Origin of the sequence: Streptomyces sp. AHA2 (genome assembly GCF_036857595.1) — a bacterium.
Lineage (GTDB): Bacteria > Actinomycetota > Actinomycetes > Streptomycetales > Streptomycetaceae > Streptomyces.
The window spans coordinates 1-43,851 of sequence record NZ_JAUQWJ010000032.1; the positions used below are offsets into that span (position 1 = coordinate 1).

At 70.1% G+C, this 43,851-nt stretch carries 46 protein-coding genes, 1 tRNA gene and 2 pseudogenes; 26 read left to right on the forward strand and 23 right to left on the reverse strand.

Features of this window, described 5'->3' with window-relative positions; translation table 11 throughout:
* Positions 1–1,203 (reverse strand): annotated as a pseudogene (locus tag Q5694_RS33335) (hypothetical protein); the annotation flags it as partial.
* A 235-nt stretch (positions 1,204–1,438) separates the two neighbouring features.
* Between Q5694_RS33335 and Q5694_RS33340 the strand changes: the two are divergent.
* From Q5694_RS33340 to Q5694_RS33350, 3 genes are all read left to right on the forward strand, one after another.
* Positions 1,439–2,194, forward strand: a complete 756-nt coding sequence (locus Q5694_RS33340) for a GOLPH3/VPS74 family protein (RefSeq protein WP_333937262.1) — start codon at positions 1,439–1,441, stop codon at positions 2,192–2,194.
* A gap of 261 nt (positions 2,195–2,455) precedes the next feature.
* The gene (locus Q5694_RS33345) at positions 2,456–3,313 is read left to right on the forward strand and encodes a helix-turn-helix domain-containing protein (RefSeq protein WP_333937263.1); all 858 of its coding nucleotides are present in this window, start codon (positions 2,456–2,458) and stop codon (positions 3,311–3,313) included.
* A 197-nt stretch (positions 3,314–3,510) separates the two neighbouring features.
* Positions 3,511–3,702, forward strand: a complete 192-nt coding sequence (locus Q5694_RS33350) for a DUF397 domain-containing protein (RefSeq protein WP_102912542.1) — start codon at positions 3,511–3,513, stop codon at positions 3,700–3,702.
* Between the two features lie 138 nt (positions 3,703–3,840).
* Here the strand turns inward: Q5694_RS33350 and Q5694_RS33355 are convergent.
* The 3 genes and pseudogenes from Q5694_RS33355 to Q5694_RS33365 all read right to left on the reverse strand — a co-directional run bounded on the left by Q5694_RS33355 (position 3,841) and on the right by Q5694_RS33365 (position 6,329).
* Positions 3,841–4,700 (reverse strand): annotated as a pseudogene (locus Q5694_RS33355) (MerR family transcriptional regulator).
* A 132-nt stretch (positions 4,701–4,832) separates the two neighbouring features.
* Complete coding sequence (locus Q5694_RS33360; protein ID WP_333937264.1) at positions 4,833–5,336, reverse strand: glutathione peroxidase; 504 nt, start codon at positions 5,334–5,336, stop codon at positions 4,833–4,835.
* 9 nt (positions 5,337–5,345) lie between these two features.
* A complete protein-coding gene (locus tag Q5694_RS33365) occupies positions 5,346–6,329 on the reverse strand; it encodes an ArsR/SmtB family transcription factor (protein ID WP_333937265.1) in 984 nt (327 codons plus the stop codon).
* An 85-nt stretch (positions 6,330–6,414) separates the two neighbouring features.
* On the opposite strand from Q5694_RS33365, the gene Q5694_RS33370 reads away from it, so the two are divergent.
* The gene (locus Q5694_RS33370; RefSeq protein ID WP_333937266.1) at positions 6,415–7,599 is read left to right on the forward strand and encodes an MFS transporter; all 1,185 of its coding nucleotides are present in this window, start codon (positions 6,415–6,417) and stop codon (positions 7,597–7,599) included.
* Positions 7,600–7,613: 14 nt separating this feature from the next.
* Here Q5694_RS33370 and Q5694_RS33375 read toward each other — a convergent pair whose 3' ends face one another.
* The 7 genes from Q5694_RS33375 to Q5694_RS33405 form a co-directional block, all read right to left on the reverse strand.
* Positions 7,614–8,402: a hypothetical protein gene (locus Q5694_RS33375; protein ID WP_333937267.1), complete on the reverse strand. Its 789-nt coding sequence runs from the start codon at positions 8,400–8,402 to the stop codon at positions 7,614–7,616.
* A gap of 232 nt (positions 8,403–8,634) precedes the next feature.
* The gene (locus Q5694_RS33380; protein ID WP_333937268.1) at positions 8,635–9,108 is read right to left on the reverse strand and encodes a hypothetical protein; all 474 of its coding nucleotides are present in this window, start codon (positions 9,106–9,108) and stop codon (positions 8,635–8,637) included.
* A gap of 151 nt (positions 9,109–9,259) precedes the next feature.
* Complete coding sequence (locus Q5694_RS33385) at positions 9,260–10,621, reverse strand: PQQ-binding-like beta-propeller repeat protein (protein WP_333937269.1); 1,362 nt, start codon at positions 10,619–10,621, stop codon at positions 9,260–9,262.
* The gene (locus tag Q5694_RS33390) at positions 10,618–11,169 is read right to left on the reverse strand and encodes a SigE family RNA polymerase sigma factor (RefSeq protein WP_333937270.1); all 552 of its coding nucleotides are present in this window, start codon (positions 11,167–11,169) and stop codon (positions 10,618–10,620) included. Before Q5694_RS33390 ends, Q5694_RS33385 begins: the two co-directional genes overlap by 4 nt.
* Positions 11,170–11,216: 47 nt before the next feature.
* Positions 11,217–11,801: a DUF5959 family protein gene (locus Q5694_RS33395; RefSeq protein WP_333937271.1), complete on the reverse strand. Its 585-nt coding sequence runs from the start codon at positions 11,799–11,801 to the stop codon at positions 11,217–11,219.
* 582 nt (positions 11,802–12,383) lie between these two features.
* On the reverse strand, positions 12,384–12,941 hold the full coding sequence (locus tag Q5694_RS33400) for a hypothetical protein (protein ID WP_333937272.1): 558 nt from the start codon (positions 12,939–12,941) through the stop codon (positions 12,384–12,386).
* Between the two features lie 1,073 nt (positions 12,942–14,014).
* A complete protein-coding gene (locus Q5694_RS33405) occupies positions 14,015–14,140 on the reverse strand; it encodes a hypothetical protein (RefSeq protein WP_333937273.1) in 126 nt (41 codons plus the stop codon).
* A 137-nt stretch (positions 14,141–14,277) separates the two neighbouring features.
* On the opposite strand from Q5694_RS33405, the gene Q5694_RS33410 reads away from it, so the two are divergent.
* Complete coding sequence (locus Q5694_RS33410; RefSeq protein WP_333937274.1) at positions 14,278–14,850, forward strand: hypothetical protein; 573 nt, start codon at positions 14,278–14,280, stop codon at positions 14,848–14,850.
* Between the two features lie 330 nt (positions 14,851–15,180).
* Here the strand turns inward: Q5694_RS33410 and Q5694_RS33415 are convergent, their stop codons facing one another.
* From Q5694_RS33415 to Q5694_RS33445, 7 genes are all read right to left on the reverse strand, one after another.
* A complete protein-coding gene (locus Q5694_RS33415; RefSeq protein ID WP_333937275.1) occupies positions 15,181–15,381 on the reverse strand; it encodes a dehydrogenase in 201 nt (66 codons plus the stop codon).
* Positions 15,382–15,582: 201 nt separating this feature from the next.
* The gene (locus tag Q5694_RS33420; protein WP_333937276.1) at positions 15,583–16,197 is read right to left on the reverse strand and encodes a hypothetical protein; all 615 of its coding nucleotides are present in this window, start codon (positions 16,195–16,197) and stop codon (positions 15,583–15,585) included.
* Between the two features lie 321 nt (positions 16,198–16,518).
* Positions 16,519–17,226, reverse strand: a complete 708-nt coding sequence (locus tag Q5694_RS33425; RefSeq protein ID WP_333937277.1) for an MAE_28990/MAE_18760 family HEPN-like nuclease — start codon at positions 17,224–17,226, stop codon at positions 16,519–16,521.
* The gene (locus tag Q5694_RS33430) at positions 17,227–18,351 is read right to left on the reverse strand and encodes a DUF262 domain-containing protein (protein ID WP_333937278.1); all 1,125 of its coding nucleotides are present in this window, start codon (positions 18,349–18,351) and stop codon (positions 17,227–17,229) included. It abuts the gene before it with no gap.
* Between the two features lie 514 nt (positions 18,352–18,865).
* Complete coding sequence (locus Q5694_RS33435; RefSeq protein ID WP_443040988.1) at positions 18,866–19,249, reverse strand: hypothetical protein; 384 nt, start codon at positions 19,247–19,249, stop codon at positions 18,866–18,868.
* Positions 19,243–19,668: an ATP-binding protein gene (locus tag Q5694_RS33440; protein WP_333937299.1), complete on the reverse strand. Its 426-nt coding sequence runs from the start codon at positions 19,666–19,668 to the stop codon at positions 19,243–19,245. Before Q5694_RS33440 ends, Q5694_RS33435 begins: the two co-directional genes overlap by 7 nt.
* 46 nt (positions 19,669–19,714) lie before the next feature.
* On the reverse strand, positions 19,715–20,077 hold the full coding sequence (locus Q5694_RS33445) for an NUDIX hydrolase (RefSeq protein WP_333937300.1): 363 nt from the start codon (positions 20,075–20,077) through the stop codon (positions 19,715–19,717).
* A gap of 107 nt (positions 20,078–20,184) precedes the next feature.
* On the opposite strand from Q5694_RS33445, the gene Q5694_RS33450 reads away from it, so the two are divergent.
* The 11 genes from Q5694_RS33450 (at position 20,185) to Q5694_RS33500 (ending at position 27,278) form a co-directional block, all read left to right on the forward strand.
* The gene (locus Q5694_RS33450) at positions 20,185–20,973 is read left to right on the forward strand and encodes a GntR family transcriptional regulator (RefSeq protein WP_020274970.1); all 789 of its coding nucleotides are present in this window, start codon (positions 20,185–20,187) and stop codon (positions 20,971–20,973) included.
* A 165-nt stretch (positions 20,974–21,138) separates the two neighbouring features.
* Positions 21,139–21,495 carry an SCO3933 family regulatory protein gene (locus Q5694_RS33455; protein ID WP_053670612.1) on the forward strand — a complete coding sequence of 119 codons (357 nt, stop codon included), beginning with the start codon at positions 21,139–21,141 and terminating at the stop codon, positions 21,493–21,495.
* Positions 21,495–22,871 carry an FtsK/SpoIIIE domain-containing protein gene (locus Q5694_RS33460; protein ID WP_333937279.1) on the forward strand — a complete coding sequence of 459 codons (1,377 nt, stop codon included), beginning with the start codon at positions 21,495–21,497 and terminating at the stop codon, positions 22,869–22,871. The genes Q5694_RS33455 and Q5694_RS33460 overlap by 1 nt, the downstream gene beginning before the upstream one ends.
* Before the next feature lie 88 nt (positions 22,872–22,959).
* The gene (locus Q5694_RS33465) at positions 22,960–23,622 is read left to right on the forward strand and encodes a DUF2637 domain-containing protein (RefSeq protein ID WP_333937280.1); all 663 of its coding nucleotides are present in this window, start codon (positions 22,960–22,962) and stop codon (positions 23,620–23,622) included.
* A 16-nt stretch (positions 23,623–23,638) separates the two neighbouring features.
* Positions 23,639–23,824: a hypothetical protein gene (locus tag Q5694_RS33470; RefSeq protein ID WP_333937281.1), complete on the forward strand. Its 186-nt coding sequence runs from the start codon at positions 23,639–23,641 to the stop codon at positions 23,822–23,824.
* Between the two features lie 2 nt (positions 23,825–23,826).
* Positions 23,827–24,018, forward strand: coding sequence for a mobile element transfer protein (locus Q5694_RS33475; protein ID WP_333937282.1), 192 nt, complete (start codon positions 23,827–23,829; stop codon positions 24,016–24,018).
* A 16-nt stretch (positions 24,019–24,034) separates the two neighbouring features.
* On the forward strand, positions 24,035–24,229 hold the full coding sequence (locus Q5694_RS33480) for a hypothetical protein (protein WP_102910781.1): 195 nt from the start codon (positions 24,035–24,037) through the stop codon (positions 24,227–24,229).
* 23 nt (positions 24,230–24,252) lie between these two features.
* Positions 24,253–24,498: a SpdD protein gene (locus tag Q5694_RS33485; protein WP_333937283.1), complete on the forward strand. Its 246-nt coding sequence runs from the start codon at positions 24,253–24,255 to the stop codon at positions 24,496–24,498.
* A 158-nt stretch (positions 24,499–24,656) separates the two neighbouring features.
* Positions 24,657–25,952 carry a replication initiator gene (locus Q5694_RS33490; protein WP_333937301.1) on the forward strand — a complete coding sequence of 432 codons (1,296 nt, stop codon included), beginning with the start codon at positions 24,657–24,659 and terminating at the stop codon, positions 25,950–25,952.
* A complete protein-coding gene (locus Q5694_RS33495) occupies positions 25,945–26,127 on the forward strand; it encodes a helix-turn-helix domain-containing protein (RefSeq protein ID WP_062927388.1) in 183 nt (60 codons plus the stop codon). The genes Q5694_RS33490 and Q5694_RS33495 overlap by 8 nt, the downstream gene beginning before the upstream one ends.
* Positions 26,127–27,278: a tyrosine-type recombinase/integrase gene (locus Q5694_RS33500; protein ID WP_333937284.1), complete on the forward strand. Its 1,152-nt coding sequence runs from the start codon at positions 26,127–26,129 to the stop codon at positions 27,276–27,278. Before Q5694_RS33495 ends, Q5694_RS33500 begins: the two co-directional genes overlap by 1 nt.
* Before the next feature lie 68 nt (positions 27,279–27,346).
* On the opposite strand, the gene Q5694_RS33505 is transcribed toward Q5694_RS33500, so the two are convergent.
* Positions 27,347–27,422: transfer RNA gene (locus Q5694_RS33505), tRNA-Arg, on the reverse strand.
* Between the two features lie 28 nt (positions 27,423–27,450).
* Entirely contained in the window at positions 27,451–28,812 is a 1,362-nt protein-coding gene (locus tag Q5694_RS33510; protein WP_333937302.1) for a M6 family metalloprotease domain-containing protein, read from the reverse strand.
* Between the two features lie 695 nt (positions 28,813–29,507).
* On the opposite strand from Q5694_RS33510, the gene Q5694_RS33515 reads away from it, so the two are divergent.
* Together Q5694_RS33515 and Q5694_RS33520 are read left to right on the forward strand one after the other, a co-directional pair.
* Entirely contained in the window at positions 29,508–30,152 is a 645-nt protein-coding gene (locus Q5694_RS33515) for a TetR/AcrR family transcriptional regulator (RefSeq protein WP_333937285.1), read from the forward strand.
* A gap of 125 nt (positions 30,153–30,277) precedes the next feature.
* Positions 30,278–31,825, forward strand: a complete 1,548-nt coding sequence (locus Q5694_RS33520) for an MFS transporter (RefSeq protein ID WP_333937286.1) — start codon at positions 30,278–30,280, stop codon at positions 31,823–31,825.
* Between the two features lie 82 nt (positions 31,826–31,907).
* Here Q5694_RS33520 and Q5694_RS33525 read toward each other — a convergent pair whose 3' ends face one another.
* On the reverse strand, positions 31,908–32,441 hold the full coding sequence (locus Q5694_RS33525) for a MarR family winged helix-turn-helix transcriptional regulator (protein WP_333937287.1): 534 nt from the start codon (positions 32,439–32,441) through the stop codon (positions 31,908–31,910).
* A gap of 88 nt (positions 32,442–32,529) precedes the next feature.
* Here Q5694_RS33525 and Q5694_RS33530 point away from each other — a divergent pair, with 88 nt between their 5' ends.
* A complete protein-coding gene (locus tag Q5694_RS33530) occupies positions 32,530–33,315 on the forward strand; it encodes a dioxygenase family protein (RefSeq protein ID WP_333937288.1) in 786 nt (261 codons plus the stop codon).
* A 69-nt stretch (positions 33,316–33,384) separates the two neighbouring features.
* On the opposite strand, the gene Q5694_RS33535 is transcribed toward Q5694_RS33530, so the two are convergent.
* A complete protein-coding gene (locus tag Q5694_RS33535) occupies positions 33,385–33,903 on the reverse strand; it encodes a GNAT family N-acetyltransferase (protein WP_333937289.1) in 519 nt (172 codons plus the stop codon).
* 192 nt (positions 33,904–34,095) lie between these two features.
* Here Q5694_RS33535 and Q5694_RS33540 point away from each other — a divergent pair, with 192 nt between their 5' ends.
* A complete protein-coding gene (locus tag Q5694_RS33540; protein WP_333937290.1) occupies positions 34,096–35,094 on the forward strand; it encodes a sigma-70 family RNA polymerase sigma factor in 999 nt (332 codons plus the stop codon).
* Between the two features lie 433 nt (positions 35,095–35,527).
* Positions 35,528–36,247 carry a TetR/AcrR family transcriptional regulator gene (locus Q5694_RS33545; protein WP_333937291.1) on the forward strand — a complete coding sequence of 240 codons (720 nt, stop codon included), beginning with the start codon at positions 35,528–35,530 and terminating at the stop codon, positions 36,245–36,247.
* Between the two features lie 87 nt (positions 36,248–36,334).
* Here the strand turns inward: Q5694_RS33545 and Q5694_RS33550 are convergent, their stop codons facing one another.
* Positions 36,335–37,321, reverse strand: coding sequence for a helix-turn-helix transcriptional regulator (locus tag Q5694_RS33550; protein ID WP_333937292.1), 987 nt, complete (start codon positions 37,319–37,321; stop codon positions 36,335–36,337).
* A 63-nt stretch (positions 37,322–37,384) separates the two neighbouring features.
* On the opposite strand from Q5694_RS33550, the gene Q5694_RS33555 reads away from it, so the two are divergent.
* From Q5694_RS33555 to Q5694_RS33575, 5 genes are all read left to right on the forward strand, one after another.
* Positions 37,385–38,971 (forward strand): MFS transporter, encoded by a 1,587-nt coding sequence (locus tag Q5694_RS33555; protein WP_333937293.1) that lies wholly within the window; start codon positions 37,385–37,387, stop codon positions 38,969–38,971.
* A 336-nt stretch (positions 38,972–39,307) separates the two neighbouring features.
* Positions 39,308–40,069, forward strand: a complete 762-nt coding sequence (locus Q5694_RS33560; RefSeq protein ID WP_333937294.1) for a DeoR/GlpR family DNA-binding transcription regulator — start codon at positions 39,308–39,310, stop codon at positions 40,067–40,069.
* Positions 40,066–41,013: a 1-phosphofructokinase gene (gene pfkB / locus Q5694_RS33565; RefSeq protein WP_333937295.1), complete on the forward strand. Its 948-nt coding sequence runs from the start codon at positions 40,066–40,068 to the stop codon at positions 41,011–41,013. The genes Q5694_RS33560 and pfkB overlap by 4 nt, the downstream gene beginning before the upstream one ends.
* 151 nt (positions 41,014–41,164) lie before the next feature.
* Positions 41,165–43,414 (forward strand): PTS fructose transporter subunit IIABC, encoded by a 2,250-nt coding sequence (locus tag Q5694_RS33570; protein WP_333937296.1) that lies wholly within the window; start codon positions 41,165–41,167, stop codon positions 43,412–43,414.
* Between the two features lie 131 nt (positions 43,415–43,545).
* On the forward strand, positions 43,546–43,704 hold the full coding sequence (locus Q5694_RS33575) for a hypothetical protein (RefSeq protein ID WP_333937297.1): 159 nt from the start codon (positions 43,546–43,548) through the stop codon (positions 43,702–43,704).
* The last annotated feature ends 147 nt before the right edge of the window (positions 43,705–43,851 follow it).

Here is a 43,851-nt window from a genome sequence, read left to right on the forward strand (position 1 = left end):
CTCGGCCGAGGTCGCGGCGGGCCGGGCGGGCCTGTCGCCGGTGTCCGTGGCGTCCGTGCCCGGGACGGCGTCCGTCCTGGCACCGGGCTTGGCGGGCTTGGCGGAGGCGTCGCCGGCGGTGGCTCCCTCGGCCGGGTCGGTGGCGTCGGCGGCCGGGGCCGCGTCCGCCTTGGCGGCGGGCCGCTCGGACGCGTCGCCGGTGTCGTTGCCGGTGGTGCCGTCGGCGTCCTCGGCCGAGGTCGCGGCGGGCCGGGCGGGCCTGTCGCCGGTGTCCGTGGCGTCCGTGCCCGGGACGGCGTCCGTCCCGGCACCGGGCTTGGCGGGCTCGTCGGGGGCGTTGCCCTCGACGGTGCCCTCGGCGTCGGTGGCGCGGTCCGTGCCCGCGGCGGTCGCGCGGGCGGTACCGCCGGAACGGTCCGCCTCGGGCTTCCCGTCCCCGGCCTCGGCCGACTCGCCCGCGCCCTCGTCGCCCCGGGAACGCCCGGAGCGCCTGCCGCCGGCCGCGCTTACCTCCGGGTCCCCGTCCTCGGCGGGCTTCTTGTCCGGGTCGGCCGTGGCGACCCGCGCGGCGACGGAGTCCCGCACCCGCCCGTCTCCGGGAGAGGCGGCCCCGCCCTGCTCGCCGGAGCCCTGAGCCGACGCCCGGGCCTCGTCACCGGCCGCACCGCCGTCGGCGTCACCCGGCTCGGCGTCCTCCGCGCCCGAGTCGCCTTCGGCCCGCTCGGCGTCGACCGCCGTGTCCTCGTCGTCGCTCACGGCCTCGGTCCGCGTACCCGAGCCACCCCGCGTACCCGAGTCACCCACTGCGTCCCGCGCGCCGCCCGAGTCGCCCTCGGCCCGCTCGGCATCCCCAGCCGCGTCGGGCGCCTCGGTCTCGTCGGCCGTGACGGCCGCCTCGGCCGTGGCGCTGGCGTCAGTCGTGTCGGTCCTGTCCGGCGCGTCCGCGTCGGCCTCCGCGCGCTCCGCACCGGCGGGTGCGGCCTTCGCGTCCTGTCCGTCCGCGCGGACGGACAGGACGCGCGTCGCCGTGTCGACGCCGCCCCGGGCCGCAGCGGACGTCTTCGGACTCTTCGCGTCCCGCGCCACCGCGAGCCGCGGATCGGCGGACTCGCTCCTGGCCGCGGGAACCGGACCCGCGCTCCCCGACGTCGGTTCTGCCGACGACTCGCGCTGCTTCGACCTGTCGGGGGACTCGCCCGCCACCGATGCCTCCTCCTCGCGCCGCACCACCCGCGTACGCGTACCGAACCGTCTACCGCCGCCTGACACCGCACACCGGCGCTGTCCGAACCATGTACCAGTGTCCTGTGCGCGGACCAGATCCATCCGGTAGACGAGAACGACATACCTACTGGTTCCACTACGAAGCGGTCACGCACTCTCGACAGACCAATGTGAGAGGGGTCACCCTGTCATTCATCCACGCGGGGAGGCATGGATGGGCAGGAGCCGCAGAACACTTCCGGAGGAGCTTCTGCTGCTGGCGTTGGACCCGGCCACGGGTACCACTGCACAGCCGCAGTCGCTCGACCTGGGTCTGGCCGGAGCGCAGCTAGTGGAGCTGGCGCTGGCCGGACGGATAGCCCCGGACGGGGATCGTATCGCCGTGGTGGTACCACGGCCGACCGGAGATCCGACATTGGACTGCGCGTTGGAGTTGCTGCGAAGGCGCGGCGCTCCCGTACGGGCCGTCCACTGGATCGGCGGACCCCGACTGGGGCTCCGTCAGACCTACCTCTCGCACCTGGAGCGGTGCGGCATGGTGCATGCCGTGGCGGGCCAGATGTGCGGAGTGCTGCCGACGACGCGCTACCAGGCGACGGACACCGAGATCAGCCGGGAGATCAGGGCCCGGCTGGACTCCGCGATCCGCACCGGCGTACCGCCGGACCCGCGGACCGCGGCGCTCGCCGCCCTGGCCCACGCGGTCGGTCTCGGCAAGCACCTGTACCCGGGCAACGAGGGACGTTCCTCTCGCTCCCGGCTCAGGGACCTGATCAGACACGACCCCATGGGCGGCCTCGTCGCGCACGCCGTGATGGACGTCCAGAACGGCGTCGGGGCACAGCCGCGCCGCAACCCTGCCCCGCCGGGCCGCCAGGCCGCGGGCGGATCCAGGCCCGTGCCGGAACCGGCCAGGGGCGTTCCGATGCAGCCGCGCCACGGAAGCATGGCGCGCGCAGCCGTCCACTGACGGACCGCACCGAAGCGCACCGAACCGCATCACCCACGACCGGTACACCTCACGGGACCCCACGAGCCCGGTCACGGGAGCCGCTGTCCGAGCGGGGCGGCGAGAGCCGGTGCTCTCGCCGCCCCGCTCGGGCGTGCCGTGCCGAACTGGCGTGTACCCGTCGCATATCCACCGTTTCCCAGCGGTAGGAAGCACCTTGGTGGCAGTCTGCTCAGCAGCAGATACGCAAAGTAGAGGCACGCAGCCGGAGGTGCACGTCCCGTGGCGTCCAATGTCAATCCCACCGTCAGGAGGCGCCGGCTCGGCCAGGAGCTCCGCAGGCTCCGGGAGCTCAAGGGCATGACGGCCGAAGAGGTCGCCGAGCGGCTGCTGGTGTCGCAGTCGAAGATCAGCCGGCTGGAGAACGGGCGGCGCAGCATCAGCCAGCGCGACGTGCGCGACCTGTGCGGGGTCTACGAGGTCGAGGACCAGCGGATCGTCGAGTCGCTGATGCAGATGGCCAAGGACTCGCGCCAGCAGGGCTGGTGGCACGCGTTCGGCGACATCCCGTACAGCGTCTACATCGGCCTGGAGACGGACGCCGAGTCGCTGCGCGTCTACGAACCCCAGATCATCACGGGCCTGTTGCAGACCCGCGCCTACGCCGAGGCCATCATCAGGGGCGGTTCGCCCGAGGCGTCGGAGGCGGACAACGACAAGCGCGTCGAGGTCCGGCTGCGCCGGCAGGGACGTATCACCGCGGAGACGGAGCCGCTGCGGCTGTGGGTGGTGCTGGACGAGGCGTCCCTGCACCGGGTCGTCGGCAGCCGCCAGGTGATGCGTGAACAGCTGGAGCACCTCATCGAGATGTCGCAGCTGCCCCACATCACCGTGCAGGTCCTGCCGTTCGAGGTCGGCGCGCACGCGGGCATCAACGGCCAGTACTCCATCCTGGAGTTCGCGGACGCGGCCGACTCCAGCGTCGTGTACATCGAGGGCGTCACCAGCGACCTGTACCTGGAGAAGCCGCTCGACGTGCAGAAGTACACCGTGATGTACGAGCACCTGCGCGCCCAGGCGCTGAACGTGGACCAGTCCCGGCAGCTCATCGAGCGTCTGGCCAAGGACTACGCCCGCTGAGCAGCACCGGATGACGACCTTCCGGCGCGCGGGCCGCGGGATGCTACACCTCTGACACGGCTGACTGGAAGACTCCTCTGGAATATGCCATCCGGTCGAGTGAATGGCTGCTCCGAACGATGAGGCGGGCGAGTAGCGTCGATCACGCCAACCACCAGCACGGGTTGGCGTTAAACGCAACTGGCTACGGAGCGATCATGGCTATTCGTCTGGGCGCCACGGAAACGTGGACGACGTCCTCCTACACCAACAACAACGGCGCCTGCGTGATGGTCAGGTCGACCGTCGACGAGGCCCTGGAGCTCGGGGACACCAAGATCCCCGAGGGCCCCAAGCTGGCGTTCCCCGCCGACGCGTGGAGCGCTTTCGTGGCCTCGGTCAAGGCCTGAGCCTCGGCACCACAACAGCACAAGCACCACCGACCGGGCCCTCTCGACCAGCATCGCCGTCCTAGCCGAGGGGGCTCCGCTCGTGCACGCGGACGGTTGAGGAAGCTCAGTGCACGGAACGCTCAGTGCACGGAACGCTCAGCGCACCGGGAACGCCACATCGCACACCGGGTCCTCCGGCCGCGCCGAGCCCAGTCCGCGAAGTACAGCTCCCGGCAGGGACCGGCCGGGGTGAGTCCCCGTGCGGCGATCCACTCCTCGACCGCCTCGAACGCGGCCAGGATCCGCGGGTGCGCCACCTGCGCCTTGGTGATCCTGGTGTACGCCAGCCGCCCGGCCGGCTCCACCCGCACCGCCGTCTCCCGCATCCGCCCGTGCCGCTCCGCCCACCGGCGGGCGGCCGACTCGTCGGCGACCGGCACGCACGCCTCGGCCGGGCCGTCGCTCTCCATGGACACCTCGGCGTGGTAGGCGACGTAGGGCACACCGGCCACGCCCCCGCACTCCCCGGCCGCCTCCGCCAGGCGGTCCAGCGCCGCACCGATCCACGCCGGCAGTTCGTCCGCCGAAGTGTGCCGCTTCTCGGTGATCACCACCTGTGCCGGCACGTCCACCGTCTCCACCGCGAACTTCCCGTACACCCCGGAGTTCCTCCCCGGCAGCCGTCCACGGAGGTACGCGGCGAGTGTCCGCTGACCGGCCGGCCGTGCCTCGACGTCCGCCCAGGACGCGCCGAGCAAGTCCGCCGCCGCGGGGCCGTCGTCCGCCGCGAGCACCTCGGCGATCCGGGCGAGCGGCATGTCAAGCTGCCGCAGCACCGCCACGAGCCGGGCCCGTTCGGCCTGCCCGGCCCGGTAGGAGCGGTAACCGGTGACCTCGTCCACGTGCGCCGGGGCCAGCAGGCCCAGCCGGTCGTACAGCCGCAGGGCCCTGGGCGACAGCCGGGCCCGCACGGCGAACGCGCCGATGGTCAGCAGGTCCCCGTCCGGTACGTCCACGACCGCATCCTCCGTCGTCGGGCGGCCGTTCCGCCCGACGAGGAGGACGCTGCGGCCTGACCCAGGGGCAGGGTCAAGCGACAGGGCGAGGCGAAGGCCCGGGGAGGGCGGGGTCCCCGGGGGACGCGGGCGTCAGGCCAGCTGGGCCTCGACGGCCGCGACGACCTCCGGCGACTCCGGCTCGGTCTGCGGGGAGAAGCGGGCCACGACCTGCCCGTCCCGGCCGATGAGGAACTTCTCGAAGTTCCAGCGGACGTCCCCGCTGTGCCCCTCGGCGTCGGCGAAGCCGGTCAGGCGCTCGTACAGCGGGTGCCGGCCGTCGCCGTTCACCTCGACCTTCTCGGTCATCGGGAAGGTCACGCCGTACGTGGCCGAGCAGAACTCGGCGATCTCCTCGGAGCTGCCGGGCTCCTGCCCGAGGAACTGGTTGCAGGGCACGCCCAGGACCGTGAAGCCGCGCCCGGCGTACCGCTCCTGCAGCCGCTCCAGCCCGGCGTACTGCGGGGTCAGGCCGCACTTGGAGGCCACGTTCACCACGAGCACCGCCCGGCCCGCGTACTGGGACAGGTCGGCCGAGCCGCCCTGGAGGGCGCCGATCTCGACGTCGAGGGGAGAGGAAACGTTGGAAGTCGTCATGGGCAGACCCTAGCTGCGGCCGGTGCCGTGCCGGTTCTGGGCCTCCACCAGGGTCTGCCCGGCCGCCGTCCGCGCGTACAGCACCGACCGGCCCGCCCGCGTCTTCTCCACCAGCCCCGCGTCCAGCAGCACCCGCAGGTGCCGGCCCACCGAGCCGAGGCCCTGCCCGGTCACCGCCACCAGCTGGCTGGTGCTCAGGGGCGAGGCGAGCCGGATCAGCACACCGGCACGGGCGGCGCCGAGCAGTGCGCCGAGACTCGCGGGCACGGGTCTGCCGCCGGGATCGGCGAGCGCCCCGGCGCACGGGTAGACCAGGGCGTAGCGGTCCGTGCCCTCCCACGACACCCAGCCGATGCGCTGGGTGGTGATCGGCACGAACACCAGCTCCGCGCCCGAGATCTCGCGCGGCGGGTACTCGTGCGCGTTGACCTGGAGCCGGTTCTCGCCGAGCCAGCGCGTCCCCGGCCGCAGGGTGTCCAGCGCGGACGCCCATCCGCCCCTGCTCACCTGGGCGGTCCGGGCGATCACGTCGGCCTGGAGGATCCGCCGGCGGTGCGTCCAGTACGGACGCACGGCCGTCTCCCAGACGTACGTCAGCAGATCGGCGGCCCGCTCCGGCAGGTCGTCCCGCTGCAGGATCGAGGGGACCGGACCGCGCAGGGAGACGGTCAGATCGGCCCGGGCCTGCCGCGGGCACGCCGCCCGCACCCGCGCGACCGTCTGCTCGCAGGTCTCGCCGTCCCAGGGCGTCGGGGCGAGGAAGTCGGCCGTCCACTCCGTCCCGATGCCGGCGTCCACGAGCCGTGCGGTCACCGGATCCCGGGCCAGGCGCGCACGGTAGGCCGGCAGATGGGCGTCGAGCCAGCCTCGCTCGCCGGGGTGCGCGGCCCGTGCCCCCTGCAGCAGGCGCAGGCTCCCGAAGACCTCGGCGAACGGCGAGATCACGAACCGGCTCCCGGCCAGCGTGTCGGCGTTGATCTGCCACCAGCCCACGGGCGCCCTCCCGGCTGCGTCCTCGTCGTTTCGCGTGTGCGCGAAACATTAACCCCGCCCCGCGGGCCGCCCGGAGACTCCGGGCATGCGCAGTTACCGCGAACTGTTCCGCACGCCCGAGTTCACCCCCTTCTTCGTCGCCGCGTCGGCGCAGACCGTCGCCCAGACCATGGGCGGGCTCGCCCTGGGCACCCTGGTGTACCGGGCGACCGGCTCCCCGCTGCTGTCCGCGGTGAGCATGTTCGGCTCGTCGCTGGTACAGGTGGTGGGCGCCACGTTCCTGCTGTCCGCCGCCGACCGACTGCCCCCGCGCGCCGCCCTGACCGCCCTGGCCCTGTTGTTCGCCCTGGCCACCGCCGCCCTTGCCCTGCCGGGACTGTCCGTCGGGGCGCTGTTCGCGATCGTCCTGGCCAAAGGGCTGGCGGAGTCCGTCGGCGGGGGAGTGCGCTGGGGCCTGCTGAACGAGATCCTCACCAAGGAGGGCTACCTGCTCGGCCGGTCGGTGTTCAACATGATGAGCGGCCTCATGCAGATCGCCGGATACGCCACCGGCGGCACCCTCGTGGCTCTGCTCTCCCCGCGGGCGTCCCTGCTGGTGGCCGCCGCCCTGTACCTCTCGGCGGCCGCGACCCTGCGCCTCGGACTGACCGTCCGGCCGCCCCGGACGTCGGGCCGCCCCTCGGTGCGGGCGACCTGGCACGCCAACGCCCTGCTGTGGTCCTCACCGCCCCGCCGCCAGGTCTACCTGGCCGTGTGGATCCCCAACGGCCTGGTCGTCGGCTGCGAATCCCTCTACGTCTCCTACGCCCCCGAGTCCGCCGGCACCCTGTTCGCCTGCGCCGCGCTGGGCATGCTGGCCGGGGACGTCCTGGTGGGCCGCCTGCTGCCCCCGGCCCTGCGCCGGCGCCTCGGCTTCCCCCTCCTGCTGCTCCTGGCCCTCCCGTACGTGCCGTTCCTGCTGCTGCCGCCCCTGCCGCTGGCGGCCGCCGCCGTGACGCTGGCCTCGGTCGGCTTCGGCGCCAGCCTGGTCCAGCAGGAACGCCTGGTGGAGCTGACCCCCGACGGCATGACGGGTCACGCGCTCGGGCTGCACTCGGCCGGCATGCTCACGATGCAGGGCGTGGCGGCGGCCCTGGCCGGCTCGGTCGCCCAACTGACCTCCCCGGCAGCGGGGATGACGGCGATGGCCGCGGCCTCGGCGGTCGTGACGCTGCTGCTGATGGCGGCGGACGGACGGACACGGCGGCGGACGGTACCGGTGCCGGGCTGACGGGAGGCGGTGCCCTAACTCCGGTCGGCGGAACCGCCGTCGGGAAGACGGTCCTCTGCGACGCCGTCTCGGACGGAGCCGTCTCCCACGGCACTGTCCGCCAGGGAGCCGTCCTGCTCGGCGCTGTCCTCGGGGACCTGGCCCTCGATGAGGCGCTCGGCGATGTCGTCGGCCCACTCCTGGGCCCAGCGGCGCAGCCCGGCGACGTCCTCCGGCTCGACGCCCTCCGCGACGAACGCCCGGTCGTCGAGCCAGTCCGTGCCGGTGAGCCGGGCCTGCAGGTCGGTCGGATCGAAGGTGTCCGGGGCGTGGCGGCGGGCGAGTTCCTCCAGCTCCGGGTGGCTCCAGCGGGAGGAGACGGCGTGGACGTGCACGAGGTCGCGGGCGAGGCCGTGATCGGCGAGATCACGCACCCGGATGCCGGCGAGGTCCTCCAGCGACAGAGCCGGCCCGAGCCCGGTCGGCACGGGGGGGCGCCAGAGCACCTCCTTGCGCAGGGAGACCCCGCACTCCTGCCCGGTCACCGCGTCCGTCACGAGGAAACTCGCGGACAGCGGATCGCTCTCCAGCGTCCGCACGAGCCAGCCACGCGCCACGAGCCCCGTCCGTACGGCACCGGCGATGTCGTCCATTCCGGCGGGATGCTCGGTGGCGACGTCCACCTCGACCCCACCGCGCCCGGCGAGCCCATGAGCCACCATCCCGTACCCCCCGGCCAGGACGAGCCCGTACGCCTCCCCGACCGCCAGCACATCACCGACGAGCCGAAGACAGGGCTCGGGGGCGTCGGCGGGGAGGGACATGCCCCGATTATCCAACGGGGCGGCAGCCGGCTTCCCCCGGACCAACCCGGACGGGTGACACACCCGGCTGCCGACCGGGGGCGGGGAACTGCGCACGGGCAGGGGGCCGGGACGGTGGAACGCCGCGAACGACGCCCACTCAGGGGCGCGGGGAACTGCGCGACCAGCCCCCACCCCGCCGCACAGCCGCACGAGCCCGAGCCACCCCCCGGGCCCTCACCCACAGGCCGCGCTACACCCCATGGGAGGCGACGCCGCCCCTCCCACCCCCGCGCCGCCCGGCGATCAGCCACACACTCCGCGCCACGGCCCACACCACCAACCCGGCGGCGACCGGCGTACCGAAGACGACGAGGAGCCCGGCCCCGATGTTCGCCCCGACGACCCCCGCCGTCAGGATCCGCCACCCCACCCCGGCCATGAGCCCGACGACCACGAGGGGCCCGACGACACTCCACCAGCGCGGATCCAGCACACCCCGCCGCACACCCCGCACCAGCACCACCGCACCGACCGCCACGCCCACCAGGGCGATCCCCCCGACGACCGCGGCCACCCCGTCCCCCACACCCCAGGGCTGAAACGCGTAGTCGAGCTCACTGGCAGGCAGCCCCTCGTGGTCCTGCCGCCCCGTCAGCCCCCAAGCGGCGACAGGCACTCCACCCACGACCGCAGCCCCGGCAGCAACCATTCCCCGTGTCTTCATGCACCCAGCATCACCGCCCCACCGCCCCCGGTCATGAGCACGCGTACTCAGGTGCCACGTCGAGACGGTGCAACCGATGTCCAGCCGGCACCTCTCCACCCCGTCCGGCAGGCACGGCGGCGCACGAGGCCGCCATGCGCCGCCCTTCCCTTCAGCCCCCGGTCCGCGGCAGCAGCGATACGATCCTCTGACCGTTGCGAGCGATCAGCACGTCCTCGTAGAGGAGCAGTTGGGGCGAGTCGGCCGACCCCGGACTTGCCTTGCCGATGTCGGCGTGGCCGCTCCACACCTGCTCACCCGTCAGCAGATCCAGCGCCGAGAGGTCCCCGGTGTCGTCGGCGAAGTACACGACACCCTGCCGCTCCGACACCACGGGGGACACGGCCCGCACGAACTCCTCCCGTCCTGGCACCTCCACGCCCGCGGGGCGCGTCCACAGACTCCTGCCCTCCGACAGGGAGAAGACCGAGGCTTCGCCCTGCCGCGACAACGAGATCACGCGGTCACCGGCGACCTCCAGCGCGGCCAGCGGCCCCACCCGGTAGGGCCACGAGGTCTGCTTCCCGGACCCGCTGACGGTGATCAGCCGCAGGTTCTTCCCGGCCCCGCCCTTCGACGCGACCAGCACCAGGCGGCCCCCCGAGGTACCGACCAGCTCCGGCCTGCCGTCCAGGGTCGTCACCTTCGTGGCGCGTCCCGTCGCCGGATCGAGCCGGAGGACGTCCGTGTCGTGAGGCTCCTCGGTGTCCCGCGTGCACAGCAAGTGGGGCACACCGCTCACCACGGCCCGCTGGCACGCTGTCCCCTTGGCCCAGGTGTGGCGCCACTTCTGCACGCCGGTGTGCGGGTCGAGGGCCGACATGGTTCGGGTGCCCGGCGTGTTGGCCAGTACCGCGCCGTCCATGAGCATGGCGGCCTGTTCGGTCCGGTCGTCCTGGGGCATCTCGGTCTTCCACAGCACCTCACCACTCGCGGCGTCCACGGCGATGAGATCCGTGCCGCCCGCGTAGTCGCCGTCCGGAAGGTTCTGCGCGGTGTGATTCCGGTAGGCGTAGACGACCCCGTCGCGCGCAGCGAAGGGGTGATCGAACCCGTCGCCGTCGCGGTTGACCGCGACGGTCCACTGCCGCTTGCCGGTGCCGGCGTCGAACTTCGCCACGTCGTACCGCGACCCGGCGCAGTACAGCGCGGCGCCGTCGACGAGGCAGCCCCGTTCACCCGCTCCCCGGATCTCCCCCTGCCAGGGCTTCCAGCCGTCGGGGGGAGTCGCCGGCTGCGTGGCCGCCGGGTGCGCGGGCCGTTCACGCTCACCCGCGCCACCGTCCCCCAGCCCGAACACCGCCCCGGCCGTGATCGCGGCGACGGCGACCGTCGCTCCCGCGGCCTGCGAGAAACGCCGCCGGCCGCGCCGCCGCACCACCCGCTCGACCAGATCGCCGGGCGCCCGCACCCCGTCCAGGTCGACCGCGTGCAGCGCCTCCCGGACCTTCGCCTCCACCTGCTCCGTGGTCATCCCCGGACCTCCTTCGGCGTGTAGCTGAGCGACTGGACCTGCTGCCCGGGCCCCTCCGGACCGAGTTCCGGCACGAGGGCGCGGAGTTTGGCGAGCGACCGGTGCGCCGTACTGCGCACCGTCCCGACCGGACACCCCAGCAGCGCCGCGACCTCGCCCTCCGGGAGGTCCTCGAAGTACCGCAGCACGACCACGGCCCGCTGCCGCTTGGTCAGCCGCCCGAGCGCCGCCCACAGGGCGATCCGCACCTCGGAACCCGACCCGGCGTCGGTGTCCGTGGCGGTGTCGGGCAGCACGGGCACCGTCGTCTCCGCGCGATGCCTGCGCAGCCGCCAGCGGTTGACCTGCTGGCGGTACATGACCTGCCGGACGTACGCCTCGTGCTGCTCGATGCGCGCCCACCGCCCGTACACCTTCATCAACGCGATCTGCAGCAGATCCTCGGCGGCATGCCGGTCCCCTCCGGTCAGCAGCACCGCGAGCCGCAGCAGCGCGGTGGACCGCATCGCCACGAACTCCCGGAACTCCTCAAGCTCAGAGCCCTTCATCGACCCTCCCCTTCTCGAACGATCACGACGGGGTGAGGGGGGTGTGGCTATCCCTGGGAGGCGAAGGTTGTGCACCGCATCGGATGGTCATGGCTGCTTTCGGTGTCTCGATGGGTGTGGAGCGTGCCTTCGCCCACCTGCAGCGGTTCCGTCGCTGCGGATCCGCCGACCGGTCGCCGTTCAGCGCCGCCACTCGTAGGCGCCCGGCGACGTTCGGAGGACCTCACTCGGCCACTCCCGCCGCACCAACCGAGCAGCTTCCGCTGGCCGTCGATCCATCCGTCCTCAAGGGACAGGGGAAGGAACACAGAGATGCTGGAGCGAGCCACGTCCTCAACGTGCACGGCGGGGGTTCCGTGTTCTTCGTCGAGCGCCTGGAGCCGGATCTCAGGGCTACGGTCGCCGTCCATCCAGCAGACATCGCGGCCCGTGGCAAGCACATCCAAGGCGCGCGACCAGCCGTCCAGGTCGTTGGGAAACAGGGACAGGCCCAGTCGTCCGGTCACGAAGCTGCTCTCGACGAGTACCTCGGCGTCAAGCGGGTCGTGCAGCGGCAGCACTCCCGGCATACGGCGACCCAGCACACGCACCCGGAAGCTGTTGTCGCCATCCGAGAGATGGATCAGATCCACCGCGCACCCCCTACTCCTCACCCTTCGACGGTCACGGCCCATCCTGTCGGTCGAGCTCTTCCACCACCATCGAGTGGTCGGCCGGCGTTCTGTCAGGAGTTTCCAGGAGGCAGCCTGCAAGGACATCCTCCTGGGCTCTTCCACGACCTGCTGCACAAGGGCGACACATGGCCCTGACGGCAGGGCCGGCACGCGGGAGCTGATGACGCGGATGGGATACGGCAACCCCTGGGACGTGTCATGACTCCGAACACGACGAAAGGCCAGCCTGGGAGGAGAATCCTCCTGAGCTGGCCCTTCCTGCTGTGCCCCCGGCAGGATTCGAACCTGCGACCCCGCTTTAGGAGTTCGATCCGGGTCCGCTCCGGCTGCGGCTGTCGACTGGTGCGACGGCCGGGCGGAGGTGCTGCTGTACGTCCCCGTCCGGAGTCGTTGATGTCAGCCGTAGATGTCAGGAGCCGTCTGACCATAGCTGCACAGAGATCGGCCAATAATGGTCATACCGGCCGCCGGGAAGGTCGTGAGGGCCCGTGTCGAACGCTGCGGGTTGTTGAGGTTGCCGTACTTCACTGCTGTACGCCCCTACTCGAGTTGACTGACAAGCACCCTCCGGGCACCCTCCTGGAACAAGTGGCCAGTTTCGACGAATTCATCCCAAGATTCATCGATTCGGTCTTGGTGGTCCTGAGTGAAGTCGACAGCATCGCCCCCCTCACCAAGCGTTGCGCGAAGACGCAACAGTTTGTGGAAAACCCGCCCTGACAGCTCGATCATGTTCGTTGGCCCAAGTACGGCAACCTGGCTGGACACGTTGTTCAGTTCGTCGATTGCTTGACCAAGAGATTCCAGTTCGCTTCTCCAATGCGGGCCAGGTGTGTTCCGTATCGCTGTGTCAGCGGCTCGCTCAACAGCTTGATTGGCAGCGATGAACGCGCTGTACGCTGCTTGGCGCTGCTCCCTGAGCCAATGGCCATGCTCTGCCAACGCCTGATCTTTGACTTGTTGACGTGTGGCCTCAGCTGTCTTCTCCGCTCCCACCTTGGCACCGCGAACAGCACCGATTGCCCCTGCCACTGCTCCGCCAAGCGCGCCGGCCATGCCCGCAAGACCGGCGATCAGAGCTGCTACCCCTTGGTCCATGCGGTAAAGGATCTACCACCTGACACGTACCGTGTGCACCGAAGTCGGCTACCTCGCATCAGGTGAGCAAGGAACGTCTTCTAGCCCTGGGTGTTGTCGGGGATCTTGGCGACCCTGCGTTTTTGCTGGTGAGGGGCGATGGGATCGACCGCCTGGTGGGTTGTGTCCCGCGTCGTGGTGTAGGCGATCAAGCTTTGCACGTTCCGGTACGAGACCGCCGGCGATCTCCGCAGAGGTGGCAGTCCACAAGGCGCCCTGCTGAGGCGAGTTGAGCGCCCGGTCCGGTGGAGCCACCTTCCCCGACCTGCGGATTCCGGCGCCTTGATCGGCTACACCACTCGGCAGGACACCATCGCCTGGTGGTCGTCGTTGGTCGTCATTGGCCACTGTCGACCGGCCGCGGACGGCCCAGGGACGGCCCAGCCAACACCGTCATGAGCGTCGGCCTATCGCATTGCGTAGTGCCTCGAACCAACCCATGACGAGCCACCTCAACCGCCAGAACCAGCCTCTCCGCCTGCCCTGTTGCTGCGGTTCTGGAGGCGCCGGCATGCGCGGAAGTCGGGGAGGAGTAGAGACACGTGGGCTTCGGCTTCGTCGACCTCCACCACCGTGCAGATGGCAGTAGCCGTTCCATCCGGCCGTGTTTCCGCACGCTCGCCCCTGCCGTGTCACCCCAGCGCAACGCCCCATGAAGCGAGTCTGGCAGAGCATGTGCAGGGAGGGTGCGGCTGTGGGGCAACTGCTCCAAGAGCTGCTGCGTTTCGCCCAGGAGCCATCAGCTTGGGGAAGCTGCGGGCATTTGGGGCGGATAGGGCTGCTGAACTGGGCGTCCGCCCGACACTAGGTCTCATCGTCCCTGGTCGCTCCCCCGTGGTTGCCCGCTGTTCCCCGCTCCATCTGGTGCGCTTGTGGTGCGTCGGCTGTGTCCTGACCTGGTGCCGTCGGCTCGTCGGCTCCCCATACAGATCGGCGCGGAGACGCTCCTTGGCCGCTTCATGGCGTGGGCCGTAGTCCACGAAGATCTCGCTCAGCGTCTTGTCGAGCGTTCTGGAGATCGCGTAGATCGGCGATCAGATGGCGCGGTCATGCACGATCCCCTGAAGGTCGTCGGACTGGAACATGACCTGGTGAAGCCAGTCCGACAGCACGAACGCTTGATCGCGCGTGAGCCTGATGGTGATCGCTTCCTCGTCCACACTCTCAACCTGGCTGCCTCGACTGGCGGTGTCGTGAGCCGGCGCTGCCGTGAAGACGTGACGACCCGTCACCGCTTCAATTGCGTCATGATCGGCTAGGTCCGGTAAATGCGTCGCGCTCCTGCCAAACTCTGTCCATGGACGCAGGGTTGGCAGCAGTACTGGGCGCTCTCGCAGGGGCCGTTGCAACGACGGCGGCGGCACTCGCTACGGGATGGTCCGCGCGGGAACAAGCGAAGATCACAGCGCGCGGTGAGCACCGGCGACAACGGCGCGACGCCCGGCAGGCGGTCTACGAAGAGTTCATAGCCACGGTCAGGGAACAGATGGCTCACGCCAGTCCCTTGTTTGAAGAATCCCCGCCAGAAGACCAGGAAGAGTTGGATCGACACCTCCAATCATCGGGAGTTAGGGATTCTGCTTCACTGCTGACCGATGCCTACAGACTTCATACTGACGCCTTGAAGGTTCTTACCCGCGTCCAATTAGCTGGCCCTAAAGACGTGACGACAACTGCCAAGTCTGTCTGTAACCGTTCTTTCGCTCTGACTTCCTCGTTGGTGTCACTTATCAGTACGCCTCGCGAAGGAGATGCACTCCGGAGATCTTTCCGTCAGGCCGAGGAACGCTTACTGAAACTAGATATGGGGCTGGATGCATTCATCGATGCCGCACAGGCTGCCTTGGATGACGACGGCACGACAGTGTGATCACCATTCCCGCGAGTCACCGCAGCCGGGGACCCACTTGCCGCTGGCGCTCGCCCGCCAGTGGCCATGGCAATACGGCGGTGGCGTTGCCAGACACTGCGGGTACTCGCAGTAGAGGGCCCAGGCGGCGTTTGGAAGCCGTCCGGGACATTGTCGGGGGCGACAAGTCAGGGTCAGTACCTCTGGACGCCTAGGTACCGCCCTACGGGCTGCGTTGCCTTTAAGAGTTCGATCTACCCTCGTCTTGGTCCCGAACTCGCCTCGGGCACAGTGCCGGACGCGGTTGCCGCGTGTCGCTGCCGTCCACGCTCGTTGACGCAGCGTTGGATATCAGCGGAACAGCTTGGGCACCGGGCAGGCTTCCAAAGACCCGTCCAGCCGGTCGGCCCAGCGCCACCAGATATGCCGACCGGCACACCCCCAGAGCAACCGGCAGGCGCGCCGGCCATCGTCCTCCCGCGCGGAGAGGGCAAAGCCGCCCGCCTTCATGGGCTGGCTGCACTCAGGACAGTCCGGAGCGAAGTCGGTCATGCGACGCACCCTAACCGAGCGACCTCTTCGTCCCGAAGCAACTTGGGTGGGGGTGCTGCCTTGGGCTGGCGCGCTTCTCACCTGCATTGATGGTCCGCAGACGTCCGCGCTCGTCCGCCGGTGTTCGTCGGCGTTGTCACCCAATTCGACACTCACCGGGCACAGGTTCGTGTTCGCCCAAGCCTGGCTCTCGGTACGCCGCTAGGCGGGTCTTCCATTCCAGTCGTCCAGGTGGTCGCGCGCTACGTCAAGGAACTTCGCGATCGCATTCGAAGCAGCTCCGACGGAGGCTGCTACCTCGCGGTACCGGATCAGGGGGCCTTCCGTCATGATCACGAGATCGTCGCTGTCTACTGACATGAAGGGGCTGCTTTGGACCAGTCCGACGTAGCTCTCCAGGTCACCCAGCGCGTTCCCGCACTTCTCAAGCACTGCATACGCCTCTTCGGCGACGACCTGTGGGCCGGCGAGTCGTACGCGGATCGCGGCATCGCCCATCGGATCGAGTTGAGCCAAAAGGTCCTGTAGGGAGGGGATGGCGCCGCGACGCTCGTCTTCCCCGATGCTTTGGCTGTACGCCCCGACTGAGTTGGCGGCGTCTTGTATCTGACTTACCGACAGACGAGCAGCCTTGGCGAACTCCTGATACGAGTCCATCCGGGTCTGCCGAACGGACATGCCGTAGGCATCGGCTCCTGATTTCGCGGCAGCACCCACGGATCCTCGGCTGGCGGAACGGGCGGCGGCAACGGTGGCCACCCCTCCCACCAGGGCACCAGCCACGCCAGCAATGGCGGCGATGAAGGCTGTGTTCATGGCCTCAGAGGCAAGTTGCATAGCTATCACAGGTCTGGCTCCAGTGCCCTGAGGTGCTCTATGTGTGCGAAGCGCACGCTACAGCCGCACTCCGTCCCCTGTAGAGGGCGTGATCTCGCCACTCAGGCGCAGTGGGCGGCACGTTCTGATCCGTAGCTCTATTTGGATCGGTCGACAGCGGTCATCACGGTCATCCGGGAGTCCCCAAAGTGGGGTGCATGACGTAGTCGTTGGTGAGGTTGCGGTACTCCGCTGCTGTACGTCCGGCAGGTTTCGCATCGAATTTTTCACGCTCAACGCGTGACAGTGGGATCGCTTGCGTCATCTAAGTGTGCACGCTTCTTCAATCGCTTTTGCCACACAAGTAGAGAACGCATCACCAACGGCCATAAAGAACTGAATGTAATCTTCCAGGTCTGTCGAAGTCGGCTTGACCGAATAGTCGCCGTGCGCAATCAGGTTTCTCTTGTTTACGATCTCGGCCAGCTTTATATCAACCCGCACACTGAGCCCTGCACCCTGAAGGTGCGATGTTGCATCGTCGACAATATCGTCAATGCCAATCAACGCAAATGATTCGCGCAAAACATCCGGCTTCAAGCTTGTCATCTGACGCGCCAAGATTTTCGACGAAATCACTTGCGGATCAATGGATCGCTCTTGATCCCACAGGGCTGAGAATGCCGTAAACAACTTCCGTGTCCTATTAACACGGTCAGCCCCTGGCGGCAACGAGGAAATCTCTTGAATTCTATCCCGAGTGAATAGCTCGAGAAATGCAGGAGGTACTTTACGGGCAGGAGGGCGTACGGCACAGACCTCGTCGACGTACTCGCTTAGTGCACCCTTTGCGAAACCCTCGAAGTGGGCCACCAAGAGGACGAGACAAGCACGGTGCACTGCATTTTCCAGCTGAATCGCCTCATCGGTCCTCCGAATGAGGGGAGAATGCGGGCGGACCGCCAATAGGTGATTAAGTTCGGCGGTACTGTTGATGAAATCATCGTACGCGGCGAGCTTGGTTGGCATTTATCGCGCACTCTCAAGCTCTTCGTGCAGGGAACAAGAAATTCCCCGCTCGGCCAAACCGATCGAGAATCTGGAAACTCGATAGTGCATGCGGGATCGGTCGGCGGTCGCACGACCGATTGAGAAGAGAAATTCCTCGTCCTTCAGCAGCTCTTCCCGCAGCTCCCGGACACGCTGCGGCGCTGCACGAATGGCTGCACGGTCCGCGTGAGCGAAGGAGATCATAACCGCATCAAAGAGTGCCTTATTCATTCCAGGAGCAGGCCTTCCATTGGGCGCCGGAAGCCTAAAGGCTGAGTCTCCGAAAACTTCGGCCACTGTACGACAGACGTCCGCAAAAAGATCCATTTCTCCTTGCTCGGGGACGCGTGCGCGATTTTCTCGCATGTAGCCATTGAGCAGTTGGCGGAGAGGAGGGCGATATTCCACAACGGTGCTATGGAGGGAGAAGAAGCGCAGGACGAGCTCTTCAAACTCCATTCGCCTATTTCGGATACCGCTGAGAATTCCTGTAAAGTAAGGAAGGTCGGCCGTGCGCCTCAGGAAGTCATTCAGGTCCCCTCTATAGATACAGTTCCTGAGTTCTTGTGAGCCGAGGCGTGCAGAGCCAGTGTTCAGACGCTCAAATACATCGAATTTGATGTCAGGGTCAGAGTCCTCAGTGATCACGATGCAGCGAATTGTTCTACCGCTGAGACGTCGCTGATCGCGCACCGTTAGGTCCGAGAAGAACTTTCCCTCTAGCTCGGACAGGACCGGAATTCCCTTGAGCTCGAATTTACCCTCAAGGTAATTGCTGATCGTCGTGATCCGCTGCAATCCATCAATTACTTCGTATGCCCCATCTTCATTCTCGGCGAAGTAACATACGGGCACCGGGATATTGAGGAGTAGGCTTTCGATCAGCCTGCTTGCCTTGGCCCTGTCCCACACATATTGGCGCTGGTATTCGATATTGAGAAGCAGACGGTCTTTCTTGATGTCATCGACCAGGGTCCCGACGGAGAGATCGTATGGTTGCGTGACGAGGCGACGTTCTCGGTTACCGAGATTCAGTGGTTCTCGTTGATCTACCGTGACGTCCTCTTCGACGTCATCGTCAAACAAGGTCTGATCCTCGGTCATATCGCTCCTCGTTCTTGATCCGATACTTAGCGTAGCGTGACCTACGTGTCGTATCCATACGTTTGAGTGGGACAGCTCGAGTGGGACAGACCTCTAAGGTCGGCGGAGCGGCTTTGGGCAGGAGCTGCCATGGGGCGAGTGATCATGGCCCCGTAAGCTGATGGCGAGTCGGGCAGTCTGTGGACCTGCCCGTTAAAGCACGACGTTGGGGCCATGATCTTCGAGGCTCGCCCCATGGTGGCTGCCTAAAGCCGTGGAGCCGACCGCCCCAGCCACAGAGGGTGTCTCCCCATTCGTGCCCGCAGCTCGTGAGCGCGCCGCCGGGCGCGGCCAGCCGGGGCGGAGACAGGAGGCAGGCCGCGCCGCAGAGGCGGCGCGCGCCCGCGCCGTGCGCGGGCCTTGAACCAGTAGAGAAAGTTGTAACTCAGTCGGTCGGCTGGGGCTGTCCGGTCCCGGTAGATGCTTGACACTTCGGTCCCAGCTGATGGTTGACAGTGGCCGCGTTCACCTGGGATTAGACGGACGGCTGAGGCTTGAAGTCGTGTGCGCAGGGCGGTAGTTCGATCTGCCGGTGGGCCATCGGTAGGAAGATCACTGGTCGGATCGTCCATGTGATGCGGGTGCTGGCGTAAGTCAGAGAGACCGTGCAGGGTTCCATGCGTAAGAGGGCTCGTCGCGTGTCGATGCGGCCGTCATAGAGCCAGGCCCAAGCCTCGTCGGAGGCGTCCGGGTCGAGTGCTGGTGAGATGGTGCGCAGGGCGACCGCTACCCATCTGTCCGCCTGTGGTGCCGAGTAGGCGTCGAAGGATGCCCGGAGTGCCGGCCACCCTGTCTCGTCGTTGACGTCTTGCGTCCAGCACTCGCACCAGAAGCCTCGCCGGGGCTTGTCCATCAGCACGGGTGACCTCCGGGCTGAGCGTCCGTGAAGAGTTCCGCGGTGACGGTGTAGCCGCTGTGGCTGCCGTGGACGACGACCCGGTGTGCGATGACGCTGACCATGCCCAGGCCGCGACCGTGTACTGCGTCCTCGCTCGGCCGCTCGACCTTCGGGGCCGTGCCCATCCCTCCCTCGTCGGTGACCGACAGAGCCACCACCTTCGGGGAGACCGCGAGAGCCAGGTGGAAGCTGCCTTCCCCGCCGCTTGCCGTGTGGAGGATCGCGTTCGCGCTCAGCTCGCTCACGATCAGTTCGGCGTCGTCGGCCAGGGGAGATCCCCGCAGGATGTCCCGCGTCCAGCGGCGGGCCCGGCTCACCTCTTCCGGAAAACCTGGGCAAGTTAGTCCCCAGACCCGGGCGGTGCTCGTATACTCGTGCATACAAGTTCCTTCGTGCTGGTAGGCCGCCATGTGCAGCGGGTTCGGGCTAGACGAGTTTCACGCCGTCGTGGGCGCGGATGGCCGGCGGGGATACCGCGTCGAGTGCGTCCAGGACGCGGATCGCGTAGGCCTCGTCGGCGAGTTCGATGACTTCTTCGCGGGTGGCCCAGCGCAGTGCGCGAGTCTCGTCCCCGGTCGTGGGCGTGCCGTCGGCGGCCTCACAGCGGAAGACCATGGAGACGATCAAGCCCTTCATGTTCTTGTAGATCCCGGTCAGGGTCGCGGGAAGCGCGATCTTGATGCCGGTCTCTTCGAGGATTCCGCCTGGGGGTTCCCAGTGGCCGTTGTCGCGGCGCTTGATCAAGAGGGCTCGGTCCTGGTCGTCGACGATGACTCCGGCGACACTCACGGAGTGCGGACGGTCGGTGCTCACGTTCCTCTGCCCTCTCGGATGGCTAGGCTCTCCACCGTAGCAACAAAGCTCGCCCACTCGTCTAGATACCTAAAGGAGTACACGTGCCCTCTCTTTCCTCCGGCCTCCTCGGCGACCTCGATCCGACGAGCGACCGTGCGGTCTTTCGGCAGATCGCCGACCAGCTGCGCGAGGCCATCGACCGTGGGCGATTCAAGGAGGGCGAAAAGCTGCCTTCGGAAGCGGAGCTTGTCGAGCATTACGGGGTTTCCCGTATGACGGTTCGAAACTCCTTCTCCGTCCTCCAGGGCGAGGGCCTGGTGCACGCCGAGCACGGCAAGGGTGTCTTCGTGCGACCACGCCCGCCTGTACGGCGTCTCGCTTCCGACCGGTTCGCCCGGCGTCATCGCGAGCAGGGGAAGTCCGCGTTCATCGTGGAGGCCGACGCCGCCGGCAGTCACCCGCAGGTGGACAGCCTGGAGGTCAAGGAGGAGAAGGCCAGTCAGGACGTCTCCACCCGGCTTGGGTCCGTGCGGCGGGTGCTGGCCCGGCGTCGCCGGTATCTGCTGGACGGGCGGCCGGTGGAGTTCGCCACCTCGTATCTGCCGCTCGACATCGCGCGCGGGACGCCAATCGCCGAGCCGAACCCCGGGCCCGGTGGCATCTACGCCCGGCTTGAGGAGCTGGGGCACCGTCTCGACCACTTCGAGGAAGAGATCCGTGCCCGGATGCCCTCGCCCGATGAGGTGCGGACGCTGCGGTTGGCCTCTGGCGTGCCGGTCATTCACCTGATCCGGACCGCGTTCGACCAGGAGGGGCGGGCCGTGGAGGTCTGTGACACGGTCATGGCGGCGGACGCGTACGTCCTGTCGTACCAGCTCCCGGCGACGTGAGCGCCTGATCGGTGGTGGTGCGCGGGGCTGTCTGTCCGAACTCGTACACCCCAACAGGCTTACTCGTATAGACGAGTGGGCAAGTTGTGTGGCAAGGTGGTCGTCGTTCCCGGAGATCGGGTTCGATCACCGCATCTTGTATAGACGAGTAGATGGGAAGAAGCCTTGCGCACCATCCGTGTAGAGACCTCCGCCGCAACGATCCTGCTGACCGAGGCGCCCGAGCCCAAGGTCCGCGACCGGCAGACTGGCGAGATCGCCAAGGACGCCACCAGCGGTGAAGCCCTGATGACCATGGGCGTCGTCTACCTGGAGGACGGCGAGTCCTCGCTGATCAAGGTCACCGTTCCTGAGAGTGGAGTCTCCGAGGGGCTGACGCTCGGTGCTCCGGTCTCGCTGCCGGGGCTGGTGGCCCGTCCGTGGGAGAGCGTCTTCAACGGGCAGCAGCGGCACGGCATCGCGTTCCGCGCCGCTGCGGTGACTCCGGCCGCGTTCCCGGCCGCCTCCGGGGCCGCTGCCTGATGACTGATCTGACGACGCTCCTGGAGGTGGGTGGTCCTGTCGCCGCACTCGGCGGCGGGGCCGCCTACGCCCGGGCCAAGCATCCCGGGGTGTACTGGTCCACGTTCGGCCTGCCGATATCCACAGCCCGGCTGCTCAGCTCGTACGGCTCGGTCATGGAGGCCTGCGGCCTGACTGTGGCTCCGTCCCGGCTGCGGATGCTGGCGGTCAAGGCCACCACTCGCCGTGAAGTTCGTCCCGTACCGCCGCGCCGGGGCATCATCCGCCCCACCTCGACCGGGCTTCGGCTCCGTCTGCGCCTCGCTCCGGGACAGGAACCGGCCGACGTCGCCGCCTCGGCGGAACGGCTGCGGCACGCCTGGGGCGTTCACGCCGTGTATGTGACCACGGTCAAGCCCGGTGTGGTGGAGCTACGGCTGGTGGGCTTCGACGTGCTGCGGCAAGTACGGATGCCGCGCAAGGTGGACGCTGGGTTCCTTCAGGTGCCGGTGGCCCTTCGGGAGGACGCCATGCCGTTCATACGCGACTACCGGACCGTGCCTCACCAGCTCACCCTCGGTGCGACCCTGTCGGGCAAGTCCATGTACCTGCGGCACCTGATAGCCGGTCTCGCCCCTCAGCCGGTCGCCCTGGTCGGCATCGACTGCAAGCGCGGAGTGGAGCTGGCGCCGTTCGCCTCCCGCCTCTCCGCGCTGGCGACCGAACCGCACCAGGCCGCCGAACTGCTGCCCGTGCTGGTGAAGGAAATGGAGGATCGATACGACCTGATCAAGGCCCGGCAAGGCATCGCTCCGGACACCCCGGCCGAGGAGATCACTTCCGACTTCTGGGGACTGCCCGAGTATGAACGCCCGGTCCCAGTCGTGCTGTTCGTCGACGAGGTCGCTGAAATCTTCCTCGTCGCCACCAGGAAGGACGAGGAGCGGCGGGACGAGATGGTCACCCAGCTCATCCGGCTCGCCCAGCTCGGCCGAGCGGCCGGCATCTACCTGGAGGTCTGCGGGCAGCGCTTCGGCGCCGAGCTGGGCAAGGGCGCCACGATGTTGCGAGCCCAGTTGACCGGTCGCGTCTGCCACCGCGTCAACGACGAAGCCTCCGCGAAGATGGCGCTCGGCGACATCGCACCCGAAGCGGTCTCCGCCGCCTGCGCCATCGCCCCTGAACGACCCGGCCTTGCCGTGGCCGGTGACACCTCCGGCGGCTGGTCCCGCATCCGCACGCCGTACCTCTCCCTCGGCGAGGCCGCCGAGACCTGCCGCGAGACCGCACATCTGGTCCCCGACCTGCCCGCACTCAAGCCCTTCCGGCCCGACGTGCCCGTACGGCCCGTCGAGACGCCGGGCCCGGCCGTGCGGCCCCGACCGGTGACCGACTGACCCGCGCCACCACTCAACCCCGGTCGGCGAGACCGTCTCACGCCACGTCCCTACCCCTCCCATGCCTGAATCCGGAAGGAGCCGCATCATGCGCGCCCAATTGGCCCGCGTTGACGCGGTGCTCATCCAAGCCGTCATCGCCGCCGCGCTGTCCTTCGCCCACCTGCACGACGTCGCCTCGGCGGCCGGACAAGACGGGTGGAAGGCGTGGGCCTACCCGATCAGCGTTGACCTGCTGCTCGTCGCCGCCTGGCGCCGACTGCGCTCCGGGGAGGCGAAAGCGGCCGGGTGGTGTTGGTTCCTGGTCGCACTTGCCGCGTCCCTCGGCGCGAACGTCGCCACCGCCGGACTGCTCGATCTGGACCACGTCCCGGCCTGGCTGCGCATCCTGGTGGCGGGCTGGCCCGCGGTTGCCTTCCTCGGCGGAACCCTCCTGGTCCACTCGCCGCCGGCATCGCATGACGAGACCACTGACTTCGTGGACGAACAGGAACCCGAGGACGTCGAGGACCAGGAGCACGCGCCCGATCCCGCCCCAGACCCCCCGACGCCACCGGCGGCCGACCCGGCACCGGCCCCACCGTTGACCCCGCCTCCGGTCGCAGTCCCGGTCGCCCTAGTCGAGCACGCCCGCAAAGTCGCCGCCGAGCACCACACCCGCACCGGAACGGCCATCGACACCCCGACCCTGCGCGCACGCCTCGGCGTCCCGCCGCCCATGGCCGAAGCCATCGCAGCCCAACTCACCTGACCAGCAAAGGGAGATCATGCCGCTCTTCTGCTTCAACACGGCCGCCGACTACCTCTCAGCGGCCCGCGAGATGGCCGTCAGTGGTCGGACGGCGCTCGCCCGGCTCCTCGCCGAAGAAGCCGCCGACCGCACTCCGGATCCGGAAGAAGCCGCCCGGATCCTGCGCGACTTCCCCCGCCCCAGCCCGCGACAGGAGGACTGACCATGCCCGCACCGAAGCGCTTCCGCCACGTCAGCCGCATCGGCCCCGTCCAGGTCGGCACGTACTACGACGGCCGAGGCCAGGAGAAGCACACCGCCGCCTGCACCGCTCCGCGCTGCGGCTTCTCCACCGACTACGACAGCCGCGCCGCCGCCGAACTCGCCGCCCGCACCCACCGCTGCCCCGCCCGTTGAAAGGACCCCGAAAAACGTGACCGTCAGCCTGCCGCTTGTCGTCGTCCTCGGCTTCTTCGCCTGGGGAGCAGTCAGGTTCCTCGGCGTCCGCGTCTGGATCGTCGTCCTGATCGCCCTTTTCGGCTTCTGGCTTTCCCGCACCTTCCTCGCCCCCGCCATCGAGTCCGGCACGCGCTCCGGCGTGACCGTCATAAACGGCTCACACGCCTAGACGAGTAGATAAGGAGACCACCCGTGTTCCTCCCGAAGTACCCCGACAGCCCGACACCGCCGCCCGCGCACACCCACACCGCGACCGAGGCGGCGCCCGTACGGCGCTCACTCCCGTCGGTCTCCGTCGATCACAAGACCGTCGTGGCCCTGGTCGTCGGCGGGGTCGTCCTCACCGCGCTCTTGGCCGCCGTAGCCGTCACGGCCATCTCGGTGGCCGTCGCCGCCGTCGTCCTGCGCTCCATGCTCCGCGACCACCACCGCCGCTGAACCGCGCCAGGGCTCCGGGGCGGCGGCACACGACCAAGCATTACGCCGCCCCGGCGCCGGTTCCTCCCGACCGAGCCAGCCAGAAGGAAAACGCCATCTTCACCCGCACCACTCCGGCACCTCTCCCGGAACTCGCGAACCTCGCCGCGCAGGGCACGCTGCCGGGTATCCTCCGCCAGCTCTCCGGGCTCGGCGGCTGCACCCACCCGATCCGCCTCGACGGCCACCGCACCGAGTACGGCGTCGACACCCGCACCGGCGAGATCGGCAACATCGTCCACCGCCTCGACTCCTCCACCCTCCCGGCCGGACAACTCCTCGTCCGCTGCAACAACCGCCGCACGACCCGCTGCGCTGCCTGCGCCGAGGTCTACCGCCGCGACACCTTCCACCTGATCACCTCCGGCCTGCGCGGCGGCAAGGGCATCCCCGAACACGTCGCCTCCCACCCCCGCGTCTTCGCCACCTTCACCGCCCCGAGCTTCGGCCCGGTCCACAACCGTCCCTCCAACGGGCGCCCCTGCCGCTGCGGCACCCACCACGACCAGGACGACGACGAACTCGGCTCCCCGATCGACCCGGACACCTACGACTACGAAGCCGCCGTGCTCTGGAACGCCCACGCCGGTCCGCTCTGGCGGCGCTTCTCGACCTACCTGCGCCGAGAGGTCGCCAAGCGCGCCGGCCTGTCCCAGCGGCGCTTTCGCGAGCACGCCCGCGTGAGCTTCGCCAAGGTCGCCGAGTACCAGAAGCGCGGCGCGGTTCACTTCCACGCCGTCATCCGCATCGACGGCCCCAGCGGCGGCGACGCACCGCCCCCGGCCTGGGCCACGGCCGAGCTGCTGACCGACGCCATCCGCACTGCCACAGCCAAGGTTCGTGTGGACGGTCCGGTCATCGAGGGCCGCGCCCACACCTTCGTCTTCGGGCGACAGCTCGATGTCCGCACCATCCGCTCGGCCGACTTCAACGACGGCCAGGAGTTGACCGAACGAGCGGTCGCCGCCTACATCGCCAAGTACGCCACCAAGGGCGCCGAGACCGCGACGGGAGCTCTCGACCGGCCGCTCAAGTTCGCCGCCGAACTGGCTCAGTTCGACATCAGCGACCACGCCCGCCGCATGATCCGCACTGCATGGTTCCTCGGCGCACGCAAAGACCTCGAACACCTCCGCCTGCGCGCCTGGGCCCACATGCTCGGCTTCCGCGGCCACTTCTCCACCAAGTCCCGCCGCTACTCCACCACCCTCGGCGCCCTCCGCGACGCCCGCGCCGAATGGCGCCGCGAACAAGCCGCCACGGCCGCAGCAGCCAACGGCCCCGAGCCCGAGACGACGACGTACGTCCTCGCGCACTGGGTCTTCGCCGGAACCGGCCTCTCGGACGCCGAAGCCTGGCTTGCCGCATCCCTCGAACCCGCCCCCGGAACGGAAGGAGAACCCACCCATGCATGACGACGAACTGCTGACGGTGCCTGACGTGATGGAGCGGCTCAAGCTCGGCCGCTCCACCGTCTACGACCTCATCCGCTCCCGTCGTCTGCCCTCGATCACCATCGGCCGGTGCCGTCGTATCCCCGCGCGGGCCGTCCGCGAGTACATCACCCACGAACTGGAGGCGGCTGCCTAATGCCCCAGCAACGCAAGCGCAACCCGAACGGCGCGGGCACCATCACCAAGCGCAAGGACGGCCGTTTTCAGTGCGCGGTCTACGTCCTCCAGCCGGATGGCACTCGGGCCCGCAAGTTCGCCTACGGCAAGACCTGGGCCGAGTGCGACGCCAAGCGCCGTGAGCTGCTCGCCAAGGTCGACCAGGGCGTGCCCGTACCCACCAAGTCCGCCAAGCTCTCCGAGTGGCTGCCGTACTGGCTGGACAACGTCATCAAGCCCCGGCGGAAGCTCAGCACCTTCGACAAGTACGAGGCGCACGTCCGGCTCTACCTGGTGCCCCTGCTCGGCGCCAAGCGGCTCGAATCCCTCGGCGTCGCCGACGTTCGCCGCTTCCTCGTCCGCATGGAGAAGGAAACCACTGCCGCAACCGCCAAGGAATCGCACCGAGTTCTGCGCTCGGCGCTGTCCTCGGCCTGCCGCGAGGAGCTGATCACACGGAACGTTGCCAAGCTCGTGGAGCCGCCCCGCACCGACAACCGCGAGCTGACGCCATGGACCCTCGACGAGACGCTCGACTTCCTCGCCGCCTCACGGAAGGACCCGCTCTACGCGGCCTTCGTCCTCGCCATCGCCATGGGCCTCCGACGGGGAGAGATCGTCGGTCTCCGGTGGTCGGACGTCGACCTCGACAATCGCGTCCTCTACGTGCGGCAGCAGACGCAGCGGCGCCGTGGGGTCCTGTATGACGACGATCCCAAGAGCCGCCGCCGTCGTGCCGTATCTCTGCCCGCCCTCTGCATCGCACCCCTGCGCTGGCACCGCATGCGGCAGGCGGCTGCCCGTGCCAAGGCGGGGGAGAGGTGGCAGGAGTCGGCCTACGTCTTCACCACCCGCACCGGCCGTCCGGTCGAGCCGCGCAACCTGTACCGCTCATTCACCCGTGTCGCCCAGTCCGCCGGCCTCCGCGTCATACGGCTGCACGATGCCCGGCACGGCACGGCCACCCTCCTCACGGCGGCCGGAGTCGCGCCCCGCGTCGTGATGGAGATCCTCGGCCACTCCCAGATCAGCATCACCATGGACGTCTACACCCACGTCGTCCAGGACACGCAGCGCGAAGCCATGAGCCACATGGATCGCCTGCTCAGGAGACGCCCCATCCGCGAGTGACCACCCGCGTTGATGTCAGAAGTGGATGTCAAAGGCCCCGGACCATGATCGGTCCGGGGCCTTTTGGCTGGTGCCCCCGGCAGGATTCGAACCTGCGACACCCGCTTTAGGAGAGCGGTGCTCTATCCCCTGAGCTACGAAGGCAGTGGTGTGGTCCGGAAGACCACAGGCGTCAGCGTACCGGATGCGGGTCGGGCCGGTGGGGGGTCGGGGTGGGGGAGGGGAAGGCGTTCGTGGTCGTTCCCTGCCCGGGTGGGCTTCCCGTGCCCGTGGGTCCGGTCCTCGTCACCCGTACCCGGTAACCACCGTCCGGGGTCTCCCCGGTGACCCGTACCTCCACCCCTCCTCGTGTGTCGCGGAACGTCTCGCCGGGGGTGTACGGGGCGTCGGACAGTTCCGCGTGGACGTTCGGGGACCGGGTGCAGCCGCCGCTGTCGCGGCGGGCGTCGTGGACCGTCACCGGGCCCATGCCCGTGTCGACCTCCGCGTCAACCTCGTAGATCAGGACGCCCGGGCGGCACACCGCCTCGTCGTTGCCGGCGCGTGTGCGCACCTCCACGGCGTAACCCGTTCTGCCGTCCACGGGCAGGAAGATCAGCTTGGGGCCGCCCGCCTCGGCGAGGGGTGTCAGTGTGTACTCCGTCGTGCCGGAGGAGGCCGCGCAGTGCACCTGGGCCGCGTCCAGCCAGCCCAGTTTCCACTTGTGCCAGCCCAGGAAGTCGTTGTTGGCGCCCCAGTCCTCGCTCATGATGTCCCAGTGGCCGACCGCGCCCCCGCCCTCGGCGGTGTACAGGTCGGGCAGGCCGAAGACGTGGCCGTTCTCGTGGGGGAGCACGCGGTAGCCGGTGCGTTCGTAGGAGCCCGATCCGTCGTCCTGGCGCGAGTAGACGAACGAGGCGTTGGCGACGGGGACGCCGTCGGCCTGAGGGGCCTCGGAGTTGCCGGCGAACGTCACGGACAGGACGGTGTCCAGGGCGGACGGGCCCGCGTTCGGGGTGACCAGGACGTTCAGCAGGTCGTAGCGGCTGAAGTCCACCTCCGGGTCGGCCGCGGCGACGAGGTCCTGGACGAGCGCGCGGTAGCCGGGCTCGAAGGGGGCCCCGCGCTCTATGCCGTAGTCGTCGAAGGACTCCGGCATCCGGAGCCAGTCGGGTATCGGGGTCTCGGGGCGGTAGTCGAGGCGGCCGTAGGAGCTGGTGCGGAACCACTCGGTCGTCTGCGGGAAGAACTCCCGGTAGCGGTCCAGGGCCCGTCCCTCGCCGGGAGCGTCCGAGAAGTCGATCATCAGCGTGAGGGCGCGCACGGTGCCGGTGGAACGGGCGTAGCCGGCCGGCGTGGGGATGCCCTCGGACATCTGGACCTCTCGGGCCGGGCGGATCAGGCAGGGGGAGTGCGCGGGCGTGCGAGACAGGGTGGTCGGGGCCGCTCCCGCCGTCATGGTGTCGGGGGCCAGGTGTCCCGATCCGGCCGAGGTGCTCACCGTGAAGGTCAACGCGGTCACGCAGGCCAGCGCGGCGAGACGGCGCCGGGGTATGCGGCGGCGGGGGAGTGCCGGTTCGCCGTTGCTCTCCCCATGGCGCCGCGTCTCGCTTTCGCTGCCGGCCTCGTCGTAGCGCCGCGTCTCGCTTTCGCCGTCGGCCTCGTCGTGGTGTCGGGTCGTGCGTTCGCCGCCGTCCCCCTCGGGGCGCCGGAGCGGGTGTCCGCCGGCCTCGCCGTCGCGCCGGGGTATGCCGCCGCCGACCTGTTCGCCCTCGTCCTCGCCGCCGCGTCGGCGTATGCGGTGGCCGAGCGGCCCCGCGTTGCCCGACCGGGGGCGCCGGGGCTGCGGCTGTGGCTGCGTGCCAGGAACCTGCAAGGGACCTCCCGCGCCACGGCAGCCTCCGGTCTCCGGCTGCGCCCTTGCGCTCACCCTGCGGCGCGGGGTGCGGGGCCGCCCGCTGGAAGAGACCGATCGTGGGTTTCCCGCGAGTAGCCCGGGTTGCCGGCTTGCGGACACGACCTTCGGGCACTCGCCCCTGTCGGCAGTCGCGGGCGGCCGGCGGGCTCGGCGACGCCCCCTCGCTCGCCTCGTCGCGGCTTCAATGCCGCCCCAGCCGATGTGACCCAGGTCACGTACAAAGTTTCCGTCGACGGGAAATACCGGGGACCCACTCCCCGTTTAGCCAGGTGTCCGAGTGAAACGGGGAGCCGCTCCCCGGATCATCCACCCACCCGCCACAGGAGTGCACCGTGCAGACCGCGAGCCCCGCACAGCGCAAGGCGCCCCGGCCCCGTGCCGACGCCCTGCGCAACCGGGAGCGGATCGTCACCGCCGCCCGGGAGATGTTCGTCGAGCACGGCCCCGAGGTGCCGCTCGACGAGATCGCCCGCCGGGCCGGCGTCGGCAACGCCACGGTGTACCGCCACTTCCCCGACCGCGACGCCCTCGTCCGCGAGGTCGTCTGCTCCGTCATGGACCGTACGATCGCGGCGGCCGAGTCCGCGCTCGCCGAGACCGGCGACGCGTTCGAGGCGCTGGAGCGCTTCGTGCACGCCGCCGCGGACGAGCGGATCAGCGCCCTCTGCCCGATGGTCTCCAGCACGTTCGACCAGCACCACCCGGACCTGGAGGCCGCGCGGGAGCGCGTCGAGCGGAAGATCGAGGAAGTCATGAACCGGGCCAGGGGGGCCGGTCAGCTCCGCTCCGACGTGGATGTCGGAGACGTCATGATCGGCGTGGCCCAGCTCAGCAGGCCCCCGGCCGGTACGGACTGCTTCCGCGCCGACCGTTTCGTCCACCGTCATCTCCAGCTGTTCCTGGACGGGCTGCGGGCTCCCGCCCGTTCCGTCCTGCCGGGCACGGCCACCACCCTGGAGGACCTGCGCCGCCCCTGACCGATTAGTTCCGACCGTTCCACGCGTCTGAGGACCAGGCGACAGTCCCTGCGGGCGCCGCGGTAGGCGCGCCGTCACCTTCCGTCACTCTTTTTCCGTCACGAAGTCCCGAAGTGGGTACCCCCATGTCTGAAACAGCCTCCAAGGCCCGCGTCATCCCGGCCGTACCGGACGAACCGGATCCCGGCCGCTGGAAGGCGCTCGTCTTCATCGCGCTCGCCCAGCTGATGGTCGTCCTGGACGCCACCATCGTGAACATCGCCCTGCCCTCCGCCCAGCAGGACCTCGGCATCTCCGACGGCAACCGGCAGTGGGTCGTCACGGCCTACGCCCTCGCCTTCGGCGGCCTGCTGCTGTTCGGCGGACGCATAGCCGACCTGTGGGGCCGCAAGAAGGCTTTCGTCGTCGGTCTGGGCGGGTTCGCCGCGGCCTCCGCGCTCGGCGGCGCCGCGACCAACGAGGCGATGATGTTCGGCGCCCGCGCCCTCCAGGGCGTCTTCGGCGCGCTGCTCGCGCCCGCCGCGCTCTCGCTGCTCGCCGTGATGTTCACCGACGCCAAGGAGCGCGCCAAGGCGTTCGGCATCTACGGCGCGATCGCCGGTGGCGGCGGCGCCGTGGGCCTGATCCTGGGCGGGTTCCTCACCGAGTACCTGGACTGGCGCTGGACGTTCTTCGTCAACATCCCGTTCGCCGTGGTCGCCGCGGCCGGTGCCTACTTCGTCGTCCGTGAGCCCAAGGGCGGCCGCAACCGCTCCCCGCTGGACATCCCCGGCGTGGTCCTGTCCACCCTCGGCCTGGTCGCGCTGGTCTACGGCTTCACCCGAGCCGAGTCGGACGGCTGGAGCGACGCGGTGACCGTGGGCATGTTCGTCGCCTCGGCCGTGCTGCTGCTGGCCTTCGTGCTCGTCGAGTCCAAGGTCAAGGCCCCGTTGCTGCCGCTGCGCGTGGTCACCGAGCGCAACCGCGGGGGCATCTACCTCTCCCTCGGTCTCGCGATCATCGCGATGTTCGGCCTGTTCCTCTTCCTGACCTACTACCTGCAGATCGTGAAGGGCTACTCGCCGGTCAAGACCGGGTTCGCGTTCCTGCCCATGATCGCGGGCATGATCACGGGCTCCACCCAGATCGGCACCCGCCTGATGACCCGGGTCGCCCCGCGCCTGCTGATGGGTCCCGGCTTCCTGGTCGCCGCGCTCGGCATGCTGCTGCTGACCCAGCTGGAGATCGGCTCCTCGTACGCGGCCCTGCTGCTGCCGGCGATGCTGCTGCTCGGCCTCGGCATGGGTACGGCGTTCATGCCGGCCATGTCCCTGGCCACCCAGGGCGTCGAGCCGCGTGACTCCGGTGTCGCCTCCGCGATGGTCAACACCTCGCAGCAGGTGGGCGGCGCGATCGGCACGGCGCTGCTGAACACCATCGCCGCCTCGGCGACCACCTCGTACATCGCGGACCACATCGCGGGGGCGACCAGCCGGTCCCAGCAGCAGCTGATCCAGCTGCAGGGCCAGGTGCAGGGCTACACCAGCGCCATCTGGTTCGCCGTCGGCATCCTCGTGGTGGCCGCCGCGATCGCCCTGACCCTGGTCAACGCGGGCCGTCCGGACATGACCGCGGCGACCGGCGCCGACGAGGGCGCGGCGGACGAGGTGCAGATCCCGGTCGTCGCCCACTGACGGCGACACCCACCCCTTCGGGCCATCCGCGGGTACGGGGAAGGGGACGCCCCGGCCCGCGGAATCCAGGACCTGCCCCGGCTCAGCGGAGCCAGGGCAGGTCCGCACCCGCTTCGGCGGGCTGGAGTCCCTCGGCGATGATCCGCATGATCTCGCCGAGGGACTTCTGCTGTTGCGGGGAGAGCCGGTCGAACACCGCCTGGCGCACGGCCTCGACATGGCCCGGGGCGGTCTGCCGCAGCACCTCGTAGCCCTCCTCGGTGAGGACGGCGAACTGGCCCCGCTTGTCGTCGGGGCAGTCCTCGCGGCGCACCCAGCCGCTCTTCTCCAGGCGCGCGACCGCGTGCGAGAGGCGCGAGCGGGTGATCTTCGCGAGCATCGCCAGCTCGGTCATCCGCAGCCGCCGCCGCGGCGCCTCGGCGAGCTTGACCAGGAGGCCGTAGTAGACGTGCGGCATGCCCGCGTCGCGCTGGAGCTGGCGGTCGAGATGGTCGTCGAGGAGGGTGACGCCCTCCATGAACGAACGCCACACACGCTGCTCTTCGTCGGTGAGCCAGCGTGGTTCCCGGGGCTTTGCGGTGGAGCCCGGCGACGGTGCGGATGCGGGTGCCTTCATGTGCTCCACTGTACGCGGACTCTCCTTGAACTTTAAACAAGTGGCTCTTACAGTTTTCACGTAACACGTCCCCGGAAGGAGCCGCAGCATGTCCGCCGCCACCCAGGAGCGCATGCCCGCTCTGTACCTCAGTCACGGCGCCCCGCCCCTGGCCGACGACCCGGTCTGGCCGGGCGAACTGGCCGCCTGGTCCGGCGGTCTGCCGCGCCCCCGGGCGATCCTGGTCGTCTCCGCCCACTGGGAGGAGGCCCCGCTCGCCCTCGGCGCGACCGACACCGTCCCGCTCGTGTACGACTTCTGGGGCTTCCCCCGGCACTACTACGAGGTGACCTACGCCGCCCCCGGCGCACCGCGGCTCGCCGAGTCCGTACGCAAGCTGCTGCGCGCCCCCGGCATGCCCGTCCAGGACGTCCCCGACCGCGGCCTCGACCACGGCGCCTACGTCCCGCTGGTCGAGATGTACCCGGAGGCCGACATCCCCGTGCTGCAGGTGTCCATGCCGACGCTGGACCCGGTACGGCTCATGGAGATCGGCCGCCGCCTGGCCCCCCTGCGCGACGAGGGCGTGCTGATCGTCGGCTCCGGCTTCTTCACGCACAACCTGGCGGCGCTCCGGCAGGGCGGCATCCCCGCCTGGTCGGCGGAGTTCGACGACTGGGGCCGGCGGGCCCTGGAGGGCCGGGACGTGGACGCGCTGCTGGACTTCACCCGCAGGTCACCGGCGGGACGGCTGGCCCACCCCCGCACCGAGCACTTCGCCCCGCTGTTCGTGACCATGGGCGCGGCCGACGCCACCGGCGACCTGGACGCGCACACGTCGGTGATCGACGGGTTCTGGATGGGTCTGGCGAAGCGGTCGGTGCAGTTCGGCTGACCGCCCGGGCCCGTACGCGAGGCCGCCGCCGCAGCGGCTTCTCGTGCCGGGTCCGCCGGCGAGGCCGCGCTACAGCGGCCTCTCGTACCAGGCCACGTCCCAGTAGCGGCCGAACTTGCGGCCCACCTCGCGGTAGGTGCCGACGTGCTGGAAGCCGAAGCGCTCGTGCAGCCGGACGGACGCCTCGTTCGGCAGGGCGACACCGGCGTAGGCCCGGTGCAGGTCCTCCCCGGACAGGGCGGCGAAGAGGGCCTCGTAGAGCAGGGTGCCGATGCCGCGCCGGCCGGCGTCCGGGGCGACGTACACCGTCGTCTCGACCGAGGTCGCGTACGCGGGCTTCGCCCGGAACGGGCTGGAGGTGGCGTAGCCCTGGATCCGCCCGGTACCCGGCTCCGTGGCAACCATCAGACGGTACGGCCCGTCTTCAGGGTGGGAGAGCAGCCAGGGGCGGCGCTCCCGGGGAGTGAAGATCGCCGTGTCGAATGTGATCGCAGTCTCACGCACGTAGTGGTTGTAGAGGGCCGTGAGGGCCTCGAGGTCGTCCTCGACTCCCGGCCTGACCTGCGTCTCCGCACGTTCCGTGAACAACGGCCCTCCTCGTGTGGCCGGGCAGGATACTGCATGATCAGAAAAATGGAGCGCCGGGTTGGGAATTCTGTCCTGATTCCAGTCGTTGTTTCCATCGGATGCAGGGCACCCGAGGAAGTCCGGAAAGGGTCCCGGAGACGGAGTCCAGCGTCCGAAGGACCACCCGCTGACTCAATTCGCAAGGGAGCACGCATGGCAACCCGTGCCGTCGCCCGTCGTCAGTCCGCCACCGGCGAGACGGCCGACGCGGCAAGCAGTGTTCGCGCCCATGGCGGCGAGATCGCCGATCGCGACCTGGTCGGCATGTACCTCGACGAGATCGCGCGCACACCGCTGCTCGACGCCGCCAAGGAAGTCGAGCTGTCCCAGGTCATCGAGGCGGGTGTGTTCGCACGGCAGATCCTCGACGGATACGAGGAGACCACGACGGAGGCCAGCCGCGAGGAGCTGGAGGCTCTGGTCGCGGACGCGGAGCGGGCCAAGGACGTCTTCATCCGCTCCAACCTGCGCCTGGTCGTCGCCGTCGCCCGCCGCTACCCCCGCAGCGGTCTGCCGCTGCTGGACCTGATCCAGGAGGGCAACGCCGGCCTGGTCCGCGCGGTCGAGAAGTTCGACTACCGCAAGGGCTTCAAGTTCTCCACCTACGCCACCTGGTGGATCCGGCAGGCGATCACCCGCTCGATAGCCGACCAGTCCCGCACGATCCGCCTGCCCGTCCACCTGGTGGAGGAGCTGGGCCGGATCCGCCGTGTGCAGCGCGAGTTCAACCGCGAGCACGGCCGGGACCCGGAGCCCGCGGAGATCGCCGCCGAGCTCGGCTCCACGCCCGAGCGCGTCACCGACGTGCTCGACTGGGCCCGCGACCCGGTCTCGCTGAACATGTCGGTGGACGACGAGGGCGAGACCCAGTTCGGCGACCTCCTGGAGGACACCTCGGCGGTGTCGCCCGAGCAGTCGGTGCTCACGCTGCTGCGCAGCGAGGAGCTCGACGACCTCATCGGCCGTCTGGACCAGCGCACGGCGTCCATCATCAAGATGCGCTACGGCATCGAGGACGGCCGGGAGCGCACGCTGACCGAGGTCGGCAAGGAGCACGGTCTGACGCGCGAGCGCATCCGCCAGATCGAGAAGCACGCGCTGCTGGAGCTGAAGAAGCTGGCCCGCAGCACCGGCTTCGACGCGGCGGCCTGACCCCGCCCGACGGTGAGCGTCCGGGCGCCCGGCTCGTCCCCACGGCCCGTGGGCGACGCACCGGAGGCGCCCGGAGGGCACCGCGTACGCCGGGTGGCGAAAGACCGCGCAAACATGGCCGTGGAACGCCGCTTCGATCCGTGGACGCAGGGAACAAGACTCCTGGGTCCACCAGTTCGGACCGGGGGCGCACCCCCTGGTCCCCGCACACCGCGTCCCGTCGCACTCCCCCCGGCGCCGGGACTTTCCCCAGCCGGGCTTCGGCGTCCCTCCCCCCGGACGCCGGGGCCCGGCTTCGCTGTGCGGACACCGCCCGCCCGAGCCCCCGGGGGCACGGCCCCGAGCCGCCGCGGAGGGCGGGGCACCCCGTACCTGAACCACGGGGTGGCCCGCCAGATGGCAGATTGTGTCACATGGGCATAGCCTGCCGGGCGTGAGCAGCACCACCCCCACCCCGTCTCCGCACTCGCTGACCGAGCGGCGGAAAGCCGAGACGCGCATGGAGATCGCCCGGGCGGCGGCCCGCCTCTTCGTACGGCACGGCCTGCGGGCCACCCGCGCCGAGGACATCGCCCAGGCCGCCGGCGTCGCGCCGCGCACCTTCTACCGGTACTTCGCCACCAAGGAGGAGGCCGTCGCCCCGCTGTACGCGGCCGGGTCCCGGCGCTGGGTGGAGGCGGTACGCGCCGTCCCCGCCGACGTCGGCCCGCTCCGGGCCCTGGAGGAGGGGGCGCGCCACACCCTCACCCCGGGTGCCGGTGTCTCCGTGTCCTCCTGGGAGTGGGTCCGCACGCTGCTGCGCCTGGCCGACGCGAACCCTTCCCTGCGCAGGGTGTGGGCGGAGGTCTGCCAGGCCTCGGAACGGCTGCTGGCCGAGGTCCTGGCGGAACGACTGACACGTGTCGCCCGGGCCGACGGGGCCGATGACTCCGGTGGGTACGGCGGCTCCGCCGCGCAGTCCGGTGCTGCGTCCCCCGACAACGTTGCCCCAGGCCCTGACCTGCGGTTCGCCGCGGCCGTCGCCAGTGCCGCCGTGCGGACCGCGATGGAGGCCTGGGCCGAGGGCGAGGGCCCGGTGGAGGGCCCGGACGGTCCGGTGGATCTCGCCCTGCGCAATCTCGCGGCGCTGCGCGACTTCCCCTGGGCGGGATGAGACGCGGCGCTGCGGCAATTCCCCTGGGCGGGATGAGACGCGGACGCCAGGGCCGCACGCACCTGGGGCTCGGGCGCCCGCCCCCGCTCAGGCTCCCTCCGGGATGCCACCGCCCCCCGCCGCTCTGCTCAACCGCGCCCCCAGCTCCCGCACGGCCGTGACCAGTTCGGCCGGGCGGTGCACCACGAAGTCGCACTCCAGCATCGCCAGCCGGAACGCCATCCACTGCACCGCGTCCCCGACGGACCCCCGCAGCCGGCAGCCGCCGTCGTCCAGCGGCTCGGGCGTGCCCAGCCAGTGGGGCACCCGGGCGGCGACGTACTCGGCGGGGGCGGCGAAGTCGGCCTCGAACTCGTAGGTCGCCTGCTGCCGTTGCATCGACCGCCGCAGGTACTCGGCCGCGTCCCCCGTCGGCAGCTCGCGCGGCACGAAGCGGGCGCCGGTCGCGAACGGCTCGCGCACCCGGTCCACGCGGAACGTGCGCCAGTCGTCCCGGTCGATGTCGTAGGCCACCAGGTACCAGCGGCGGCCGGTGGACACCAGCCGGTACGGCTCCGTCAGCCGGCGTGACTCGGTGCCGTCCGCCGCCCGGTAGGCGAACCGCAGCCGCTCGTGCCCGGCCGCCGTCGAGGCCATGACGGTCAGGGTCTCGGGCGCGATGCTCGGCCCGTCCCCGCTGGTCAGGGGCGTGGTCGCGGCCTGCAGGGTCGTCACCCGGTGACGCAGGCGGCCCGGGAGCACCTGTTCCAACTTCGCCAGTGCCCGTACCGAGGCCTCGTCCAGGCCCTCCACCGCGTGCCCGGCCCCGGCGCGCAGCCCCACCGCGATGGCGACGGCCTCTTCGTCGTCGAGGACCAGGGGCGGCATGGCCTTGCCGGCGACCAGCCGGTAGCCGCCGTCGGAACCCTTGGTCGCCTGCACGGGATAGCCCAGTTCACGCAGCCGGTCGATGTCCCGCCGGACCGTGCGCCGGGAGACCCGCAGTCGCTCGGCGAGTTCGCCGCCGGGCCATTCGCGGGGTGTCTGGAGGAGGGAGAGGAGCGTCAGCAGCCGGGCCGGGGTGTCCGTCGTCATGTCCCCGAGGATGCCGCACCACTAGGACACGAACTGACCTAGAGGCCCCCTAGCCTTCGATGCATGACCTCCACCGACACCACCCTCGGCAGTACCGCCGGCACGGCCGGCACACCCGGCGGGACCGACCGCCGCCGCTGGTTCGCCCTCGCCATCGTGATGACCGCGGCCTTCATGGACCTCGTCGACGTCACGATCGTCAACATCGCCATCCCGTCCATCCAGCGGGAGGAGGGCGCGTCCTTCAGCCAGATCCAGTGGATCACCGCGGGGTACGCCCTCGCCTTCGCCGCCGGGCTGATCACCGGCGGGCGGCTCGGTGACATCCACGGGCGCAAGCGGATCTTCCTGGCCGGCATCGGCGGCTTCACCCTCGCCTCCGCGCTCTGCGGCCTCGCGGTGAACCCGGAGATGCTGGTGGCCTCCCGCTTCCTGCAGGGCGGTATGGCGGCGCTGATGGTGCCGCAGGTGCTGTCGATCGTGCACGCGACCTTCCCGGCGCACGAGCGCGGCAAGGTGTTCGGCCTGTTCGGCGCGGTCGTCGGTCTCGGTGCCGTGTCCGGGCCGCTGCTCGGCGCGCTGCTCACCGAGTGGGACCTGTTCGGCTGGGGCTGGCGCTCCATCTTCCTGATCAACCTGCCGGTGGGCGTGGCGGGCCTGGTCCTGGGCAGCCGCTTCATCACCGAGTCCAGGGCGCCGCGTGCCCTGAAGCTGGACCTGGTGGGCGTCGCGCTGGTGACGCTGGGCCTGCTGATGCTGCTCTACCCGCTCATCCGGGGCCGCGAGCTGGGCTGGCCGCTGTGGGGGTACGTCTCGATGGCCGGCTCGGTCGTCGTCCTGGCGGCGCTGGTGGCGTACGAGAGGCGGAAGGCCGGGCGGGACGGCTCGCCGCTGGTGGAGCTGTCGCTGTTCAAGGTCAAGAGCTTCGCGGCCGGCATCGCCGTGCAGACCGTCTTCGGGGTCGCGCTCGGCGTGTTCTTCCTCGTGTGGACCCTCTACATGCAGTTCGGGCTGGGCTGGAGCCCGTTGAAGGCCGGGCTGACCGGTGTGCCGTTCTCGATCGCGGTGTCGGTCGCCGCGGGTGTCTCGGTGCAGAAGCTGGTGCCGGTGTTCGGACGCAAGGTGCTGCAGGCGGGCGCCCTGGTGATGGCCGTGGGCGTGCTCCTCTACATCTGGGTGTCCGGGCACCACGGTCTCGCCGTCACGCCCTGGCAGATGGTCCTGCCGCTGGTCGTGATGGGCGCCGGCATGGGGCTGATCGTCGCGCCGCTGACCGACGCGATCCTCTCGGAGGTGCCGCGCGAGCACGCCGGTTCGGCGTCGGGGCTGATCAGCACCGTGCAGCAGATGGGCAACGCGCTGGGGCTGGGACTGGTCTCGGTGGTCTTCTTCGGCACCATCTCCGACCACCTGCGTCCCGAGCAGGTGGGGCCTGCCTTCGCCGACGCCTTCCAGTACGCGCTGGGCTGGGTCGCCGGGGTGCTGGGCGCCATCTTCCTGCTGATGTTCGCGCTGCCGAAGCGGCCCGCCCAGCACGTCGAGGGCGCACCGGCTCCCGTGGCCGACGGGGAGACCGCGACGGGCCGTGAGGGCGGGCCTGACCGGGAGGGCGGCCCTGACCGGGAGGGCGAGAAGGCCGCGCTGGTCTGAGCGGGCCGCGCAAGCCGATCCTGAGCGGGCCGCGCAAGCCGATCCTGAGCGGGCCGCGCAAGCCGATCCTGAGCGGGCCGCGCTGGTCGGAGCAGTCGCGCGCTCGCTGCGAGCGGGGACGAACGGACCCGGCACCCTTCGGTGCCGGGTCCGTTCGCGTGGTCGCTCGTGCCCTGCCGGCCGTAGCGACGCCCGTTCGCGCCCACCGGTCCAGACGGATGTCCGCTCATGCCCGAATGCGTCCGGAACCCTCCGAGACCTGTTTACTTCGCGGACATCTCGGCGTAGCCTCCCGCTGAAACAACACGTTCGGGCATGAGGCGGAGGCGAACGGGCATGTACGCACCGGAGCGGCAGCAGGAGATCCTCCGGCTCGCGCGTGACGGCGGCCGGGTGGACGTCGTGTCGCTCGCCGAGGAGTTCCAGGTGACGGCGGAGACGATCCGCCGGGACCTCAAGGCCCTCGACCGTGCCGGACTGGTCCGCCGTGTGCACGGCGGGGCCATCCCGGTCGGGCGGCTGGACTTCGAACCGGACCTCGCCGAGCGGGAGACCACCGCCGCCGACGAGAAGGACCGCATCGCCAAGGCGGCCCTCGCGGAGCTGCCCGCCGAGGGCACGATGATCCTCGACGCCGGCACGACCGTGGCCCGCGTGGCGGCCGCCCTGCCGCTGGAGGCGTCCCTCACCGTCGTCACCCACAGCCTGCCCATCGCCGCCCGCCTCGCCGACCACCCCGGCATCCAGCTGCACCTCGTCGGCGGGCGCGTACGGCACCGCACCCGCGCCGCCGTCGACGCCTGGGCGCTGCGGGCGTACGGGGAGATCCGCGCCGACGTGCTGTTCGTGGCCGCCAACGGCTTCTCCTCCGAACACGGCCTGACCACCCCCGACCTCGCCGAGGCCGCCGTGAAGCGCGCGGCCGTGGCCGCCGCCCGCCGGGTGGTGCTGCTCGCCGACTCCTCCAAACACGGCCAGGAGCACTTCGCCCGCTTCGGCGACCTGGGCGACGTCGACCTGCTGATCACCGACAGCGGGCTGAGCCCCGAAGACGCCGTCGCGATCGAGCGCGGCGGCACGGAAGTAGTGCGCGCATGATCCTCACCGTCACCCCCAACCCGTCCCTGGACCGCACCTACGAGGTGCCGTCCCTCGACCGCGGCGAGGTCATCCGCGCCGCGGGCGAACGGATGGACCCCGGCGGCAAGGGCGTCAACGTCTCCCGCGCCGTCGCCGCGGCCGGGCGCCGCACGGTGGCGGTCCTGCCCCTGGGCGGCGCCCCGGGAGCACTCGTCGCCGAGCTGCTCGACCAGCAGGGCATCGAGGTCGCCCCGGTCCCGGTCGCCGGGGCCACCCGTTCCAACATCGCCCTCGCGGAGTCCGACGGCGTCCTGACGAAGATCAACGCGCCCGGCCCGGAACTGTCCGAAGCCGAGAGCGAGTTGCTCCTGGAGACCGTACGGCGGCAGTCCGGCGACGCCGCCTGGATCGCCTGCTGCGGCAGCCTCCCGCGCGGCCTCGCCCCCTCCTGGTACGCCGACCTGGTCGCCCGCACCCACGCCGCCGGGGCCCGGATCGCCCTGGACACCTCCGGACCCGCCCTCCTCGCGGCCCTGCGCGAGCGGCCCGACGTGGTCAAGCCCAACGCCGAGGAACTGTCCGAGGCGGTGGGCCGGCCCCTGGCCACCGTCGGGGACGCCGTGAAGGCCGCCGAGGAGCTGCGCGAGCGGGGCGCCCGGGCCGTCCTGGCCAGTCTCGGGGCCGACGGGCAGCTGCTCGTGTCGGAACAGGGCACGTGGTTCGGCAGCGCCCGGGTCGAGGCGGTCCGCAGCAACGTCGGCGCCGGCGACTCCTCCCTCGCCGGTTTCCTCATCGCGGGCGGCAGCGGACCCGAGGCCCTCGCCTCCGCCGTCGCGCACGGAGCCGCCGCCGTCCGGCTGCCCGGCAGCGTCATGCCGACGCCGGGCGACCTGGACCCGGCGGCGGTGACGGTCACGCCGGACGTCCCCGCCGACCGCGTGCTGACGGAGCCGGTGTCATGACCCACGGCCGGCAGCACGAACGGATCCGCGAGCGGCGGGCCTCCCCGTCACTCGCCGCATCCGCCCCCCTCACCCCCTCACCCCCCACCGCATCCCGTCCCCTCCCCGCCCACCCCACCGACCGGGCGATACGCGTGCTAAGGAGCCCGCGATGAGCGACATGATCACGGCGGAACTGGTCGACCTCGACCTGTCCGCCGACACCAAGGAGGCGGCGGCACGCGCCCTCGCCGAGCGCATGGTGGCCCTGGGCCGGGTGACCGACCTGGACGGCTTCCTCGCCGACGTGGCCGCCCGCGAAGCCCAGATGCCGACCGGCCTCGACGGCGGCATCGGCATCCCGCACTGCCGCAGCGCGCACGTCACCGAGCCGACCCTCGCCTTCGGACGCAGCGCCCGGGGCGTCGACTTCGGTGCCGCGGACGGCCCCGCCGACCTGATCTTCCTGATCGCCGCGCCCGCCGGCGCCGACGACGCCCATCTGACGATCCTGTCGTCGTTGGCCCGGCAGCTGATGAACAGCGAGTTCACCGACGCGCTGCGCGCCGTGGGCGACGCTGCCGCCGCGGCGGTGCTCATCCGCGGCGACGAGCCGGTGCCGTCCGCCGAGGCGGCCTCCACCGACCCCGTGGCGGCGGTGGGAGCGGCCTCTCCCACCGCCGCCACGGCCGGCTCCGGGGCGGGAGCAGGGGCCGACTCCGGAGCGGGAGCCGACTCCGCAGCGGGAGCCGACTCCGCAGCCGCAGCCGCAGCCGCAGCCGTAGCCGGAGTCGGAGCCGGAGCCGGAGCCGGTGAAGGCGCCGGTGAGGCCCCCACCACCGGCGTGGCACCCGACCGGGCCGGGACACCCGACCGGGCGGGGACACCCGACCAGTCCGGGGCGCCCGGCCGAGCCGGGGAGCACGGATTCCGGATCGTCGCCGTCACCTCCTGCCCCACCGGCATCGCCCACACCTACATGGCGGCCGAAGCGCTGGAGAACGCCGGCCGTGAGGCGGGCGTCGAACTCACCGTCGAGCCGCAGGGCTCGGCCGGATTCACCCGGCTCGACCCCGCGGTCATCGCCGCGGCGGACGCCGTGATCTTCGCCCACGACGTTCCCGTACGGGAGAAGGAACGCTTCGCCGGCAAGCCCACCGTGGACGTCGGCGTGAAGGCGGGCATCAACCGCCCCGCCGAACTGATCGCCGAGGTCCGCGAGAAGGCCGCCCGGGGCGAGGCCACCTCCGGCTCCGCCCCGGCCACCCCGGTCGAGCGCACGGGCGACTCCCACGAGGGCTACGGCACCAGGCTGCGCAAGTGGCTGATGTCCGGCGTCAGTTACATGGTGCCGTTCGTCGCGGCGGGCGGTCTGCTCATCGCCCTCGGTTTCGCGATCGGCGGCTACGAGATCAACAAGGCTCCGTCGGTGATGGACCACTTCACCTGGACGCAGGCCGACAGTTGGGCGGCGCTGCTGTTCCAGATCGGCGGCGTCGCCTTCGGCTTCCTCGTCCCGGTCCTGGCCGGCTACATCGCCTACGGCATGGCCGACCGGCCCGGCCTCGTGCCCGGGTTCGTCGGCGGCTCGATCGCCCTCACCATCAACGCCGGGTTCCTCGGCGGTCTCGCGGCCGGCCTGATCAGCGGCGGCGTCGTGATGGCGATCCAGAAGGTGCACATCCCGGCTGCGCTGCGCGGCATCATGCCGGTGGTGGTGATCCCGCTGATCTCCTCGGCGATCGTCGGGTTCCTGATGTTCGTCGTCATCGGCAAGCCCATCGCCGAGGCGCAGAAGGGGATGACCGACTGGCTGGGCGGCCTGTCCGGCGGCAACGCGATCCTGCTCGGCGCCCTGCTGGGCCTGATGATGTGCTTCGACCTCGGCGGCCCCGTCAACAAGGTCGCCTACACCTTCGCCACCGCCGGGATCGCCGTCGCCAGCCCCAGCGACTCCGCGATGAAGATCATGGCCGCGGTGATGGCGGCCGGCATGGTCCCGCCGCTGGCGATGGCCCTGGCGACGACCGTGCGCGGCAAGCTCTTCACCCGGACCGAGCGCGAGAACGGCAAGGCCGCCTGGGTGCTGGGTGCCTCCTTCATCTCCGAGGGCGCGATCCCGTTCGCCGCGGCCGACCCGCTGCGCGTCATCCCCGCCTCCATGGCGGGCGGTGCGGTCACCGGCGCCCTGTCGATGGCTTTCGGCGCCACGCTGCGCGCCCCGCACGGCGGCATCTTCGTGGTCCCGCTGATCGGCAACCCGCTGCTCTACCTGGTCGCCATCGCCGCGGGCGTGTGCGTCACCACCGCCCTGGTGATCGTCCTGAAGGGCCTGCGCAAGCCCGCTCCCGGCGGCACGACGGCCTCCGGCGGGGACGCCGCCGTCCCGGCCGCGGAGACGAAGGAGCCGGTCGCGGCATGAGAGCCGATGCGGGGAGCCTGACCGGGCTTGGCCCCATTCGGGTTGTCTGAACGGTTCATGCCACCTGCGAGATAGATCACGAAAGTCACGGCCCGGGACCGAAGTCCCGGGCCGTGGTGTTCACTGGGCGCATGCCCGAGCACGCCTCCCGATGGCCCGAAGGCCGGCCGCTTCCCGCCCTCCCGCAGCAGCGGCAGACGGGACACCGGTCGGAGTCCGTGGAACTGACCCGCGAGGAGCAGGACGCCTTCGCCGAACTGGCACGTCGCCTCGGCAACCGGCCCGCCTAGACCGCCCGACCGCCGACCGCTCGACGGGCCGATCGCCCGGGAGAGACGGTCACTTGAGGCAGCCGGACCGCCTAGGTGTATTGATCACGAGCGTTGCTGACACTGGCGGGTCTTGAACATGGCGAAGACCTCCGATGTGGTGGAGCT

Excerpts from the sequence above, each read along its gene's own strand:
- Q5694_RS33350 (WP_102912542.1), top strand. The coding sequence starts at position 3,511 with ATGGCTATTCGTCTGGGCGCCACGGAAACGTGGACGACGTCCTCCTAC.
- Q5694_RS33410 (WP_333937274.1), top strand. The coding sequence starts at position 14,278 with ATGGACGCAGGGTTGGCAGCAGTACTGGGCGCTCTCGCAGGGGCCGTT.
- Q5694_RS33575 (WP_333937297.1), top strand. The coding sequence starts at position 43,546 with ATGCCCGAGCACGCCTCCCGATGGCCCGAAGGCCGGCCGCTTCCCGCC.
- pfkB (WP_333937295.1), top strand. The coding sequence starts at position 40,066 with ATGATCCTCACCGTCACCCCCAACCCGTCCCTGGACCGCACCTACGAG.
- Q5694_RS33380 (WP_333937268.1), bottom strand. The coding sequence starts at position 9,108 with ATGAAGACACGGGGAATGGTTGCTGCCGGGGCTGCGGTCGTGGGTGGA.
- Q5694_RS33475 (WP_333937282.1), top strand. The coding sequence starts at position 23,827 with ATGCCCGCACCGAAGCGCTTCCGCCACGTCAGCCGCATCGGCCCCGTC.
- Q5694_RS33420 (WP_333937276.1), bottom strand. The coding sequence starts at position 16,197 with ATGAACACAGCCTTCATCGCCGCCATTGCTGGCGTGGCTGGTGCCCTG.
- Q5694_RS33500 (WP_333937284.1), top strand. The coding sequence starts at position 26,127 with ATGCCCCAGCAACGCAAGCGCAACCCGAACGGCGCGGGCACCATCACC.
- Q5694_RS33340 (WP_333937262.1), top strand. The coding sequence starts at position 1,439 with ATGGGCAGGAGCCGCAGAACACTTCCGGAGGAGCTTCTGCTGCTGGCG.
- Q5694_RS33390 (WP_333937270.1), bottom strand. The coding sequence starts at position 11,169 with ATGAAGGGCTCTGAGCTTGAGGAGTTCCGGGAGTTCGTGGCGATGCGG.
- Q5694_RS33385 (WP_333937269.1), bottom strand. The coding sequence starts at position 10,621 with ATGACCACGGAGCAGGTGGAGGCGAAGGTCCGGGAGGCGCTGCACGCG.
- Q5694_RS33495 (WP_062927388.1), top strand. The coding sequence starts at position 25,945 with ATGCATGACGACGAACTGCTGACGGTGCCTGACGTGATGGAGCGGCTC.
- Q5694_RS33370 (WP_333937266.1), top strand. The coding sequence starts at position 6,415 with ATGCGCAGTTACCGCGAACTGTTCCGCACGCCCGAGTTCACCCCCTTC.
- Q5694_RS33560 (WP_333937294.1), top strand. The coding sequence starts at position 39,308 with ATGTACGCACCGGAGCGGCAGCAGGAGATCCTCCGGCTCGCGCGTGAC.
- Q5694_RS33415 (WP_333937275.1), bottom strand. The coding sequence starts at position 15,381 with ATGACCGACTTCGCTCCGGACTGTCCTGAGTGCAGCCAGCCCATGAAG.
- Q5694_RS33540 (WP_333937290.1), top strand. The coding sequence starts at position 34,096 with ATGGCAACCCGTGCCGTCGCCCGTCGTCAGTCCGCCACCGGCGAGACG.
- Q5694_RS33550 (WP_333937292.1), bottom strand. The coding sequence starts at position 37,321 with ATGACGACGGACACCCCGGCCCGGCTGCTGACGCTCCTCTCCCTCCTC.
- Q5694_RS33525 (WP_333937287.1), bottom strand. The coding sequence starts at position 32,441 with ATGAAGGCACCCGCATCCGCACCGTCGCCGGGCTCCACCGCAAAGCCC.
- Q5694_RS33400 (WP_333937272.1), bottom strand. The coding sequence starts at position 12,941 with ATGGACCAAGGGGTAGCAGCTCTGATCGCCGGTCTTGCGGGCATGGCC.
- Q5694_RS33360 (WP_333937264.1), bottom strand. The coding sequence starts at position 5,336 with ATGACGACTTCCAACGTTTCCTCTCCCCTCGACGTCGAGATCGGCGCC.
- Q5694_RS33375 (WP_333937267.1), bottom strand. The coding sequence starts at position 8,402 with ATGTCCCTCCCCGCCGACGCCCCCGAGCCCTGTCTTCGGCTCGTCGGT.
- Q5694_RS33430 (WP_333937278.1), bottom strand. The coding sequence starts at position 18,351 with ATGACCGAGGATCAGACCTTGTTTGACGATGACGTCGAAGAGGACGTC.
- Q5694_RS33460 (WP_333937279.1), top strand. The coding sequence starts at position 21,495 with ATGACTGATCTGACGACGCTCCTGGAGGTGGGTGGTCCTGTCGCCGCA.
- Q5694_RS33425 (WP_333937277.1), bottom strand. The coding sequence starts at position 17,226 with ATGCCAACCAAGCTCGCCGCGTACGATGATTTCATCAACAGTACCGCC.
- Q5694_RS33465 (WP_333937280.1), top strand. The coding sequence starts at position 22,960 with ATGCGCGCCCAATTGGCCCGCGTTGACGCGGTGCTCATCCAAGCCGTC.
- Q5694_RS33520 (WP_333937286.1), top strand. The coding sequence starts at position 30,278 with ATGTCTGAAACAGCCTCCAAGGCCCGCGTCATCCCGGCCGTACCGGAC.
- Q5694_RS33555 (WP_333937293.1), top strand. The coding sequence starts at position 37,385 with ATGACCTCCACCGACACCACCCTCGGCAGTACCGCCGGCACGGCCGGC.
- Q5694_RS33440 (WP_333937299.1), bottom strand. The coding sequence starts at position 19,668 with ATGCACGAGTATACGAGCACCGCCCGGGTCTGGGGACTAACTTGCCCA.
- Q5694_RS33570 (WP_333937296.1), top strand. The coding sequence starts at position 41,165 with ATGAGCGACATGATCACGGCGGAACTGGTCGACCTCGACCTGTCCGCC.
- Q5694_RS33530 (WP_333937288.1), top strand. The coding sequence starts at position 32,530 with ATGTCCGCCGCCACCCAGGAGCGCATGCCCGCTCTGTACCTCAGTCAC.
- Q5694_RS33470 (WP_333937281.1), top strand. The coding sequence starts at position 23,639 with ATGCCGCTCTTCTGCTTCAACACGGCCGCCGACTACCTCTCAGCGGCC.